58 protein-coding genes (2 of these 58 cut by a window edge) are annotated in these 57,671 nt (G+C 46.3%); 38 read left to right on the forward strand and 20 right to left on the reverse strand.

The features are described from left to right. A protein-coding gene (locus tag ACOTX7_RS04905; RefSeq protein WP_032667121.1) for an ABC-F family ATPase crosses the window boundary here: on the reverse strand, positions 1–698 show its 5' end (the start). 898 nt of this gene lie to the left of the window's left edge; 698 of the gene's 1,596 nt are visible here — the first part of the coding sequence; its start codon is at positions 696–698; its stop codon lies beyond the left edge, outside the window. Between the two features lie 39 nt (positions 699–737). Between ACOTX7_RS04905 and ACOTX7_RS04910 the strand changes: the two genes are divergently transcribed. Beyond that, positions 738–2,237, forward strand: coding sequence for a recombinase family protein (locus ACOTX7_RS04910; protein WP_045617219.1), 1,500 nt, complete (start codon positions 738–740; stop codon positions 2,235–2,237). A gap of 156 nt (positions 2,238–2,393) precedes the next feature. Here the strand turns inward: ACOTX7_RS04910 and ACOTX7_RS04915 are convergent, their stop codons facing one another. Then, the gene (locus ACOTX7_RS04915; protein WP_045617221.1) at positions 2,394–2,879 is read right to left on the reverse strand and encodes a glycoside hydrolase family protein; all 486 of its coding nucleotides are present in this window, start codon (positions 2,877–2,879) and stop codon (positions 2,394–2,396) included. Positions 2,880–2,926: 47 nt separating this feature from the next. Here ACOTX7_RS04915 and ACOTX7_RS04920 point away from each other — a divergent pair, with 47 nt between their 5' ends. Beyond that, the gene (locus ACOTX7_RS04920) at positions 2,927–3,484 is read left to right on the forward strand and encodes a hypothetical protein (RefSeq protein ID WP_421626057.1); all 558 of its coding nucleotides are present in this window, start codon (positions 2,927–2,929) and stop codon (positions 3,482–3,484) included. Further along, the gene (locus ACOTX7_RS04925; protein WP_080340008.1) at positions 3,484–4,131 is read left to right on the forward strand and encodes a DUF2163 domain-containing protein; all 648 of its coding nucleotides are present in this window, start codon (positions 3,484–3,486) and stop codon (positions 4,129–4,131) included. The genes ACOTX7_RS04920 and ACOTX7_RS04925 overlap by 1 nt, the downstream gene beginning before the upstream one ends. Positions 4,132–4,183: 52 nt before the next feature. Here the strand turns inward: ACOTX7_RS04925 and ACOTX7_RS04930 are convergent, their stop codons facing one another. After that, positions 4,184–4,624: a hypothetical protein gene (locus tag ACOTX7_RS04930; protein WP_045617224.1), complete on the reverse strand. Its 441-nt coding sequence runs from the start codon at positions 4,622–4,624 to the stop codon at positions 4,184–4,186. A 550-nt stretch (positions 4,625–5,174) separates the two neighbouring features. On the opposite strand from ACOTX7_RS04930, the gene ACOTX7_RS04935 reads away from it, so the two are divergent. Beyond that, entirely contained in the window at positions 5,175–5,771 is a 597-nt protein-coding gene (locus tag ACOTX7_RS04935; RefSeq protein WP_126775424.1) for a hypothetical protein, read from the forward strand. 15 nt (positions 5,772–5,786) lie between these two features. Here ACOTX7_RS04935 and ACOTX7_RS04940 read toward each other — a convergent pair whose 3' ends face one another. From ACOTX7_RS04940 to ACOTX7_RS04955, 4 genes are all read right to left on the reverse strand, one after another. Beyond that, positions 5,787–5,999: an FmdB family zinc ribbon protein gene (locus ACOTX7_RS04940; RefSeq protein WP_072050683.1), complete on the reverse strand. Its 213-nt coding sequence runs from the start codon at positions 5,997–5,999 to the stop codon at positions 5,787–5,789. A gap of 133 nt (positions 6,000–6,132) precedes the next feature. Further along, positions 6,133–6,765, reverse strand: coding sequence for an HNH endonuclease (locus tag ACOTX7_RS04945; RefSeq protein ID WP_063924046.1), 633 nt, complete (start codon positions 6,763–6,765; stop codon positions 6,133–6,135). Next, a complete protein-coding gene (locus ACOTX7_RS04950) occupies positions 6,758–7,933 on the reverse strand; it encodes an AAA family ATPase (RefSeq protein WP_063924045.1) in 1,176 nt (391 codons plus the stop codon). The genes ACOTX7_RS04945 and ACOTX7_RS04950 overlap by 8 nt, the downstream gene beginning before the upstream one ends. 361 nt (positions 7,934–8,294) lie before the next feature. Further along, positions 8,295–9,023, reverse strand: a complete 729-nt coding sequence (locus ACOTX7_RS04955) for a hypothetical protein (RefSeq protein WP_045337903.1) — start codon at positions 9,021–9,023, stop codon at positions 8,295–8,297. Between the two features lie 1,184 nt (positions 9,024–10,207). Between ACOTX7_RS04955 and ACOTX7_RS04960 the strand changes: the two genes are divergently transcribed. Together ACOTX7_RS04960 and ACOTX7_RS04965 are read left to right on the forward strand one after the other, a co-directional pair. After that, entirely contained in the window at positions 10,208–10,822 is a 615-nt protein-coding gene (locus ACOTX7_RS04960; protein ID WP_045337902.1) for an NUMOD3 domain-containing DNA-binding protein, read from the forward strand. Further along, complete coding sequence (locus tag ACOTX7_RS04965; protein ID WP_125183041.1) at positions 10,815–11,021, forward strand: hypothetical protein; 207 nt, start codon at positions 10,815–10,817, stop codon at positions 11,019–11,021. Before ACOTX7_RS04960 ends, ACOTX7_RS04965 begins: the two co-directional genes overlap by 8 nt. Before the next feature lie 280 nt (positions 11,022–11,301). Here ACOTX7_RS04965 and ACOTX7_RS04970 read toward each other — a convergent pair whose 3' ends face one another. After that, positions 11,302–11,676 carry a hypothetical protein gene (locus tag ACOTX7_RS04970; RefSeq protein ID WP_063924043.1) on the reverse strand — a complete coding sequence of 125 codons (375 nt, stop codon included), beginning with the start codon at positions 11,674–11,676 and terminating at the stop codon, positions 11,302–11,304. Beyond that, the gene (locus tag ACOTX7_RS04975; protein ID WP_063924042.1) at positions 11,673–12,062 is read right to left on the reverse strand and encodes a hypothetical protein; all 390 of its coding nucleotides are present in this window, start codon (positions 12,060–12,062) and stop codon (positions 11,673–11,675) included. Before ACOTX7_RS04975 ends, ACOTX7_RS04970 begins: the two co-directional genes overlap by 4 nt. Before the next feature lie 111 nt (positions 12,063–12,173). On the opposite strand from ACOTX7_RS04975, the gene ACOTX7_RS04980 reads away from it, so the two are divergent. From ACOTX7_RS04980 to ldtB, 21 genes are all read left to right on the forward strand, one after another. Further along, positions 12,174–14,084: a terminase gpA endonuclease subunit gene (locus ACOTX7_RS04980; RefSeq protein ID WP_252078651.1), complete on the forward strand. Its 1,911-nt coding sequence runs from the start codon at positions 12,174–12,176 to the stop codon at positions 14,082–14,084. Between the two features lie 28 nt (positions 14,085–14,112). Further along, entirely contained in the window at positions 14,113–14,595 is a 483-nt protein-coding gene (locus tag ACOTX7_RS04985) for a hypothetical protein (RefSeq protein ID WP_045337897.1), read from the forward strand. 11 nt (positions 14,596–14,606) lie between these two features. After that, entirely contained in the window at positions 14,607–16,148 is a 1,542-nt protein-coding gene (locus tag ACOTX7_RS04990) for a phage portal protein (RefSeq protein ID WP_215771803.1), read from the forward strand. 60 nt (positions 16,149–16,208) lie between these two features. After that, complete coding sequence (locus ACOTX7_RS04995; protein ID WP_421626058.1) at positions 16,209–18,203, forward strand: HK97 family phage prohead protease; 1,995 nt, start codon at positions 16,209–16,211, stop codon at positions 18,201–18,203. Between the two features lie 79 nt (positions 18,204–18,282). Further along, positions 18,283–18,576 (forward strand): hypothetical protein, encoded by a 294-nt coding sequence (locus tag ACOTX7_RS05000; protein ID WP_045337894.1) that lies wholly within the window; start codon positions 18,283–18,285, stop codon positions 18,574–18,576. Then, the gene (locus ACOTX7_RS05005; RefSeq protein ID WP_045617251.1) at positions 18,569–18,964 is read left to right on the forward strand and encodes a hypothetical protein; all 396 of its coding nucleotides are present in this window, start codon (positions 18,569–18,571) and stop codon (positions 18,962–18,964) included. The genes ACOTX7_RS05000 and ACOTX7_RS05005 overlap by 8 nt, the downstream gene beginning before the upstream one ends. Before the next feature lie 6 nt (positions 18,965–18,970). Next, positions 18,971–20,002, forward strand: a complete 1,032-nt coding sequence (locus ACOTX7_RS05010) for a hypothetical protein (protein ID WP_052686694.1) — start codon at positions 18,971–18,973, stop codon at positions 20,000–20,002. Positions 20,003–20,036: 34 nt separating this feature from the next. Beyond that, on the forward strand, positions 20,037–22,820 hold the full coding sequence (locus tag ACOTX7_RS05015) for a tail fiber protein (protein WP_252002653.1): 2,784 nt from the start codon (positions 20,037–20,039) through the stop codon (positions 22,818–22,820). Continuing rightward, entirely contained in the window at positions 22,820–23,608 is a 789-nt protein-coding gene (locus ACOTX7_RS05020) for a receptor-recognizing protein (protein ID WP_252002652.1), read from the forward strand. The genes ACOTX7_RS05015 and ACOTX7_RS05020 overlap by 1 nt, the downstream gene beginning before the upstream one ends. A gap of 63 nt (positions 23,609–23,671) precedes the next feature. Next, positions 23,672–24,154, forward strand: a complete 483-nt coding sequence (locus ACOTX7_RS05025; RefSeq protein ID WP_045617254.1) for a hypothetical protein — start codon at positions 23,672–23,674, stop codon at positions 24,152–24,154. A gap of 72 nt (positions 24,155–24,226) precedes the next feature. After that, positions 24,227–24,643: a DUF6950 family protein gene (locus ACOTX7_RS05030; RefSeq protein WP_045617256.1), complete on the forward strand. Its 417-nt coding sequence runs from the start codon at positions 24,227–24,229 to the stop codon at positions 24,641–24,643. After that, positions 24,643–26,574, forward strand: coding sequence for a hypothetical protein (locus ACOTX7_RS05035; RefSeq protein WP_421626059.1), 1,932 nt, complete (start codon positions 24,643–24,645; stop codon positions 26,572–26,574). Before ACOTX7_RS05030 ends, ACOTX7_RS05035 begins: the two co-directional genes overlap by 1 nt. 68 nt (positions 26,575–26,642) lie before the next feature. Continuing rightward, positions 26,643–28,505: a phage tail tip fiber protein gene (locus ACOTX7_RS05040; RefSeq protein ID WP_421626060.1), complete on the forward strand. Its 1,863-nt coding sequence runs from the start codon at positions 26,643–26,645 to the stop codon at positions 28,503–28,505. A gap of 42 nt (positions 28,506–28,547) precedes the next feature. Beyond that, positions 28,548–28,817 carry a hypothetical protein gene (locus ACOTX7_RS05045; protein WP_045337890.1) on the forward strand — a complete coding sequence of 90 codons (270 nt, stop codon included), beginning with the start codon at positions 28,548–28,550 and terminating at the stop codon, positions 28,815–28,817. Further along, on the forward strand, positions 28,818–29,315 hold the full coding sequence (locus ACOTX7_RS05050) for an endonuclease domain-containing protein (protein ID WP_045617258.1): 498 nt from the start codon (positions 28,818–28,820) through the stop codon (positions 29,313–29,315). A 165-nt stretch (positions 29,316–29,480) separates the two neighbouring features. Next, entirely contained in the window at positions 29,481–30,026 is a 546-nt protein-coding gene (locus tag ACOTX7_RS05055; protein ID WP_421626061.1) for a hypothetical protein, read from the forward strand. Positions 30,027–30,047: 21 nt separating this feature from the next. After that, entirely contained in the window at positions 30,048–30,356 is a 309-nt protein-coding gene (locus tag ACOTX7_RS05060) for a hypothetical protein (RefSeq protein ID WP_045617264.1), read from the forward strand. Between the two features lie 69 nt (positions 30,357–30,425). Further along, positions 30,426–30,734, forward strand: coding sequence for a phage tail assembly chaperone family protein, TAC (locus ACOTX7_RS05065; protein ID WP_045337883.1), 309 nt, complete (start codon positions 30,426–30,428; stop codon positions 30,732–30,734). Positions 30,735–30,961: 227 nt separating this feature from the next. Continuing rightward, on the forward strand, positions 30,962–31,123 hold the full coding sequence (locus ACOTX7_RS05070; protein ID WP_157846167.1) for a hypothetical protein: 162 nt from the start codon (positions 30,962–30,964) through the stop codon (positions 31,121–31,123). Then, on the forward strand, positions 31,116–33,437 hold the full coding sequence (locus tag ACOTX7_RS05075) for a hypothetical protein (protein WP_045617265.1): 2,322 nt from the start codon (positions 31,116–31,118) through the stop codon (positions 33,435–33,437). The genes ACOTX7_RS05070 and ACOTX7_RS05075 overlap by 8 nt, the downstream gene beginning before the upstream one ends. Before the next feature lie 308 nt (positions 33,438–33,745). Continuing rightward, positions 33,746–34,666, forward strand: coding sequence for a L,D-transpeptidase (gene ldtB, locus ACOTX7_RS05080; protein WP_006809490.1), 921 nt, complete (start codon positions 33,746–33,748; stop codon positions 34,664–34,666). Between the two features lie 41 nt (positions 34,667–34,707). On the opposite strand, the gene ACOTX7_RS05085 is transcribed toward ldtB, so the two are convergent. The 8 genes from ACOTX7_RS05085 to mntR form a co-directional block, all read right to left on the reverse strand. Further along, the gene (locus ACOTX7_RS05085) at positions 34,708–35,424 is read right to left on the reverse strand and encodes a GntR family transcriptional regulator (RefSeq protein ID WP_221257127.1); all 717 of its coding nucleotides are present in this window, start codon (positions 35,422–35,424) and stop codon (positions 34,708–34,710) included. A 14-nt stretch (positions 35,425–35,438) separates the two neighbouring features. Beyond that, positions 35,439–36,761 (reverse strand): PTS sugar transporter subunit IIC, encoded by a 1,323-nt coding sequence (locus tag ACOTX7_RS05090; protein ID WP_221257126.1) that lies wholly within the window; start codon positions 36,759–36,761, stop codon positions 35,439–35,441. A 51-nt stretch (positions 36,762–36,812) separates the two neighbouring features. Further along, positions 36,813–38,189: a glycoside hydrolase family 1 protein gene (locus tag ACOTX7_RS05095; protein WP_221257125.1), complete on the reverse strand. Its 1,377-nt coding sequence runs from the start codon at positions 38,187–38,189 to the stop codon at positions 36,813–36,815. A gap of 282 nt (positions 38,190–38,471) precedes the next feature. Next, positions 38,472–39,995, reverse strand: a complete 1,524-nt coding sequence (locus ACOTX7_RS05100; RefSeq protein WP_205924188.1) for an efflux transporter outer membrane subunit — start codon at positions 39,993–39,995, stop codon at positions 38,472–38,474. Further along, a complete protein-coding gene (locus tag ACOTX7_RS05105; protein WP_006809495.1) occupies positions 39,995–41,566 on the reverse strand; it encodes a DHA2 family efflux MFS transporter permease subunit in 1,572 nt (523 codons plus the stop codon). Before ACOTX7_RS05105 ends, ACOTX7_RS05100 begins: the two co-directional genes overlap by 1 nt. Further along, positions 41,563–42,657: an HlyD family secretion protein gene (locus tag ACOTX7_RS05110; protein ID WP_421626062.1), complete on the reverse strand. Its 1,095-nt coding sequence runs from the start codon at positions 42,655–42,657 to the stop codon at positions 41,563–41,565. The genes ACOTX7_RS05105 and ACOTX7_RS05110 overlap by 4 nt, the downstream gene beginning before the upstream one ends. A gap of 101 nt (positions 42,658–42,758) precedes the next feature. Further along, positions 42,759–43,868 carry an anion transporter gene (locus ACOTX7_RS05115; RefSeq protein ID WP_006809497.1) on the reverse strand — a complete coding sequence of 370 codons (1,110 nt, stop codon included), beginning with the start codon at positions 43,866–43,868 and terminating at the stop codon, positions 42,759–42,761. Continuing rightward, on the reverse strand, positions 43,865–44,338 hold the full coding sequence (gene mntR, locus ACOTX7_RS05120) for a manganese-binding transcriptional regulator MntR (protein WP_001081699.1): 474 nt from the start codon (positions 44,336–44,338) through the stop codon (positions 43,865–43,867). The genes ACOTX7_RS05115 and mntR overlap by 4 nt, the downstream gene beginning before the upstream one ends. Before the next feature lie 183 nt (positions 44,339–44,521). On the opposite strand from mntR, the gene mntS reads away from it, so the two are divergent. Both mntS and ACOTX7_RS05130 read left to right on the forward strand, forming a co-directional pair. Then, complete coding sequence (mntS, locus tag ACOTX7_RS05125; RefSeq protein ID WP_001303253.1) at positions 44,522–44,650, forward strand: manganase accumulation protein MntS; 129 nt, start codon at positions 44,522–44,524, stop codon at positions 44,648–44,650. Positions 44,651–44,919: 269 nt separating this feature from the next. Further along, positions 44,920–46,503 (forward strand): phosphoethanolamine transferase, encoded by a 1,584-nt coding sequence (locus tag ACOTX7_RS05130; protein ID WP_006809498.1) that lies wholly within the window; start codon positions 44,920–44,922, stop codon positions 46,501–46,503. Between the two features lie 547 nt (positions 46,504–47,050). On the opposite strand, the gene ompX is transcribed toward ACOTX7_RS05130, so the two are convergent. Next, the gene (ompX, locus tag ACOTX7_RS05135) at positions 47,051–47,569 is read right to left on the reverse strand and encodes an outer membrane protein OmpX (RefSeq protein WP_006809499.1); all 519 of its coding nucleotides are present in this window, start codon (positions 47,567–47,569) and stop codon (positions 47,051–47,053) included. Positions 47,570–47,923: 354 nt separating this feature from the next. Between ompX and rhtA the strand changes: the two genes are divergently transcribed. From rhtA to ybiO, 6 genes are all read left to right on the forward strand, one after another. Beyond that, positions 47,924–48,811 (forward strand): threonine/homoserine exporter RhtA, encoded by an 888-nt coding sequence (gene rhtA, locus ACOTX7_RS05140; protein ID WP_006809500.1) that lies wholly within the window; start codon positions 47,924–47,926, stop codon positions 48,809–48,811. Between the two features lie 299 nt (positions 48,812–49,110). Then, complete coding sequence (dps, locus tag ACOTX7_RS05145; RefSeq protein ID WP_000100801.1) at positions 49,111–49,614, forward strand: DNA starvation/stationary phase protection protein Dps; 504 nt, start codon at positions 49,111–49,113, stop codon at positions 49,612–49,614. A gap of 361 nt (positions 49,615–49,975) precedes the next feature. Then, a complete protein-coding gene (glnH, locus tag ACOTX7_RS05150; RefSeq protein ID WP_006809501.1) occupies positions 49,976–50,719 on the forward strand; it encodes a glutamine ABC transporter substrate-binding protein GlnH in 744 nt (247 codons plus the stop codon). A 93-nt stretch (positions 50,720–50,812) separates the two neighbouring features. Continuing rightward, positions 50,813–51,472, forward strand: a complete 660-nt coding sequence (gene glnP / locus ACOTX7_RS05155; protein WP_003858462.1) for a glutamine ABC transporter permease GlnP — start codon at positions 50,813–50,815, stop codon at positions 51,470–51,472. After that, entirely contained in the window at positions 51,469–52,191 is a 723-nt protein-coding gene (gene glnQ, locus ACOTX7_RS05160; protein ID WP_125358221.1) for a glutamine ABC transporter ATP-binding protein GlnQ, read from the forward strand. Before glnP ends, glnQ begins: the two co-directional genes overlap by 4 nt. A 120-nt stretch (positions 52,192–52,311) precedes the next feature. Continuing rightward, entirely contained in the window at positions 52,312–54,522 is a 2,211-nt protein-coding gene (ybiO, locus tag ACOTX7_RS05165) for a mechanosensitive channel protein (RefSeq protein WP_221257221.1), read from the forward strand. 45 nt (positions 54,523–54,567) lie between these two features. On the opposite strand, the gene rlmF is transcribed toward ybiO, so the two are convergent. After that, entirely contained in the window at positions 54,568–55,479 is a 912-nt protein-coding gene (rlmF, locus tag ACOTX7_RS05170; RefSeq protein WP_221257124.1) for a 23S rRNA (adenine(1618)-N(6))-methyltransferase RlmF, read from the reverse strand. 242 nt (positions 55,480–55,721) lie between these two features. Between rlmF and mcbA the strand changes: the two genes are divergently transcribed. The 3 genes from mcbA (at position 55,722) to ybiJ (ending at position 56,921) form a co-directional block, all read left to right on the forward strand. Next, entirely contained in the window at positions 55,722–55,985 is a 264-nt protein-coding gene (mcbA, locus tag ACOTX7_RS05175; RefSeq protein WP_032673749.1) for a DUF1471 family periplasmic protein McbA, read from the forward strand. Positions 55,986–56,108: 123 nt separating this feature from the next. After that, entirely contained in the window at positions 56,109–56,375 is a 267-nt protein-coding gene (locus ACOTX7_RS05180; protein ID WP_221257220.1) for a DksA/TraR family C4-type zinc finger protein, read from the forward strand. Between the two features lie 285 nt (positions 56,376–56,660). Beyond that, entirely contained in the window at positions 56,661–56,921 is a 261-nt protein-coding gene (gene ybiJ, locus ACOTX7_RS05185; protein ID WP_003858474.1) for a DUF1471 family protein YbiJ, read from the forward strand. A 116-nt stretch (positions 56,922–57,037) separates the two neighbouring features. Here ybiJ and ybiB read toward each other — a convergent pair whose 3' ends face one another. Next, positions 57,038–57,671, reverse strand: partial view of a DNA-binding protein YbiB gene (ybiB, locus tag ACOTX7_RS05190; protein WP_047354280.1) — the 3' portion only. It continues 329 nt past the right edge of the window; only the last 634 of its 963 coding nucleotides appear in the window; its start codon lies off the right edge, out of view — the gene reads right to left on this strand; it ends in the stop codon at positions 57,038–57,040.

Raw genomic sequence — 57,671 nt, forward strand, 5'->3', positions numbered from 1 at the left:
TAAACGCGCAGCTCGCCGTAGTCCAGATCCGCCATGTGGGTACACACCATGTTCAGGAAGTGACGGTCGTGCGAGATGATGATCATGGTGCTGTCGCGGTCGTTCAGCGTCTGCTCCAGCCAGCGGATGGTGTCGATGTCCAGGTTGTTGGTGGGTTCGTCGAGCAGCAGGATGTCCGGGTTAGAGAACAGCGCCTGTGCCAGCAGCACACGCAGCTTCCAGCCTGGTGCGACTTCGCTCATCGGGCCGTAATGCTGTTCAACCGGAATGCCCACGCCCAGCAGCAGTTCGCCCGCACGCGCTTCCGCAGAGTAGCCGTCCATTTCGCCGTATTGCGTTTCCAGATCGGCCACTTTGTAACCGTCTTCTTCGCTCATTTCCGCGAGACCGTAGATACGATCGCGCTCCTGCTTCACTTCCCACAGTTCCGCGTGCCCCATGATCACGGTGTCGAGCACGGTGAACTCTTCGAAGGCGAACTGATCCTGACGCAGCTTACCGATGCGCTCGTTCGGATCGAGCGATACGTTGCCGAGCGTTGGCTCCAGATCGCCGCCGAGGATCTTCATGAAGGTGGATTTTCCGCTACCGTTGGCACCAATCAGGCCGTAACGGTTGCCGCCGCCAAATTTGACGGAAATGTTTTCGAACAGCGGCTTACTGCCAAACTGCATAGTGATATTGTTGCAAAGAAGCAAAATTGATATTCTCTCGTAAGTGATTGAAAGGAATAGATTATGCAAAAACAAAACGGGTTAGCATTCAGTTACATAAGATTCTCAAGCAAGAAGCAAGAACAAGGTGACTCAGTTCGTCGTCAGACTGAACTTGCTGAGAAGTACGCACAGGCGAATAATTTAATTCTATCAGAAAAGAACTTCCAAGACTTGGGGATCTCTGCATTCAAAGAAGGCAACAGAGCATCTTTGGCTGACATGCTTCAAGCTATCGAACAAGGTTCTATCTCTCCAGGCTCAACGATCATTATCGAATCACTCGACCGATTGAGTCGTAGAGGCATCGACGTAACACAACAGATCATCAAGCAGATTCTACAGCATCAAGTTTATATCGCTTCCCTCGTCGATGGACTTTTGCTGAACAGAGAATCAGTAAACGACTTAGTAAGCGTGATTAGAATCGCGCTGGCTGCTGACCTTGCTCACAAAGAATCCGAGAAGAAATCTCAACGACTGAGAGAGACAAAAGGACAACAACGTCAACGAGCATTGAACGGTGAAGTTATCAACAAATCATTACCATTTTGGTTAGAACGAAAAGACAACGCTTATGTTTTTTCTGACAGACTCGACGCGGTGAAAAGAATAATCGAACTCAAGAAGAAAGGTCTTGGCAATAATAAAATAGCCAAGACTCTGAATGATGAAGAATTTGCCCCGCTACGTTCTGCTGGCTGGAATCATACGACTGTTGCAAAGACGATTAAATCAGTTGCTCTTTACGGTGCATATCAAACATCTGAAACGACAAAAGATCGTAAAGTCATTCTTCTGGATATTGTCGAAGATTATTATCCTGCCGTTATAAGCAAAGAAGAATTCATGTTGCTTCAATCTGATCAGAAACAGAATAAACCCGGATATAAGTCAGAAAAGAACGCTTTCACAGGTTTGCTCAAGCATGAATGTGGAGGTGCTCTTGTTAGAAAATTTCATACAGTCAGTGGCAAAGTATATGAATATCACGTTTGTGCAAACGCTCGCGATGGAAAATGTAGCGTAACGCAGAACTTTAAAAATATTGAAACCGCGATGTTTAAAATTCTTCGTGAACTAAAGATGGAAAAGAAAACATCACTCGACGCAACTTTATTACAAGAACGCTCTGATGTTCAGGAAAAGATTCAAGATCTGAACAATATGCTACTCAGTATGAAGAAAGTTCCTGCAAGTGTTTTGCAGACAATTGGCAGTCTTGAAGATAAGTTACAGGCGCTCGACCAAGCTATTACAGAACAAAACAACAGGGTTATGAACGAACAATCCGTTGATTTGAATCTGTTGCAGGAGGTGCAAGATCCTGTTGAATTAAACATGATGCTTAAACGTGTGATAAGAGAAATCACCGTTTTCAATCTGAAAAAGTCATGGAGAATAAAAGTGTCGTACATCAATGGACATTCACAGAGCTTCCGATGGGATTCTAAGAATATCAGTTTTAAATCTGACACGGAAAAACTATTGGATTTCATGAACTCCGAAAGGGAAGAAGAATAAAGCCGGGATAATGCTTCACCTCCTCGGCAGGACTTATACGATATCTCCGAGTTAAACAAGGAGATATCATGAGAAGAATTGACTTGATTTTTATTATCAGTCTTGCGTTGTTGTGTAGTATCAATGTTTAATCAAAGGGAGCATATGCTCCCTTTTTCATTTATAGCTATCGTAAGTTCCAGTTCTTAGAACTTCGGTAACACGTCGAGCGCGATTAGGTGTTTGTTTAGCCCATCTGCTGTTCAGTGCTTCGTCTGCTGCATTCTGATAATCACCGATTTCGAGATAACCGATCATTTTCTTGAACTGTAGAACACCTTGAACACCAAGTTGGAAGCACATATTAACCAGTGCTGTTCGTCTGATGATATCAAGAGAAGTATAAACGTTGATAAGCTCGGTTCTTCCGATTTGCTTAATCGTTTGATTAATATCTTTTTCCAGAATCTGACGTGATTCTTGCTTGTTGATATAACCGTAATGACCAGTGCCTACAAGTTTATCAAGTTGTCTGATTGCTTCATCTTTAGACGGAGATTTAGTCAGAAGATGTCCAACTCCGATTGTCCAATATCCTTCGGTATCTTTATAAATCGTGAGTTTTTCACCTTCGTCATAGATAATCATATCTGTTATGTTCATAGAGCCTCTTATAAATAAGTGAATAAACCTATATTTATGAGGATTCTATGCTTAGTAAGAATATCAAAATCACCGATGTTAAATTAACGTCGAACGCACCGTTTTTCTCTAACAGAGCAATCAGCGGTAAATTTCAAAAACGATTCACCGGTGTTCAGTTCTTTGAACTTGAATTCAGTCTGAATTATCAATCAGAACAAACAGCAGAAGTAAAACGCTTTATCGCTATGCATCAACAAGCACAACCATTTGAATTTGACTTGAGCTATCAAACGAAATACGAAGGCACAGCCCAAGGAATTCTACGCTCACAACAGAACGCAGCACCAGGAGCGCGTCAGGTGACTCTAGGAACATTTGCAGGTGTTCTTGAAGCAGGAACAATAGTTCAGTTTCAGAATCACTCCAAGCTTTATACCGTTACGGAGGACGTACAGACTGGAGGTCAGTTAAAACTGTTTCCGAATCTTCGTGCTCAAGTTCAGCTTGGTGAAGAAATCAAATACAGATCTCCTAAAGGTCGATTCGTACTGACTAACGAAAGTTATCCTTATGACATTAAATCGCTGAGTAAACTTCAACTTAAAGCAACAGAGGTTATCTAATGAATATTAAAGAAAGATTTGCTGAACTCTGCAAAGACGCTGAATTTATCAGCGCTTATAACGATTTCAACGGGACTAATCTTACCGTTCTGGATCAGTCTCAGTTATTCAGTGTAGGCACGTTGTTTCACCTTGTTACGATCAAGATGAAAAACAACACTGAGTTGTTACTGACTGATGCGTATTACGATATCGAATACAAAGCGAAGAATTATATCGCCACTGGTGACTTTACTGATATCAGCACAATCGATGAAGAAAAAGAAATCAACAACAACGGAATGTCAGTTAAGCTGGCTAACGTGAGAACTGAGTATATCAACTTAGTCAGAACGAAACAGCTTGATACAGCCGAAGTTAATATTGATATATGTTTTCTGAGTCCTGAAACAGGCAAAGTAAGAGAGAGTTTTAATCTGTTCAATGGTGAGATCGATAAGCTCACGATTAACATTGACTATGATGATAACGAATCGAAGAACGAAACCGAAGTTCAACTGAACTCTATCTGGGCTGTTCTCGAAAAATCAGCACGAAACCATGCGTCTGATGGTGTTCACAGAAGCTATAAAGGATCAGAGAACGATTCATTCTTTTCAAGAATCGGTAAATGGAATTCCGAGCAAAAGTGGACCAGCAAGAAGTAAGAACGAAAAAAGGGCATATCAATTGATATGCCCTTTTTATTTGGGAATTTGATTATGCACGTTTGCATAAGAAGTTAATGCCGTTGTGCTTATACATCTGATTAGACATATGACCTGCACCTGAATTACCTGATTCAGAAATACGGGCGTTATACATTGTTTCTGATTCGATACCTCGTAGAGTCTCCGAGAATTTATAATCATCACGAGTAGGAGTAATATCAGAACGAACGTACATAAAGCTATCGTTATAATCAAAGAGACGATAACGAACACCGTTATTAGAGGTGCAATTGTAATCAACGCTGCTTTCGAAAGAAACAAGAGCGTTTGTTCTGCGTTCGAAATTCTCCGTGTGGCGCGCTGATACATTAACAGGATCGTTGTATTCGTTCCATGATTTAACAGCACTGATACAACAAAGCACAGCTATGCCTACTGCAATTAGACGATAGATATTCTTTTCAGTTTTTTGATTGAGTTTCAGTTTCATTTTTTATTCCTTTTAGTTTGCATTGAGTAACAAACAACTGTCTGTTATCAGATTGAATTATATAACTGGGTGTATTATCAAAATAAGTTCGAAGATAATCGACCCCGTCACGTCTGTTTATACTCGCGTCATAACCGTTGATAACAACGTCACGCAATAGACCACTGAATCGTTCTCTGTTATTAGAGCGATAGAAAAAGAACAAGTTATAGTCTGCAACTTCAGAGTGAATAAGATTTCTGTCTTGCTTATCAACTCTGTATATCGTGAAACAATCGTAACGGACCGCCTGTGAGGACACAAGCAGAAGCCCTACTGACAAGGCGGCAGACAGAACGAATAAAATTTTAAATATTTTTATCATATTTTTAAGATTTTTTTGAAAAAAATCATTGGCCCTGTGAAAAAGTTCTTGACAAAATTTTTTTAGTTACTCTGGGACTCCTGAAACGCCGAGATGTTTCGAGCGCTCAGCCTTTTTCTCGCGTGTGAAAATCCAAAACGTGTTCAGTTCAGACTGATAGACAGGGACTATCCCGGAGGAATTCCTGTGTTCAAGATAAATACAGAAATAAACCCTTATGCCCTCTACGATTGGAGAATTTTAATGGCGCGTAAAACTTATGTAAGCATGACTGAAATGGCTAAACGCTATGGTTATACCCTTAACGCGATAAAATCATGGCGTGCTGAAGGACTTCCGTATTCAGATAATCCAGCAGGAATTCCAGAAGACGAAGGAACTTTATGGATTGTTCAGAATAAAATTAACCCAATGCGAAATATGTCCATCAAGGACGAATTCGAACGAGAAAAACTCCGTGAACAAGTGGCTAAAGCCGACTTGGCAACTTATGCAGCGAAAGAAAAATCTGGTGAATTAATCCCAGTTGACTATGTTCAAGCTGAGTTGAACCGTTTTTGTTCACAACTGAAAGACAAAATCAGGTTAATGCCGAAGAAACACGCTTTGGAGATTCTCGAATCTGCCGTTTCAGTTGAAGAACTTCGTGATTGTCTGAAAGAGAAAATCGACCAGACGTTACGCGAGATTGACAGTTTGTTTGAAGAGCCTGAGTTGCAGGACAACTCCTCAGACGAGTACAAAGATAAGACAGAGAATGATACTGAGATTGACCTTGATTAAGGGAGAACGTCTCCCTCACCTCGCTGCTCCTTTGAACGTCTGCTTGTTACGATCAATATATATTTTTCCTTGCTCGTAAAAACCATTTTGAATAACAGCAGGCGCTGATAGTTGTTGCTTTGAAATACTTTTGCAATTAGAGCATTCAGCTTCTATTCTTCGTGAAACGGAACGAACATTCTCAAAATCATGAATGCATTTTACATGATGATAATCATAGTTTGGCATATACTTTCCTTTTTTAAAACTGTATTTATCACCAATAAACTCAGCAGACCCGATGATTATCTAAATTGCATACTAATCATTGAGTCTGGATCCTCGCATAGATAATAACAAGCACTCAACAATAATTTGTTAATTATTCTTGACCTAGCATTGTAGTTACTAATTTTGAAAATTCTTTCGCTATTTCAGGATCATTTGGTTCTTTTCTAGCAGTCGCTTCCTGCGCTTCATCAAAAGTATTTGCCTGTATTTTATCCAATTCAAAGTATTTCTTTGCATACGTACCTTTAGGACTATCGTCAACGACTTGATAATAAACAACTTTTCGCCTATTAACTTGAGCTACAATGTAATTAAGATTTCCATCCCAAGTATCAAGGTTAGGGTGGATAAATTTATAGCTGTTTGATTGATAGTAATCACCTGCCTCTTTGAAACTTTGAAAATCAGCATCAATAAATGATATATCCTCTCCTTTAATTCTCATATTACATCTTTTGCAAGACACAGCCAGATTATTCATTTGAAACATTTCCGACACTATTTTTGATTTCGGAATAATATGTTCTATATCAAGAACCATATTAAATTCATCATCTATATTTCTAGAGCAATAACAACAGCAGTGTTTTTGGTTCTCACGCAAATAATCTTTAATTTTTCTTTTGATAGCTTCGAGAGAGCTATCACTCCAGAACTGATGGCCCTGCGCGACAGCATGATCCATTAAACGTTGCTCTTCGATAACAAATGAAATATTACCCATGAGTTTTCCCTTTTCCATTAGAAACTTTATCAAGCAATACATCAACCCCAGAGAGGAATTTCATTTGGGCTAAATCATTTGCCATTTTTTTAAATTCTTGCAAACGCTCGCGTGCTGTTTGTAAAGATATTTGGCCACTTGAGAACTGGTCTATAATATCCACACATCTATTAGATAAAGCTCTATTTTTAGGTGTTAGCGTATCGAAATAGTCTATGTATAGATCTTCAGCATTATCATCGTAAGAATTTATTTGACTAAAACCATTAATTCCACGTTTGTAAATTGATACTTGATTATCTTCTGAGGCTGAAGCAATTATAAGAGGTGAGTGAGTTGCTACAATAACTTTACATCTATTATAACCTATCGCTCCTTTAAGAAGTTCGAAATACTCATTTTGCCATTTGGGGTGCAAACTATTTTCAGGTTCATCAATAAGTATAAATGAACTATCGTTAACACAAAATGCGAGGTGGACAAGTAAAGCTATAAAAGATAACTCTCCAGAGCTTGCATGTTTCAACGGGAATGAAACATCATCTTTAGTTAAGAGGACTTCTATGCCAGATATTATATTCGCTTTTTTCAAAAGACGTTCATAGCTTAATAAAAGCAAATACGAATCGAAATTTCCTTCATAAAAAACGTTATCATCATTGGTTAGCCAAATTAAAGTACTATATCCATAATTGACTTGGTGAATAGCTTTATCGATAGCCATTTTAAGTTCGTCAGGTATTTCTTGATCACTACTGTCGAAGAAAACAGGATAAATATCACCTGATGTGTTTCTTGAATATCGAATGGCATCTTTGAATTTTTTACGAAATTTTACTTTAATACCAATAGATTGTTCATAGCCGATGTGATTCAAAACTGAAAAAATACGACTTACTTTATTTTGGCTTTTAGTTGAAAGAGTTCTCTTTATTGCTTGAGCAGGGAAATTCCTACCTAATTTACTTCCAATATAGTCATAGTTAAAACTGTTGGGATGAACTTCAAATTTATCGAATAGTGTATTTGACACAGCAACTGTGCTGTAACCTTCATTGTGCAAACTCTCTGCCAGGTCATGCAGCAGTATGCTTTTGCCGCTCCCATTTTTACCTACAAGAATAAAATAGTCATTTGGAGAATGTAAGAGCAAGTCAGCGCTAAGCATTTCATTACCATTTAGCTGTTCGAAAGATACAAAATTTTACATTTCGTTCTAATAGAATTGCAATACATATACTGTAGAAATTTGATCAGATTCCTGTTTAAAGTCACTCATTTATCATTGTTCACAATCGGTATTATTACAAACACATCGAAAACACATCTCATACTCTTAACTTGATGTTAGATGTGATCGTGCTCTATCACAGCTTATCTATGTGATCTATTCGCAAACAGCATAGAGTGAAACAATCTCTGTAATCATTACTGGGACGAAGCCAGATTAAGTCTATAGATATAGAAACATTATTTGGTATTTTCCACACGATTTTATAGTTTTCGGCAATTCCAATCGGTTCATGAAGTTAAGTATTCGGGAGTTTGATAACGCATGATTGATCGTTACAAACATCTGTCGGCTCGTTTGAATTCTCTTCGGTATTTGATACAATAAATACAGATGATTCGTTAGAAATTGGTGTAACGATTTCAGAAGTTGGCGCTTCTGATTCAATTTCAATCATTGCAATAATCAATTCTTCGTCAAAAGATAATTTCTCACCCTTGATGTTCTTTCTAAAAGCGCTGTTCTCTTTTTTGAGTTCAGCGTTTTTTTGTTTTAGAGCTTCAATCTCCTTTCTTAATTCTTCCATTTCAGAAGCAAGAACATCAACTTTCTGTTCAGTCGGAAATTCAATTTCTTCTTTAATCTCTACAAAATCACCAACGTACTGTTGAATGAACTCTTGTTTGTCATTTGCTTTGATCATAGTCAGGTCTGAACCTAGAGCTTTCCAGTTGCGACTTTCACAGCAAACGATAACAGCTTTCGATAAGTCTTTCGCATACGCTACGATAGCTGGTTTGTCGTTCAGTTCTGACATACCGATTTCGAAAGAACGAATGTTTTTAACAGTCAGAGCGTTTTCAATTTTAGAAAGAAGTTTCGCTTGAAGATTGCGGTGAATGTTAAAGCTTTTGATAAAGTTTTTCAGTAAGTTTCTGTTGTTAGTCATTTCGTTAGTCTTAACGATTTTTCTGTTCAGACTAACGTTAGTGGTTCCGTTTAAGTTATCGAAGATTGCAAATTTCATTTTATTTGTCCTTTTTAGTAGTTCTGATGTTCATGCGGTCACAATATTTTTTCATAGAAGATGGAGAAATATCAAACTCTCGGCAGATTGCTCTGAATGAATCACCGTTATCAAGTTTCGTTTCGATAACGAGCTTAGATGGGTATTTAGATTTTTTCACAAGTGTTCACCTTTTTGATGTGTTGAAAAAAGAGCGCTCTTGCGAGCGCTTCAAACTTTAAGGAATTTTAAATGAACTTGCTGTTCACATAGCTATTTTATATCGGCTATTCGATAGCGTAAACAAACGAGAGAACATAACGAGGAAAGAAGAAACTCTCATTTGCTTTCATAGACTGTTTATACATCTCGGTGAAAGTCGTAAACAACTTGGTAAAATAATTCTCGGTACAGCACTGAATGATCAAAATCAATCGGAGCAAGCGCATCGATGCACTGATAAAACGCATCGATAGCGCATCGATGCATCTCGGAGAAGCGCATGGACCCTAGAAAAAATCGCCCTATAAGAACAATTGGATAAAGATGATATGGAAGGCTGTAGAAGCAGTAAACACTATAAACCAAAGCGAAGCGACAAAGATGTGAGCGAAGCGAACTGGCGAAGCCATAATTAATAACATTAGCGCGAAGCGCGACAGATAGAAGTTAATCCATATCGCTATGATCATAGATATTGAACTTGATGATCAGTAATTATTACTAGATACGATTATTAGCGCTTCGCGCGTTCGCTGACGCTCACAATATTGTTTTCTGATCATAATCAATAACTTCTAACTGCATTATAACCAGATCTGAAAATCAGATAAACTTAATGATCGTTATTTAAATCAGATAGCGTTAGTGAGTTCTCCTTCGCTATCGCTACGTCGAACGGGCAAGCCCCGTCTTTGATAGAGATCTGGTCGTTATCGTCTTTACTGACCTTATTGTCCCTCCTCGCTTCTCCCTGCTCTACTGACCATCTTGATACACCTGTTCATCTAAACCAACCAGATTGAACCTGATGCATCCTGCTTTGATACCGACCTTGATTGTTGTCGCTTCGCCTACAGCTCGCTATCACTGTTATTGAATCAGATCAATAGAGTTTCCTAGTTTACTAAATACAAGTGTAATTCAGAAAAACATCTGAATGTCAATCACTTTTACTCTTTTATTAAACTTTAAGGAAACTCAAAATGTATAAGAAAACAATCAATAACGTTACTTACAAAACCCGTTCTGAACTGAAATCTGAGCCAACTGGTTTTAGCGTTTATAAAACCGTTTTTCGTGTCGGTAATGAACAGTTCGTTTATTACGGCAAACAGGCTTTCAACGGTCAGCCTGATATGTCGTATATCGGTTCTGGTCGCAGAGTTCAGGAAAAACTCGCTGAAATGAACGACTCAGATATCGTTTATAAAATCGTTCTACAGAATTTTGAATCTGAACAAGAAGCGTATGACTTCGAATCTGAATGCATTCAATCAGCACGCAAAGCGGAAGTTAATATTTTAAATATCTCTAAAGGAAACTCCGGTGGTAAGGTCTTTGACAAAATGACAGAAGAACAAATTAAACAGCGAAACGCGAAAATCTCCGCTTCTATGATGGGTCACGAAGTCTCTGATGAAACTCGTCGTAAAATCTCAGAAGCAAAATCTGGTCAGATTCGCTCTGATGATACGAAACAAAAAATCGGTGATGCTCTACGCGGTCGCAAAACTGGTCCTAAATCAGAAGAAACCAAACGCAGAATGTCAGAAGCACAGAAAGCACGTCACGCTAACAAGGAGACAGCGAATGTCTAAGACTCAACAATTTCTAAGACCCGTATTAATCGCTCTTGCAATTGTAGGAGCGTTTTCACTGACAGCTTGCATCAACAGCACAGTAAGCATCAATCAAGTTAAAACACGTTATGTTGTTTGTAATACACAGGATTACAACCCTGCGACTGCCTCAGAAGACATCAAGCTTTGTCGTCTTGGTCTATCAACTAACAAATAAAAAGGGAGCGCTAGCTCCCTTTTCGGTATCTATCGTATATCAATTCTCGCGTGATAACTTTTGTTAAGTTCTTCCATCAAATCAATCAAGATTCTCTGAATCTTCCTATCTTTGAACTGAAAACAGTCAAACATAGCTCTAATCGTTATCCTCTTTGCTCTATGACCTAACATCACGGAAACGTTCGGTATAAAGAGTTTCAGCGTTATGAACTTACCGCATCGACTAATATCGAAATCGTGATCCCATTCGGGAGGAATCACGAGGTGCATATGATGTTTCATTGACAGTTATCGAATAACCAGACAGTAGTTTTCATCGATTTGTTCACGTTATTTTTATAGACGTAGAAATATCCTGTTTCGTCTTTGCCTTTCGCAAACGATGTCCACGTTGTTCCTTTTGTTTCTTCTGAGAAAATTGTTCCGTTATCTGCTGTTTTATCCAGCACAGGTGATTTTTCTTCGAGACTAATACCTGAGGAAATAACAAAACTATTCCCTTTATCAATCACAGTTGTATTCTGTTTGAGATTATATTTCTCTAGCATTTCACCTTCGATCTGATGATACAGAGTCATATCGCAAGTTCTTACTTCATTAGCTAATGCTGAACAAGAAGCAAGAGAAAGAGCAATAGCGATTATATGTTTCATTGTGAATCCTTATTTAAATTAACACAGCGTAAAAATTGGTCTTTGATATATGCAGATGATTTTCCATTCATCTGCTTACTGAATAATGCGAAGTCTCCTTCCGAGCGATTAAAGATAATTACGCTTATATCGGCAGGTTTTTTATTAGCAGATTTTGATTTCAAAAGTTTCTCGATGTTATCGATACCGAAAGCTTGATTAATAATCTTTTCAGCTTCAACAACATCAACAGTTTCGACAACGGTATATTTCTCAATGTTCGCTTTTACACGACGAACAACAGAACGAGGAACTTCATGTTTTTCTGCAAGCTTACGTTCAGAGATTTCAGTCCCAGCGTTTAAATCAGAAGCAATTTTGTTTTCAACAGTCAGTTCAGTTTTCATTTCGTTGTTCCCCGTGTTTCGATGAATTGAACTTTAACAGGCGGAAATCCAGATGCAAGCGACCTCTAAAACAATTTATGGATTTTTTCATAAATACAGTCAGAGGTGAATATGACAAACTTAGAAAAACTCAAAAAAATTATAAAGGCATCAAAGACTTTTATCATGCCTCCTGCTGATTACACTCCATCGGAATGGGTTGAACAGAACTTAATCTTCCCTGATGGACCATACGCTGATCAGCCAATGCGACTTTTTGAGTTCCAGCGCGGAATGATTGACGCTATCAAAGGCAAGAAGAAGAAAATCGTTCTTATGACTTCTGCACAGATCGGCAAAACGACGATTCTGAACGGTGTTCTGTTCTATAAATCAGCTACAGATCCAGGCAACGCGGGTGTTTTACAGTCTACAGCTAAAGAAACGACACAATGGCTCAGTGGTAAAATTAAACCGATGATTGATGCATCGGAAGAAATGCAGAAAATCGTTACTGATAAAAACGACAGAAACGCAGTTAATAACACCAGTCAGATTCAGCTACGAAATGGTGGTTTCTGGTATTTCATGAGTTTGAACTCCCCTTCTCACTTGCGCGGTAAAACTCTGCCATTGCTTCTGCTTGATGAAGTTGATGCTGTCGATACTGATACAGAAGAAGGCAATCCGATAATGATTGCCGAACAGCGTGCAACAACTTTCGGTTCAGACGCCCGAATCTTTATCAGTTCGACGCCTACTGGCAAATACGGTGCTATCAATACCCAATATGAAGCATCCGATAGACGTAAATTCCATATCGATTGTCCTCATTGCGATCATTCTCATGAGATTGTTTGGGAAAACATCAAATTCGATTGGATTAAACAAGATGGCAAATCAGTACCAGATCCAGAAACTGCGCGTCTTGAATGTCCTTCTTGTAATGAAACAATCACAGAAGCACAACGAACAAGAGCATTAGCAAACGGTAATTGGATTGTGACTAATCCAGAATCTGATACAGCAGGATTCCATGTTAGTCGTTTGTATAGTCCTATGAGTTCAATAAAGTCCGTTGTTGAAGATTTCAAAAATGCTTATCAAACATTCAGTTTATCAACGTTCTATAACACCGTTTTAGGATTGCCTTTTGATGATCTGAACGAGGATGTGGAAATCAGTAAATTAAACGAACTGAAAACTGATATCGGTATTCGTAATATTCCAGAAGATTGTTTGTTCATGACAGCTGGTGTTGACCAACAGCAAGACCGTTTAGAAATAACTCTGATGGGTCATAACGAACGAACCGTTTATATTCTTGCACATCGTAGCTTTATGACAATGAACGCTGAGGTTATCGATTCTCCTGCGTATAAAGAATTGCTTGCATACGTTAAAGCACCTTTTAAAACAACGTCAGGAAGAAAGGTTCCTCTCGCTTGGATTAACGTTGATAGTTCAAACGGTCGAGCAACGAAAACAATCTATCGTTTCTGCTCTCAGTGGACAAACCTGAAAGCAATTAAAGGTGCTTCGAGTGTAGATGCCCCTTATGTTCCAACGAAAATCACGAAAACTGGTGGTTATGAACTTTATATGATTGGTGTTAACCAAGGAAAAAACTTAGTTCGTGAACTGCTAAACAGAAGCGTTAAATCTGTAAATACACCAGTCAGAGTCGAAATCTCTGATGATGTTCCAGATGATTACTGCGAACAGCTTATGTCCGAAGAATTAAAACGCTCTGGTAATACCGTTCGTTGGGTTATTAAACAAGGCGGTGTTCGAAACGAAGGTCTGGACTGTTTCAACTACGGTTATTGTGCTCGCTTACAAGTGCTTGAAAAAATCAAATGGCATGAATGGCGCAAGATGCAAGCAAAAGAGATAGCCAAAAACGAACAGGACGATGCTCCTGAAGTTATTGACGATGTTGAATACGAACATAAAGAAGAACAAGAAAACAAGCCACAGCGTGTTAAGGCTCGTCCTCCTGTTCGTCGTCAGAATAAAACTAAGCGTGGATGGCTTAACTAAATAAAGAATATTACAGAGAGGATATCCCATGAAAGAAATTTTCATCGGTGAAAAACTGGAATTAACTAATCCTCAAGGTGCATCTGTTCAAATTGGCTCTAAAGAAACTGTTCTTTTCGAACAAGAAAATTGCCCCGAAAATATCGGGGTTGATTCTTCTGAATTCATTGAAGGTGTTTTCTCTATTGTTATTTTTGAAGATGGCTCCTTGCTGTCTAATGAGTTAATTAAAGTTAAATCGCCGTTTAACGAAAAATCAAAGAAACAACAGCTTCGAGAAATGATTAACGACCTAGACAAAGTTATTCAATATCGTCTGACTTCTAATGAAGAAGCAATTCAGCAAATGAGTATTAACGGAAAATCTTTCGTTTATGAAACTCTTGATTCTCTGCTGAATGCTCGTAAGAAATTTTTATCTCAGCTTAATTCTATTGTTCAAGCTGAAAACGAAGCGAAAGGAAAATCTCCTATCGTTACGATTAAAGCGAGGTTTAAAAATCCATCATGAATTGGAATCCAATGACATGGTTTCGTAATAAACAGAAACCAGTAAAACGTGTAAAACATAAAAAACTGGTCGTTGATAACAGTCAAGCTTTTGGTAATGACCTGAAGCGAATGATTGGTCCTGTAACTTCTCGTCTTGATGATGATTTTCAACAGAACCTGATTCGAACTGCAACGATTAACAACGATATCAGAACAAGCGGTGATAATCTTCGTGCGATGTCTCGAACTATCAGCATTAACACACCTATGGGTAAACGTGCTGTTCAGTATCAAGTTGACAACGTTATCGGTGAAGGTATTAATCCTCAGCCTCGTCTTTTGACAGCTAAAGGAAAACCTAACGTTCAACTGAATACTCTGATTGATGATCACTTTAAAATGTGGTCAAGCAAGCCTAAGAAATTCAGCAAAAACGGACGTATTAACTGGCGTCGTTTTCAAGAACTGGTCGAACGTTCGCGTTTTATCGACGGTGAAGTTTTCATTCAGATTCACGAAACTCCTGTTGATTTTAAAATTAGCATTATCGAATCTGCTCGTTGTAAATTCGGTGATAGAGAGCAAACGGAAGACGGTTATATCTTAGATGGTATTGAATACGACCAAGACGATTGTCCTATTCGTTATTGGTTCTCTGAAATTGATGCAATGACCCAAACAGAGAAAGGCGGTTCATATTCTGTTCCTGCGAACGAGATTATTCACTATTACAGAGAATTATTCCCGGATCAACGCAGAGGCATTCCAGAGGCTGTAGCGAATATTGACACGATGAATCAATATAACGCGTTTACTTTCTCAACTCTGGTGCAAAAACGTGCTGCTGCAAGTTCTATGGGCTTCATCACTCAAGATAAAGACTCACAAGAAAACTTGGATCTTGGTCTTGAAGATAACGAAGGCGATTATGTTGAGCCTGATATTATTCAAGAATTCGAAGCTGGTACGATTAACAAATTGCCTGCTGGTTATGATATTAAGCAATTTAGCTCAACTCAGGGCGGTGATGATTTCTTAAACTTCACAGAACGCTTAGAAGACCATCTGTCTATGGGATACGGTTTCTATAAGCAAGGTTGGAAAGGTGATACCAGTAACATTAACTATTCTGCTGCTCGCTTCGGTGATCAAGCTCAACGTGTAATGTTTAAGTCTGTTCAACGAAATCTGAAAGAGCAAGTTTTTGAAGCTATTTTTGAACGCTGGTTACAATGGATGATTCTGAACGAAGAATTACCAATTCGTATGACTGGTGTTAATTCCGTGATGCTTCAAATCACTTGGACATTCCCTAAATGGGAATCTATCGACCCACTTAAAGATACTCAGAAAGATGTTATGGACGTTGAGAACGGATTTAAATCTGCTGCTGACGTTATTATTAGTCGTAGTGAAGATCCAGAAAGCGTGTTCAGTCAGATTGAACAAGAGAGAACAAGATATGTGCCTAAATACGATAACCAAATTAAAGTGGCTTCTGCGCCTGCTGAATTGGCTGGCGAAGCACAAATAGAAGTTGCTGAAATTAATTCGGATAACACCTCGGAATAATACTAAATACTTTCGTAATCAAAAGAGACTCTTCGGAGTCTCTATTAATTGAGGATAAAAATGCTACGTCTAAAACGTGAATACACAGTTTCCGACGTTACTGAAACCGATGGTATTTTTGAAATTGCATTCAGTTCTGAAACTCCTGTTGAGCGTCAGATTGAAGATGAAAACGGATATCCAATTACTGTTAATGAAATTCTAGTTCACGAGGGTCCTCATAATGCTGACCTGACTCGAATTAATAACGGTGCTGCTTTGCTGTTTAACCATAATTTCGATAATCATCTCGGTAAAGTAATTCCTGGTTCTGTTCGAATCGATGCAGACCGTATCGGTCGTGCAAAAGTCCAATTCAGCAAATTTGGCGAATTGGCAAATGAAGTTCGTGAGAAAGTCAAAGAAGGTACGATTTCTAAAATCTCTTTCGGATATGACCTGAACGAATATGAACTTCAAGGTGAAAATCTTATGGTGACTCTGTGGTCTCCTTATGAGATTTCGTTTGTAACTGTTCCTGCTGACGATTCCGTCGGGTTGGGAAGACTTCTAAATACAAGTAACAAAAGCGAAGTAAAGATTCGCGAAAAATCTAATTTAACAAATAAAGGAAATAAACGAATGAAACGTTTTGAAGAAATGACCGCAGAAGACATCGTTGAAATGGCGATTGAAGAACTGACTGATATGTCTATCGACGAAATCGAATCTCTGACTGATGAAGCTCGTGCTAAACGCGAAGAAATTCTTGAAGAAGACAAAGTTGAAGCTGAAAACGCTGGTGATGATGCTGTAAATGCAACTGACGATTCTCCTGAAGCTGTTCCTGCTCTTGATGAACTGACAGAAGAAGAACGCGAAGAAGAAACAGAAGAAATTCTGGAAGTAGCAGAACGCTATAAAGTTCCGCAGAAAGATGTTGCAAAAGCAATTGCTAAAGGCATGACCGCTCGCGCATTTAAACGCTCTATTAAACCTAACAAAGCTCCTACGGTGATTCGTAAAATGACTAAAGATACTAAAGTAAATCTGGAAAATAAATTTGACCTTGGTGATGCTGTTCGCTCTATGATGGCTGGTAAAGCTGTTCGCGGTGCTGCTGCTGAATATACTCAGGAAATGACTCGTAAGCGTCTGCAACGTGGTCAGAACGTTTCAACCGGTATCTATCTGCCAGTTAATGCTCTGTCTCAGAAACGCGCTATTAACACTGTTTCTACTGTATCAAGCGTACAACAAGAAGTTCAGCGTTATGATTCATTCGTTGAAATGCTTCTGAAAGATACCGTAGCTGATAAGCTGGGAATTAACTTCCTGACTGGTCTGACTACTCCGATTTCTGTTCCTAAGCAGACTAAATCCTCTGTTGAAGCATTCGGTTTCGTTGACGAAAACGGTGAATCTCCAGAAGGTGAAAGCACTTTCACCAACATTCAGTTCATGCCTAAGACATTTACTGGTGGTAACCCGATTTCTCGTCAAGCTCTGTTGACTATGCCGAATCTGGGAAGCTTCATTTCTGATCACATCGTTAAGCACTCACGCGCTAAACTGGAAGGTCTGATGTTCGGTTCTATTACCGATTCTAAAGCTCCTGAGTCAATCGTTGCTCAGTTAGTTGCTCAGAAAATGGGAATGACCTACAAAGAATTCATCGTTGAAGCTGCAAAAGCTAAAGGCAACGGCGTTTCAATGGACGTTTTCAAATATCTGGTTTCTGCTGCTCTTGAAGGTGATCTGAAAACCACTCTGCGTGATGCAAACGTTGCTGGTTATATCATCGACGACATGAACAAAATCGGTGGACAGGACGTTATCGGTTCCGGTCTGGTGAAAGATGGTCAGGTTATCGCTGGTGACTTCTCCGCTGTTACTGTTGCTGAGTGGGAAGGTCTTGCACTTGACCTGGACGATACAACTTATCGCAACAAAGGCGCTGTTGTTCCACGTGTTTGGGCTGACATCGACTGGAAAGTTTGTGCTGATGATCGTCTGTTCCTTTACGAAAAAGGTACTCCAGCAGAAGTTAAAGCTGCTCAGAAAGCATCTGCTTAATCTTAATTGATTAACTCAAGGGACTCCGAAAGGGGTCCCTTTTTCGTTTCTGGACTAAATAAAATAAAAAGGAGACATCATGATTTTCCCATACACAGAAAAACAGAAAAAAGCTTTTCTGACTCGATTTGGTCAGAAAGTTACGATTAATCAAACTGAAAGACTTGCTATCGTAGAAACTCAGATTCTAAACGAAAACGGTCAAGTCAGTGAAACTTTATACATAACGACCGACGCTCTCTGGATCACACAGGATGACATTGTAGAACTTTTTGATAATACGTATCGAGTTGCTTATGTCGTCAGGGACGGCTCTGGTTTAGTCGATGGATATCTATCATTAACAAACGACGAAGGAAGTAAATATGTCTAATATGCCAAGACTCGGTATTAAACGCTCTTTAGAGAAATATCTTCAAAGTCAAAATATCAAATACGTTCAAGACGCTTTCACGACAGGAGTTAAAAAAGAAGTTCAAGTTATGATTCCTGAGATGCAAGAAGAATACACTCGAATTGGTCTTAATTCGAAACTTGCTTGTGTTTTAAATATCACATTTGATGTTTTCTCGGAGATTAATGAAACTGGTGTTCATGAAGCAGTTTATAAAATTGTTACTCTGAGTCCCGACTCTGCTTATCTGAGAGAATTTAAAATCAATAAAATTTACCCAAGTTCGAGTTTCACAAGTTATTCAAATGAAAGTTCCGACGGTAACGTAAGTGCTCAAGTTGTTTTAACTCTCGAATATTTCATGTGAGGATCTATGAAACAAAAAGATATGTTTCTTGGCAATTACGTAAAAGTTGCCGTTAACAAAACAACCGATGTTGAGAATCCGAGCTATTACGATCCTGGATATATCGAAGCTGGGTCTATTGCTTCTTTTCCTCAAATCGGAATTAAAAAAGCTGTAGTCCAAATGGAAGATTACAGAGAAGATTTTACGAATAAACTTTCAAGTGATGTTCAAATTGACGATGTTAATATTGCCGTCTATGAAACGGATGATGAATTTGTTCAAACTCTTGAAGATGCTTTGTTGAATAAGTCCGTAGTTCGTTTACGAGCGCTTTACGTTGTTGACGAAGATGAATATGCCGAACGTTCTCATGCTGGTTTATATCATATCTTCGACACTTACGTTACAAAAAAACAAGTATCAGGCGGTGATAACTCTGCTGTTGTTAAAACCTTTACTCTAAGTCCTGAAGGTAAATTAACAACTGGTTATGCAGAATTCGGACGTCCTCTATATCTTGGTGAATTCGGTGTTGGTGCAGGAACAGAAGATATTCCGGGTGTGGGTGATTTTGGTAAATTATCCGGTAACAGATGGATAACTGTTGATGCTGATAACACTGGAAACCCATTCTCTCAAGATACAGCTTCTATGGCTATTCAGCATCCAACTGGACAAGGTTGGGAACTGATCGGAACGTCTGTCGGTGATTCAGCTCTGAGAGTAAGAAACAAACAGTTTAATCCTGATGGTTCGATTAAACAAAGCAAGTGGATAAAAGTCTATACAGAATCTGAAAAGCCAACAACGAAAGAAATCGGTGCATTGTCTATCGAAGGTGGGACAATCACAGGTTCACTTACGATTAATAATAAACTGACTGTTAAAGAAATCTCCGCTACAACTGCAACAATTAAAACTCTAAATACAACAGTAATCAATTCTGATTCGGTAAAAGTCAAAGGTGCAGAAGTCTATTCACCGAGCAACAAACCGAAACCGATTGATATTAATTGCGTTGCATTAGGTGAAATCCTCGACGCAGGAGAATTCTGATAACACGGAAGTTGTTAATCAACTGGAGACTGAAATGGCTAATAATAAAGTCAAACACTATAGAACAAAAGTTGCAGGACGTAAGCCTGATCCTGCAAAACTTGAAGAAGGTGAAATCGCTATTAACTTAACTGATAAGAAAGTTTTCACGAAAGTGGGAACTTCTATCGTTAATATTGCAAACGGTGCAGATGCTATCGTCGAAGGCGGTCAGACTTTCACAGGCAAAGTAACAGCAAAAGAAACAAACACCGAAAACGCTACTCTGAAAAGTTCCGATGAATCTGCAATTCGATTTGTTGACGAATTCGATAAAGAGAAAGCTACTATCAAAGCTCCTAAACAAACAGACGGTTCAGGCTCTTTAGGAATCACGGTAAAGAACGGTTCAGCAAGTGACACTAAGAACACGTTTATTCTAAACGGTGACGGGACAATCGATCTCCCTGCTTCTCCTAGTAAGAAATCAAACGCTACTCGTAAAGACTATGTTGATTCAGAAGTTAAGAAAGTTTCTGATAAAGTTGACAGTGTTAATAAAACTCTGAATACAAAGATTGACGCTAACGATAAAAAAGCTACAGACAATCTTAATACTGCAAAAACTGAAATTAACGCAAGAATTGATTCATTAGGCGATGGAAATACAGAACTTGCAAAAAATAAAGTAAGTAAAGCTGGTGACACAATGACCGGAAATCTTACTATTGCAACTCCTGGTGATACGATTCTTAAATTGAAACAAACTGAGATTCGTTCAAACGCTGATAACGATTTGGTTATCGGTGCTCCTAAGCGAGGAATTTTCTTTAGACCGGATATTTCAAGCGATAATCAACAGATGGTTCTTGATACTGCGGGAACACTGCAAGTTGACCGTGTTTTGGTTCGTTCTGTACAAAGCACATCGGCAGGCGCTTTAACTCGTAAAGACTATGTTGATGGACAGATTAAACCAGTATCTGATAAAGCCACTGCTGCTGATAAAAAAGCAACAGATGCCGTGAATAGCGTTAACGCTGCTGTGAGTGGTAAAGTTAATAAGTCTGGTGACACAATGACCGGTAATTTGACTGCTCCTGTCTTCCTCCTAAGCGCAGGTCAAAACAGCGCTGCTAATGCTGCTACTCGTAAAGACTACGTTGACGGACGAGCCAATGAGAAGGTGGCGAAAGCTGGTGACACAATGGGAGGTCGATTAAACAACCAGTTTGGATTTGCAGTCAGTGCCCAGGGAACATGGAACACAAACGGTATCTATGCAGGTAACGGTGACGGTTCGACGTGGGAAACGTGTAACGTTGATATTAAATCTTGGTACGGAATAGGTATTCGCTCAGATTTAGGTGACGGAAACAGAACTGTAGTTATTAATGCCCGCACGGGTGATGTTAGCACAAAAGGAACATTCGCATCTGAAACAAATGTTCGTTCTCCTCGCGCTGACCTTGACGTGATTTATCGCAGAAACGGAACAACGTTTGTCGCCGCTGACGGCAACTTGAATCTTGCTTTCTCAAGCGGATCACATCCTTCGGGATTTAAAAATGGATATCTTCTTGAACAAATCAAGGGATTCTTGGATACGAAACCGACGTTCAAGCAAAGTTTGGGTGCTAATAGACAGTTAAACGATGTAAGGGAGCCAGGATTCTACTATCAAGACGCAAACGCAAATACGTCCGCAGCTCTGAATTATCCCGAAAATAACGCAGGATCATTAGAAGTTTATCAGGCAGCGGGTATTATTCAGATTTATCGAGTATATAACACCGGACGAAGTTATCAGCGTGCTTTCTATGGTACAGCTTGGACTCCGTGGACGAGAAACTTTTCTTATGGTGATCCAGCCCTTGCTGTAGGATATACAGGCGTTTCGGGACTGGGTAATAACTCTATTGCAATCGGTGACAACGATACAGGATTCAGACAAGTCGGCGACGGTATTCTTGAAGTTGTCGCAAATAGTCAACGTGTTGGACAATTCACAACTGGTCATGCATATTTTGATAAAGATGTAACAGGTCCTGCGATTATTGCTAGAAACGGATCAATTTATTCAAGAGGTGACGGAAACAGTCATTTTTGGTTACAGACAAGTAACGGAACTGAAAAAGGTGTTATCTATTCCGGTGCTGATAAAGTTATTCATTATCGTTGTAATGGAGGAAGTCACGTCTTCGAAAACCGAATCAACATTAGCAATCCAGGAAACCAAGAATCTGTTCGTGTTAATAATCAAATTACTGGTGACAGAGGATGCATGATTGGTGGTTTGGTTCAGCGAGGAGGCTGGGGAGACTGGAGAAGTCGCGGTGCTGGTATGCTTGTCGAGACAGACTCTACGGGTGCATCGAACGTGTGGAAGGCAGTTCAATGGGGTCGAGATTGGATTGCAGGAATGGATGTATACGCTGATCCTAACGGTGCATTTCAAGCTAGAATGCATGTGGGTGGAGCAGACTTTACATTTCAACACAACGGTGAATTCAATGCATCAGGAAACGGAAACTTTAATAACGTTTATATCAGATCTGACGAAAGACTCAAGAACAATTTCAGAAAAATCGAAAATGCGGTTGATAAAGTCGAACAACTAACAGGATTTGTCTACGACAAGAAGACTTCACAGGAAGCTGAGGAATACACGGAGACAGAAGCCGGTATCATTGCTCAGAGTCTTCAAAAGGTCTTGCCTGAAGCTGTTTCCGAAAGGGAAGGACTGCTTAACGTTTCAAGCGCAGGTGTTAACGCACTTCTTATCAACGCAATCAATGAACTTTCGGCTCGACTGAAAAAACTTGAGGGAGAAAAATAATGGCAGTAGTTAATGCTCCTGGTTGGATTGGTGAATCTGCTGCTCAGGAAACTGGGCAGCGTTGGATGAAAGAAGCTGGTGCTGCATTACGCATCGGTGTTCCTTTCTGGATGTCACAGATGGCAGGACAATCAAAAGAAATCACGATTACACTCGGACAAAATCATAGTTATGACCGAAATGATTTAATTAATAAACTGCGTGCTATTGGTGCAACACCAGCAGTCGTTGTTATTTCAGGAGATTTAGTAGCTCAGAACACGGGAGTTCCTTGCTTAGAGTTTCCTGCGAATCTTCCAAATGCATACGTCACGCTTCGTGTTAACGCGACGATTTACGGTCGTGGCGGTCAAGGTGGAACTGGTGGACATGGTGATGGATATCCGGGTGGTCATTGCATTCTGAATAGCATTGGTGGAAGACTTCGAATTGAAAACAACGGTTCGATTTGCGGTGGTGGTGGCGGCGGTGGTGGCGCTCGCGTCGGTGGCTCGAACATTACTTCTGGCGGTTCTGGAGGACGTCCATTCGGTCCGGCTGGTATCGGTCAGGGACGAGACTCAAAGGACGGATATGCAGCAACGCTGACCGCGCCGGGCCCTACTCCTCCGAAAACTCGATACGGTTCTATTGGTGGTGCAGGTGGGGATGTTGGTCAACCGGGTGTAACAAGTACATATCCGGGAGGTCAAGGTTCTGCATATCCGGGAGGTCAGCCGGGTGCTGCACTATATGGGTCTGCACCTACGTGGACGAAACTCGGTAATATCTACGGGTCACGTTTATAAATTTTTCTTACACAAAATTCCGCATCTAAATAAGATTGTTATTAATTAATAAAGGAAATTAAAATGCAAAAAGATATTTTCGCTGGCTCATACGTTAGCGTTTATTACAACTCTGATATCACCAACTCTGATATCAATTCTCAGGACTTTGTTGAAATTCCTGAAACTGGTGCATTCCCTCAGACTGGTATCGAGCGTGAAGTAATTACTGCTCCTAACTATACTCACAAATATAGTCGTAAACTGCTAGGTCGTGGCTCTGTTCCTGATATCGACTTAACCGTTAACTATATTCCAGGCTCTATTCATGATCAGCTTTTCCAGCTTGCAGAAGATGGCAAACGTGGTCAGTTCAAGATTGTCTATTGGATGGATGCTGGTCGTGAAGTTGGTGTTGCGACTGTTTACAACGGATTCTTGGCTTCTGCAACTCGTTCAGGCGGTGAGACCGAAGTTACTGCACAGCAAATGACTCTGAGTGTTGATGGTGGTCCTATTGCTTCTGGAATTATCGACAAAAACTCTCCAGGCACAGATACAGAATAATAATTACATTCTTAATCAAAAGGACTCCTCGTGAGTCCTTTTTTTGGTTCTAAATAAAGTCAGAGGTGAAAAATGTTCAAATTCCAATCTGACTTATCAAAATTATTAAATCGATATATCAATAAAAAACACCAGTTCGGTCAAAACGACTGCAATATTCTGGTTGCTGATTATATCGATATGCTTTACGGAACAGACTATGTTTCGAAAATGAAAGACCAGTACAGCGATATCGTTGAAGGTCTAAGACTTTGTAAAAAACTTGTAGGATTTAATAACGTTCTCGAAGCGTGTGAAAAACATCTTGAGCAATCAGAAACGATTGAAACCGGCTCAGTTATTCTTATCAAACAGAAACACGGCAGACGTATCTATTATTCAGCAAGTATTGTTTTTAACGAAAAAGTAATCACGGTTCATGATGATGTCTATCAAGTAATGAATATAAAAGACGTCGATTATGAATTAATTTTTAATAGGAGAAAATAATGGCTGTTATTGCTATTGGTGCAATTATCGCGGGTGCTTCTGCTGCTGCTGCTGCATACGTCGCGGGTGCTTCTCTCGCTATTTCCATCGGTATTGGTATTGCTGTTGCTGCTCTGTCAGGCTTAACAAGTTATATGGCGACTCAACAGAACGTTCCTCGAATAGATAGCACAGACACCGCAACGACATTAGGAACGACATCTGATCCGACAACTGTTATTCCTGCTTTGTATGGTTCAACTCGTTCAGGAACAATCAACGTTTGGAAATCTGTTGGTAAAGACACAACTTATCTTGTTCAGATTTTTGCAGTCAGTGAAGGACAAATCGACTGTTTCAGAAACCTGTACATGGATAATAAAAAAATTCTGACTGATTCAGAATACAGAGATGGAATCGTAAGCAAAGGCAATATTCGCGAAGAATACAGAAACTTTGTTGAAGTTGAATTCTCAGTTGGTTCTCCAAATGGTCACGTTTTCAGTCTTGCTCAAAAATACATCGGTAAAGATCCAGATCTTGGCTGGCCTGATACTGCAACTGGTAATAACGTTTCTGCTGTCTGTGTTGTTATGCGCAAACGTAACAAAGATCTGCAAAACCAAGCTGATATCCTTCAGCCTAACAGTCAAGTAGCAGTTGATGTTAATGGTCTATTAGTTAACGATCTGCCTACAGGACGAAGAACAGCTTCAAGAAATGGTCCAAGTCAGTTACTGGATTATATTACTAACGAACGTTACGGTCTGGGAATTCCTCTTGACTTAGTGGATCTTGATTCTTTCAAATACGCTGCTGATTATGCAGTTGCTAATAACATGTTCTCGGATGGTGCTCCTGATCCGAACGCTTCGTTCAAAGAGAATATTCTCCAGATGGCTCAGTCGTTCAACGCATTGGTATTTCCATCGTTTGGCAAAATGACTTGTAAGATTGACGGACCTGATATTGTTTCTTACGATTTTGATGAAAACACAATCACTGCTGGAACTGTTTCGTTATCATCTGGTGGTTCTGAAAATTATTACAACACTCTGAACTTGACGTATCTGAATCCAGAAGCTGACTATTCCGCGACCGTTCTGAGATATCCTTCTGATACTGTGAACGATGCAACAATCGCCAAAGATAAACGTATTATCGCGAAAGACGTGAAATACAACTTTGTGAAGTCTAAAGAACAGCTTGATATTCTTGGTTCAATCGAACGTAACAAATCACTGTTGAAACAGACAATCAGTTTTGCAACGTCAGACGCTTATACCGTTCAGATCTGGGACGTTATCAGGGTTAACATGAAAGAACTGAATCTGACAGATTCATTATGGCGTGTTCAGAATATCTCACGTTCAATGGAAAAAGGTTCGTCTGGTCAAATCACGATTACGGCAACTGAGTATATCGAAGAAGTCTATACAAATCTTGACTACGCGAAAGACCCGAATAACAACGGTTCAAATATTCCTAACGAAGGATATCTGATTCCACCTCGTGATCTGAAAGTATCAAGTGTGGCTGAAACTGCTATCGGAAGAACTTTCAAAGTTGAGTGGAATTGTGACGAGGATTATAACCGTTCAGGTTTCTACGTTCAGTATGCTGTTTCTGGAACTGATCAGTGGTATCAAGCGGGCTTCACGTCAAGTTTCTGGTTCATGATTATGAACATGGACATCACTCAGAAATACGATATCAGAGTTTGTTCGGCTGGTGTGTTCTATACGTCTGATTGGGTTTATCTGCGTGATACTAATCCTGAAATCGGTTATGACTTACCAAGCGTAACAGGATTGCGCCTAGTGAACGCTGTTGAAAATGCAACGACCACTACTGCTAATCAGTTTGATTCGCCTGGGACGACCAGAGCGCTCGGAAATTCACTGTTAACAATACACAGCAGACTTTCAGCGAAGTATTTCAATATTATCTGATTGAAATCACTGGTAAGAAAACTGTTTCGTACAGAACTAAAGACCTGAGTTTCATCTATGATTTCAGAATGAACCAAGCAAATGGTCTGAGTCGTGAGATTACTTTCAAAATCACCGCTGTAGGTCATGGTGGAATGAAATCTCCTGCTGTTCAGTTGAAAGTTCGAAACAATCAAGCTCCAGCGATTAAAGGCTTCCAAGCTTTGTCTGGTCCTGGATTACTGATGTGTTCATGGGAAGACCCATTAGAAAACAATATTCCAGACTACGCTGGAACTGCTGTTCAAGTTGCAAACGATCAGAACTTCACTGATATCGTTGAAAGCTTCCAAAGCTCAAGTCAATTCTTGGATAACTTCAATCTGAAAGACGGTACTTATTATGCGCGTGCCGCATGGTATGACGTTTTCGGAACAGAGGATGCAATCTGGTCACAGCCTATTTTTGTTGATATGAAATGGCAAGTTGATTGGAATGACCAAGATATTGCTCAGTTGGAAGACTTGCTGAATCTTGATAAGAAACTGCAAGAATCAATTGATGATTCATACGCACTTGCGAAAGAATATACTGATAAAACAGTTGTTCAATCTCAAAAAGACACGTTAGCGCAAGCTGACAAAAACATGAATTCAAAAATTGAAACTCTGCATACTACCGTAACAAACGAACGTGATGGTGCTATTAGTCAGGCTATTAAAAGTGTTCAAGCGGATTATAACGATAAGTTCACAAAGACAAACGCGAAAATAACCGAAGTTGAAAAAACTCAGGCTAATGATCGTCAAGCTACTGCCGAATCTATCAAACAAGTTCGCGCTGAAACTGATTCGAAAGTTGCAACTGTAAGTCAACAATCAAAAGCTGAAATCGACCGTGTTACTGGAACGATTAACAGTAAATGGGCTGTTCAGACTAACGCTGATGGTGTTGTTGCAGGTATTAGCATGTTGGCGACTAACGACCCGAACGGTACTAAGTCCTCAAGCATTATCTTTAACGCTGATAAGATTGCTATTACAAATAATAACACTCGTCCTAATGCTGTTCCTCCTTTCATGGTGCAGAACAACAAGGTTTATCTGCAAGATGCAATGATTCGTGATGCTTCTATCGGATCTGCGAAAATTGCTGATGCGTCGATTAATAACGCGAAGATTGCAAACGCAAGTATTAACGATGCGAAGATTCAAAACGCAAGTATCACAGGAGCCAAGATTGTTAACGGTTCTATCGATAACGCGAAAATCGGTAATCAGATTAACTCCGACACATGGAATGGTTCAACTGCTGGTTGGATGATTAACAAAAACGGACAAGCAACGTTTAATAACGTAACTGTTCGAGGACGTGTTGAAGCTAATGAAGGTTATTTCAAAGGTCGTATCGAAGCTAACGATGGTTATTTCAGAGGAACTGTTTACGCTGAACATATCGAAGGTGATGTGATGATGGCTGAGGGCGACACCTTCAGCATGGTTTATCAACCAGTTTCAGGAAATAGAGCCGATGCAGGAGATCACCACGTATTCTGGATCACAGGTGAAAACTACGACAGAATTATGGACACGAACTTAACATTGTTCATTCAGTGTGCGGAACGAAACAGATTTAGTCTTGTTGTTAAAACTCCTGGCAAAGCAGACCTTGTTTATTTCTTCAAAGATACTGGAAACAACGGTGGAAACTGGACAAATGGACTTCGAGGAATAACTATTCCTGCTGCTGGTAAAGGACAACGAAATCAAATTGTTGTTCGAATCGATGCGAATCGTGCGGCATCAAGATTTATTGTTGCTCCTCAGTTCGTAACACCTTTGACTAACGATAGACAAGTTCCCGACTATTCAACGTCAGGTGCTGCTAACGCTGCTCGTGAAAAATCATATATCGCATTCTTCAGAAAAGGTGCAAATCTGATTCAGATGTAACTTCTAAATAAAGACAAGGAGGTCTTTAATAGGAGATTGAAAATGGTTATTGATATTGCAACCGTTATCGCTCTTTTGACCGCTGTAGGTGCTCTTGTAGGATGGGTCTGGAAGGAATTTCAGACCAAGACACAACAAAACATCATACTTGAGAACCGAATTTCTAGAATTGAACGTGACATTTCTATTAATGAAGTTAAACGCGACTTTGTTAATAGCTTCGTCAAAGATTTGAAAAGTGATTTGAAGGAGAGTAAATCAGAAATGAGAAAGCTTGAAGATAAAATTCGTGAGATGAAAGCGGATCGATAAGTGAAACGCAAAGATATACCAAAATATAAACAAGAACTTTTCAAGAAGCAGAAAGGAGTTTGTCCTTTATCGCAATTAAAGATCGAGGACGTCAATAAAGCCCATCTTGACCACGACCATATACTTGAAGGTCCTAACGCAGGACGTTGCAGAGGTTTATTAATCGCTCAAGCAAACGTTCTTGAAGGACGAATCAAACATCAATTTAAACGCTCTGGTCTTGATGGAAAAGTTGATTACCTTACGTTCTTGAAAAATCTTGTTCTGTATCTCGAAAAAGATTACAGCATGAATCCTACACATCCACAGTTAATAACAGATCTGAAGAAGCAATTCAAAAGAAAATCGCTTACTGAGATGAAGCAAACACTGAGAGGTTACAACACAGAAAAGAAACAAAAGAAAGAACTCGAAATTCTCTATAACAAACATATAAAGGCGACCTATGAAACCGACGAAATTCGAAAAGTTTCTACAGGTAATGAAAAAGCTCGCTAATAAGCCAAAAGAGTATTTGATAATTTTATTTCTTCTTACTCTGACTTACAACACTGTTCTGGTTCCAATTCTCGTGACTTTTGATATTCAAGCTCCGAAAATGGTGCTTATCACAGAGGAACACGCCAGAACAATAGGCTCATTATTACTCATAGGAACAAACTAATGGCAAAACTTGGTGGAGTTAAAAAAGACCTCGACAAATGGAAAATTAAAGAATCTGATCAGTTCTCAAAACGAGTAACTAAAGCGTCTAAGCTCGCTTCGGTCGAGTTACAGCGAAAGATTAATAGAGATGTTGAAGGTGCTGTTAACTTCACCAAGAACGCTGTCGGATTTAAATTCAAAGTCACCAAAACAGGCACAGAAAACAGAATTTTTATCAAAGATACTCAAGCTGAATATCTAGGTCAGCTTATCGACGATAACAAAGCATTCAATAAGTATGTTCCAACTGGTGTTAGAGGTTCGAAAAACCAATACGGTAACATTCCCGGATTAAAGACTCGTCGAAATCTCGAATCTGTTAAACAGAACAAAGATGGTAAAACAAGAACGATTCTTATCAAAACGAATGTTAAACAACAGAATAAACGTGTTATCGCTATCTTTAAGCGTCATCAAACCCGTAAGAAAACTATTGGTTCATGGACAAAAATCTCTGATGATATTCACAAAAACGTTCTACGTGTTGCGAAACTGAAACGCTAAATATAAGAAAAGGAGAAAACAATGGAATTCGATTATTACAGCGTTGAAGAACTCAAGAGCATTTTTATCAACGGAAAACACACTGAATCTATGACTGTGCCGTACAACGTTGAAGATATCAAAGAGAAACGTTTTAAAAAGAAACTTCTGAATGAAAATCAAGTTTTCATTCTATCAACTCGCAAAATTAAGCCAGTTCATCACTTCAAAGAAAAGCAGAAAGTCAGCATTCAAGGACCATTCTTAGAAGATACAGCCCAATGTTTCATGAACTTCGAATTTATGCACAAAGGACATCGTATGTTAGGCTATGCTTTTCAATTCATCTAAGGACTCCGCAAGGGGTCCTTTTTTGGTTTATAAATAACGTTAACACTCACTAATTCTAAAGGTATACAAATGAATATTGAAAATATGCTTGGCGCTTTAACTGCAAAGCGTGAACACGTAGAACTGAAAGGTTTTAAATTCTATGCTCGTCCTATGTCTGTTCTCGAATACGGTATGTATTTCGCATCAAATGAAAAAGAATCTGATAAAGATGATCAGATGATTCTACGCTGCATTGAAAATGAATCAGGTGAACCAGTTTTCACAGATATCAAACAAGTTCAGAGTCTTTATACAAACGTTCGTTTTGCTCTGACCGCTCTGATTTCAAAGGTTAGCTTTACTCAACTGACCGCAGAAGAAACAGAAAAGAAATAAGGCAGAATCCGTATAAGACATTTCAGTTAAGAGCAATTCTTCGCAGGGGATTATCTCCTCAAGAAATTAAAGATTTGTCTTTACGAGAATTCTATGAACTTTGGTTTTTCGATACGTATATTGAGCCTCAGAGTCCTATTCTGAATGATTTTTATCAAGCTCGTCTGACTCACACAATTTTTGCTAATAATCCGAATCTTACTTCGGACGGCAGAAAGAAACTGAACATGAAAGATTTCTATATGATTAAAGAAAAAGTTTTCAAGTCTAACGAAGAAATCGAACAAGAACGTAAAGAAGCCGAAGAAGCCAATCGAGAAAAAATATTATCGATGTATGATCCGAAATTAATCGCGAAGGCGAAAAAGAGAACAAAACGAAATGGCTAATTCAAGATATGACGTAACGATTAACGCTGATAATAAGGGTCTATCAACAGCGGTTAATAAATCAATGGACGAACTGAACAAACTGGATTCCGTAGCAAACGGTCTGTTCAGTAATCTTACAGGACCCTTGAATAATCTCAGAGGCGGATTGAACACGATTAACACGATGTCGCCTGCTCTGAGAGGACTAGGACTTGCCGGACTTGCTGCTGGCGCTGGTCTTGCTGCAATTAATAAAGCCTCATCAACTGTTAACACTCTTAATGAAATCAGCACAAACACTGGTGTTTCTATTGAGATGCTTCAAAAACTTCAAAAAGAATTTAAAGCAACAGGAATGGAAGTTGAGAAGTTTGGAGATATTAACAAAGATGCACTTGACCATATTGGCGATTCTCTTCGAAATGCAGGCGGTGGTGTTGCTGATGATCTGAAAGAATGGGGAATCGGTCTTGAAACATTAGCAAAATATTCAAGTGATGCTGAAGGCGGTATTAAAGCTGTTATCGATGTTTACTATAAGATGCAACAAGCAGGAAAGTCCAAAGCTGAAATAACAAACGTTATGGAAACTATGGCGTCGGATGCTTCACATCTTATCACAACATTAGAACAATACGGTTCATCACAAGAAGCTCTGAATGCTATTAACAGTCAAGGCGCTGGTATCACATCCGAAATGGCCGAGAAATATGCCGAATTCGATAGAAATGTTAAAACACTTTCTAGCAATGTTGATACTTTAATTGTTGAAGGTGTTACACCTCTTGTTAGTGAACTTAACGAACTTTGGGAAATTGCAAACAGAGATTGGACCGAAGCTGATATTTGGGATGCTCTGAAACATTTCTGGTATGATGGTGATACTCCTCTTGCTAAATTTAACCGTTATGTTGATGGAATTCCTCAAGATGATCCTCGATATTCAACTTCCGCAAAAGCTCAACTTGCACAATTAAAAGCTCAAGCTGACGGATTAAACAAAGATATTAAGAAAGCTGTTGATGATGCCGAACAACAGACAAAAAATCTTAAAGACTTAAAAGAAAAGCAAGATAAAAAAGCTGCTGAGGATGCTAAAAAAGCTGCCGATAAAGCTGCAAGAGAACAAGAACAAGCCGCAGCAAAAGCTAAGGCTGCATACGATAAGATGATGTCCGAGCGTGCTAGTTATCTCCAGACTATGACACAAACTGATATTGCTATTATCTCACAGGGTGCTCGTGGTGTTGCTTCCCAGATGAATCAGATGCAACAGACTCTTGCAAACATCGATAAGCTTCAATCTAAGGGAATTATCTCTCTTGAACAGGCTACAGCAAGACGTAATCAACTAATGGCGAATTCTTCTAAAGAATTTAAAGACCAGTTGACTATGAATCCTGATGATATCGGTGAAATTGCGCAAGGCGTTGAACAAGCTTATCAGATGCAGTTAGAACAGCTTTATGCAAAACAGAAACAGGGTCTTGTAAGCACTCAAGAATATAACAGTCAGTTAGAAGCGATTGAACAGGATCATCAATCGAAAATGTCTGTAATTCAGGATATCGATGCAAACTCAGTTAATACCAAGAATCTTGACGCTTTAGGTTTTGCGACTGATGAACAGATGATGGCTCTAAGAGAACAGCAATTGGAAGAACAGATTGCACGTTACAAAGAACAGAACCAACAGATGTACGATGCAGGATTAATCAGTCATGAAGAATTTTTGAAACAGAAAGAAACTCTTGATAAGGCTTATTCAGTTAAATCAAAAGCTATCGCTCTGGCAGAAATTCAAACCAAAATGCAGATGTATGATGGATTCGCACAAGGTATGTCAGGTGTTATCAGTGGCATCGCTGGTGAAAATAGTAAAGCTGCTCAAGCTGCATTCGCAGTAGCTAAAGGAACGTCTATTGCAACCGGTATGTTAAACGCTTATGAGTCTGCGACTACTGCAATGGCTAAGTATCCAGGACCTCTTGGTTACGCTCTGGCTGCTTCGTCTTATGCTCAAGTTATCGGACAAGTCATGCAGATGAAATCTGTTGGATTAACAGGTATGGCTCACGATGGTCTGAGTGAAGTTCCTCGCGAAGGAACATGGCTGCTTGATGGTGGTGAGCGTGTTGTGGATCAGAGAACCAACGGTGATCTAAAAGATTTCTTGGATAATAACAAGGATACGGGAGGTCAACAGACAATTGACGCTAGTATTCATATCAATGGCAACGTTACCGATCAGAAATGGTTCGCTGAACAATTGAAGAAACAGCAAAAAACAATTTCGTCTATTGTTCAAGACCAGAACAGACGCAAACTGTGATACATCAAAGGGAGCTTTCGCTCCCTTTTTATGGTCTTGATTTTGTCGCTATGAAACTGCATAGTGACGTTGCTGGTAACTAACACGGAGAGATTCCTGCGAAAAGTGTGATAAACACGGCATTATGCCACAATTCCGAATTGAGATCCCGTGTTGCGGTAATCCACTAAACTTTAACAAAATCGAAAAAAATGTGATTTCGTACACATCTGAATTCCCAGTTAACGGGAATGCACATATAATGCGCTCCCATTACAGATTCAGACTTATCAACTCATCGCCAGAATGGCTTAGATACCTCGCATAACATGAACATGAAATTAACAACGCTTTTTGCGGCGGCGTTAGCCGTAGTAGGTTTTTGTAAGACCGCGTCTGCGGTGACGTATCCCCTGCCGACAGACGGAAGCCGTCTGGTGGGTGAAAACCAGGTGGTGACGGTGCCGGAAGGTAACACTCAGCCGCTGGAATACTTCGCGGCCCAGTATCAGCTCGGCCTCTCTAACATGCTGGAAGCGAACCCGGGCGTTGATCCGTATCTGCCGAAAGCGGGTACGGTACTGAATATTCCACAGCAGCTGATCCTGCCGGATACCGTGCATGAAGGCATCGTGATTAACAGCGCCGAAATGCGTCTGTATTACTACCCGAAAGGCACCAACACCGTGATCGTGCTGCCAATCGGTATCGGTCAGTTGGGTAAAGACACCCCGCTGAACTGGACCACCAAAGTGGAGCGTAAGAAAGCAGGCCCAACCTGGACGCCGACCGCCAAAATGCACGCGGAGTACATTGCTGCTGGCGAGCCACTGCCCGCCGTTGTGCCTGCTGGCCCGGATAACCCGATGGGTCTGTACGCGCTGTACATTGGTCGTCTGTATGCCATCCACGGTACTAACGCCAACTTCGGTATCGGCCTGCGCGTAAGCCACGGCTGCGTGCGTCTGCGTAATGAAGACATCAAATTCCTGTTCGATAACGTGCCGGTGGGTACGCGCGTCCAGTTCATTAACGAACCGGTGAAAGCGACGTCAGAGCCGGACGGCAGCCGTTACATTGAAGTGCATAACCCGCTGTCCACCAGCGAAGACCAGATCAACAACAACGAAATCGTGCCGATTACGCTGACCAGCGCGGTGCAGTCTGTTACCTCTCAGGCGGATGTTGAGACGGCCATCGTTGACCAGGCGATTCAGAACCGTTCCGGTATGCCGGTGCGTTTGAACTAATCGTGAGAATTAAAAAAGCGGGCCGCGAGGCCCGCTTTTTTTTATCCGTTATTCACGATAACAATGCCGCCATGGTCATAGCGATAGTGACAATGGGCGTACTCCAGCGGCGTACCATCTTCCAGATAGATCACCTGCTCCACCTCCAGCACCGGGTCGGTTTGCTCACAGACAAGATGCTGCATATCCAGCGCGCTAGGCTTCAGCGCCCGCACCACCCGATACGATCCCATGATCTTCAGCCCCAGCGTCTCCTGCACATACCGGAACACCGAACTTTCGAGATGGGTTTTGTTCAGGCCGGGCACCAGATTGAGCGGCATTACCGTCTCGTCCAGAGACATCGGCTCACCGTTCAGTAAACGCAGGCGGATAAAGTCATAGATCGGCGTATCCGGATTGATCATCAGCGATGCCTGCTCTTTCTCGTTCGGGAAGCGCAGTTCGAAGTGCACCACCTGGCTCGTCACCGTGCCTAAATGTTCCCAAGTTTTGGTCGCCCCGAAGTAGTCGCTGCCGGAGAGATCCCACTGCGAGAGCTGAAGGAAGTTTTTGCGGATGAACGTGCCCTGCCCCTGACGGGTATAGACCAGCCCTTCAACGATAAGCTGACGCATCGCCTGCTGGATGGTCATCCGGCTGGTGCTGAACTCCGCCGCCAGCGCGAACTGGTCCGGCAGCGGTTCATTGGCGGCGTACTGCTGGCTGATAATGCGTTTCTTAATTTCCCGCGCTATGGTGATGTACTTCGCCGCCATCGTCCTTCCTTAAATTAGTTTTCTATCCCGCTGTTTTTCAAGGCCACTCGCTCGGCAACTTTGAGGAAAGGCAGGTAGAAGAATACACCAAATACGATGATTGCCAACTGCACCACCACCGCCCGCCAGTCCCCTGCCGTTGCCAGCCAGGCGCTCAGGATCGGCGGTGTGGTCCACGGGATCATCACCACGCAGCGCGACATCAATCCCAGCGTGGTACAGAGCCAGGCAAAGTAAATGCCGATAGCGGGCAGGAGGACAAACGGGATCATCAGCGGCAGGTTAAACACAATCGGCAGGCCAAAAATCACCGGCTCGTTGATGTTAAACAGGCCCGGGGCCAGCGACAGACGCGCCACCTGCTTAGCTGATTTCTGTCTGGAGAAGATGAAGATAGCGATCAGCAATGAGATTGTGCTGCCCGTGCCGCCCACCATGCCAAAGGTCGGCACAAAGATATTGTTGATGATATGCGGGATCGGTTGGCCGTTGGCGAAGGCCAGCATGTTCTCGTTGGTGTTGATCAGCAGGAACGGCTCCAGTATCACGCTGTTAACGACGGACTGATGAATACCGAGGGTGAACAGAAAGTTACCAAAGCTGTAGATGAAGATCGTCCCCGGCAGGCTGGTGTTGATCAGCCGCAGCGGCTGCTGGATAAAGGTGGTAATAAGATGGATCAGATCCGTGTGCAGTACGTTCGCCAGTATGGCCGCCAGCACGGCGAACAGCGAGAGCGTGAGGATGGTCGGGATCAGCGCGGTAAAGGATTTGCTCACCGCTGGCGGCACGTTCTCCCCGAGCGAAATGTGCAGCGCCTTGAGCCGCGAAATGGCGATAAACAGCTCCGTTGAGAGCAGCCCAATCAGCACCCCGGCGAAAATCCCGGTAGAGCCGATATTGGCGAACGTCAGCACCTGCGTGACGCTCACCGCGGCGTCGCTGCCGACGGGCGTAATCTGTAAGCGCATCGGCATCATGATGATGAAACTGCTGACGGCGATAACCACTGCCGAGACCGGATTGTCGAAATCTTTGTTGCGCGCCAGCGACCAGGCGATCATCGGGGCCAGCAGCAGCGCGGCGATGTTCAGCGTGCCGTTGATGATCGCCTCGCCCCACACCTTAAACTGCGTGAGCGTGTCGCCTTCCAGCACCCATGGAAACACCACGTTATTCACCAGCACCGCCAGTCCGGCAAGGATGAAAATTGGCATCACCGTGGCGAAGGCATCGCGCAGAGAGCGAAGATGCACCTGATTTGCCAGGCGCGCTGAAAACTCAACAAATCTGTCGACAAAAGACTGCATGTGCGGTGTTATTTTTGTTTCAGACATAGCGGATAGTTCCCATCAATCGGTCACAAAAACGGCCCGGCAGCGTACGGCTTACATCTCGCGTCCGTTGGTATGGATAACCTGTTTTAACCACGCGTAGCTCTTTTTCGGCACGCGCTTCAGGTCTTTCAGATCATGGTTTTCACGGTTGACATAGACCACGCCGTAGCGCTTACGCATGTCGCCCTGGGAGCTGAGAATATCAATTAACCCCCAGCCGAGGTAGCCGATCACCTCTGCCCCATCCTCGAATATCGCGTCCTTCATGGCCTTGATGTGCGCCCGGTGGTAGTCGATGCGGTAGGTGTCCTCAATCGGATTTACGCCGTCCCAGGACTCAATGACGCCAATACCGTTTTCAATCGGGAAGACCGGCATCCGCCAGTCGTTGGCGTAGCGGGTGATGATGGTGCGAAAGCCCAGCGGATCGATCTGCCAGTTCCACTCGGTGGCCTTCAGGTACGGGTTGTTTTTCTCGCCGTGCAGCAGGTAATAGTTCACCGGCGTGCCTTCCGGGATGGCATCGCTGTCCAGCGTTTTGCTGGCGTAGTAGCTGAAGGCCATATAGTCGTTTTTCGTGCGCGCCAGCAGTGCTAAATCCTCGGCGCGATAGATATCACCGAAGCCCTCCTGCTCCACCACGGCCATCACCGCCGGGCTATACCCCTGACCGGCAAAGACGCGCAGCAGGTTCTGGTTGAGAAATTCATCGTACTGCTGGGCACAGAAGATATCGCGTGGTTTGCAGGTGGCCGGATAGATAAGCTGGTGCGCCAGCATGCCGCCCATCAGCTGGCCCGGTTTGGTCTGGTGCAGATAGTCGGTCAGCGACATGTGCGCCACCATCGTATGGTGCTGAAGTTCATACAGCTCGCGCAGGGTTTGTTCACCTTTCATGTAACCGGAAATCCGGAAGGCTTCCGGCATATGAAAGATGTTCTGCTCGTTGAAGGTCAGCCAATACTTCACGCGGTCGCCAAAGCAGTCGATCATCTTTTTGCCGTAGCGGATAAAAGCCTCCATCACGCGGCGGTCGTTGAAGCCGTTGTATTCCTGCGCCAGCGCCAGCGGCATATCGAAGTGGTAGAGGCAGACCATCGGCTCGATGCCGCGGGCGAGCAGATCGTCAATAAAGCGATCGTAAAACGCAATGCCTTCGTCGTTGAAGGGGCCGTCACCCTGCGGGCAGACGCGGCTCCAGGAGATCTGGAAGCGGTAGCAGTTCATGCCCAGATCCTGCATCAGGTCGAAATCTTCCCGGTAGCGGTGGTAGGAGTCAGTCGCCACTTTCCAGTCGGAGGTGTTCTCCCCGGCCTCGCGAATGTCGTACACCGACATGCCCTTCCCGCCCTCATTCCATGCCCCTTCCGTCTGCATGCTGGATACCGAGTTGCCCCATAAAAAGTTGGCTGGCAGCGAATTGTTCATGCTTTCCCCCTTTATGACTAGTCATTTAAATTTAATGACTAGTCATATAGATCGAGATGAAACATCAGGCAAAGAGAAGGATCGTTTTTTGTGAGCAATGCGGAAAAAAAAGCCCCGGTAAGCGAAGCGCTACCAGGGCGAGGAAGGTTATTGTTGTGCAAGCTGATTTTGATAACGCATAACGCTTTCCTCGCATGTCGATTGGGTGTCTGTGAGTGATATCCGCCCCGCAGCCATCGCGAATGTGGCGTTCCTGTCCGTTTCTTGCCCAATCCTGCGAATCTATCCGCGCGGAGCGTCGCCAAAGACGCTGTAGTCCGGCAACTGCACCTGCTGATACGGCTCCCAGCCGCCGCCGAGGGCTTTGTAGAGCGCCACCAGGTCAAGCGCGCTCTGCACCTGCGCCTGTGCCCGTTGCTGTTCGGCCTGAGCAAGCTGGCGCTGGGCGTCCAGCACGTCGATAAAGCTGGCGATACCCTGCCGGTAACTGTCACTGGCGAGATCAAAGGCGTTTTGCAGCGCATCGATCGTTTTAGCCAGGCCCGCCTCACGCTGCTGGTCAGTGCGATAGCTCACCAGCGCATTTTCAACGTCCCCGAGCGCCGTCAGCACCGTCTGACGGTAGTCCAGCACCGCTGCCCCCTGCTGCGCGCGCGCCACCTTGACGCTGGAGACCAGCCGACCGCCCTGGAAGATGGGAATGGAGACCTGCGGGCCAAAGCTGTAGAAGTGGCTGCTCCAGTCGGTCAGCCAGTTGGATTCGCTGTTGCGCAGGCCGAACTGCCCGGAGAGGGTAAAGCTCGGGAACAGCTGTGCCACCGACACGCCAATCTGCGCCGTGGCGGCGTGGAGGTTCGCCTCGGCTTCGCGCACGTCCGGGCGACGGCGCGCAAGGGTGGACGGAATACCGGTCTGCACAATATCCGGCAGCGCGGGCATCGGCTGCACGGACTGGAGTTCGGCATCCAGCGCGCCCGGCGGCTTGCCGAGCAGGATCGCCAGCCCGTTCATCGCCTGGCGCTCCTGCGCCTGATACTGCGGCAGTTGCGCTTCAAGATTGCCCAGCTGCGCCCGGGCGTTTTCTACGTCCATCTGCGGTGACAGCCCGCCCCGCTGACGGCTTTCGGTCAGATCCAGCGTCTGCTGCGCGCTTTCAATCTGGGTATTCAGCGTGGCAATGATGCTCTGTGCCCCGCGCAGCTGTAGCCACGCGCGCGCCACTTCGGCTTCCAGCGACACCAGCGCATCGTTACGCTGCTCGATCGCCGCCCGCTGCTGCGCTTCGGCGGCTTCCACCTGACGGCGCACCTTGCCCCAGAGGTCGATTTCCCACTGGGCGTCGAAGCTGCCCTGATAGAGGTTTATCGGCTGCGTCAGCGGGCCTAACGCGCCCCGCAGTTCAGGATCGATATTATCTAACTGGTCATACACGCCGTGAGATTTCAGCTCCCCTTCCAGCCCAAGCTGCTGGCGCGTCGCCTGCACATTGCCATTCACCGACGGGAAAAAGGCCCCACCGGCCTGGTTAATCTGTTCGCGCGCGCCAGCAATGCGTAATACCGTTTGCTGTAGCGTCAGATTCCCGGCGATGGCACGTTCAATCAGGCTGTCGAGCTGCGGCGAGCCAAAGGTTTTCCACCAGCGCGGGTTGGTGGCGGCGGAGGACGTTTGCGATTTCACCGCGCTGTCGCCCTTATCGTTCCAGTGCGTGGTGGCGGGCGGCGCGGGCGGCTGGTAGTCCGGCCCGACGGCGCAGCCCGCCAGCAGCATCATTATCATCAGGGGGTGTAAACGTCTGTGTATCATCAGTGTGCTCCTGCACTCCCCTCGCTCTTAACCGGCGAGAGCAACAAACAAAACGGAATCAGTACCAGGGCCACCGCGCTCAGGATGGTGAAGACGTCGATGTAGGCCAGAAAGCGCGACTGCTCGATCATCGTCTGGTACATCCGCCCGGTGGCAATACCGGTCGGATCGCCCACCTGAGTGGTGAAGTTCTGGATCGCCTGGGCGCTTTCGCGTATCGCCAGCTGGAACTGCTCATTAAACGGCGAAGCGTGGTAAGCCAGATGCGCGCTGTGCGCCTGCGAACGCTCGGTGATCGCCGCCGTCGAGAGCGAAATCCCAATCGAACCGGCCACGTTGCGGAACATGGTAAACAGCGCCGCCGCATCGGCGTTAAGCCGCCTCGGGATCGAGATAAAGGCAATGGTGGTCAGCGGCACAAACAGGAACCCCAGGCCAATCGACTGGGCGCTGCGGAACAGCACCAGCGTTTCGAAATCGATATCCGGCGTCAGCGTGCGGGACCAGAAGAACGATACCGCCAGGCAGGTAAAGCCGAAGGCGATGATCCAGCGCGTCTGCACCACCGGCATCAGCTTCAGCACCAGCGGGATGGTCAGCACAATCAGCACCGCCCCGGGCGAGAGCACCAGACCGGACCAGGTGGCGGTATAGCCCAAATCCTGCTGCGCCAGCTGCGGAATAACTACCGAGCTGCCGTACAGGATCATCGCCATCCCCGCCATCAGCAGGCTGGAGACCGCAAAGTTGCGATCCTTCATGCAGTGCAGATCCACCACCGGCTTTCTGGCATACATCAGCCAGTAGATGGCGCCGATAATGCCGACCAACGTCAGCACCGCGAAGGTGCGGATAAAGTTCGAATAGAACCAGTCATCATCTTCACCCCGGTCGAGCATCACCTGCAAACAGCCAAGACCGAGGGCGATCAGGCCGATCCCCGTCCAGTCCACGGTAAGCTTCTCTTCCGATTTTTTCTCCCACGGCGGATCTTCCAGCAGCTGGTAGATGGCCAGCACCGTCACAATCCCTACCGGGATATTGATAAAGAACACCCAGCGCCAGGAGTAGTTATCGGTGATCCAGCCGCCCAGCGTGGGGCCAAGTACCGGCGCGACAATAATGGCAATGGACGAAAGACCAAAGGCTTTGCCCCTGTCCTCCGGCTTGAAGTAGTCAAGCAATACCGACTGCTGGGTGGGCTGCAACCCGCCGCCAAAGAAGCCCTGCATCACGCGGAACAGGATGATTTGCCAAAGCTCGGTGGCGATGCCACACAGGAACGAGCAGATGGTGAACATCACAATGCAGATCAGGAAGAACTGCTTGCGGCCAAACAGACGGCTCAGAAAGGCCGAGATGGGCAGCACAATGCCGTTCGCCACCAAGTAGCTGGTGAGCACCCAGGTGGATTCGTCATAGCTGGCCGAGAGCGAGCCAGCGACGTGCGGCAGCGCCACGTTGACGATGGTGGTGTCCAGAATTTCCATAAACACCGCCAGGGTGACCACAATCGCCACCGCCCACGGGTTACTGGCGGGTTTCCAGTTATCGTGGCTGTGATCCGTCATTCCACGGTGACCTTCGGTTCAACCGACAGCCCCAGCGGCAGCGGCTTGTTCGGATCCAGACCTTTATCAATGACGATTTTCACCGGCACGCGCTGAACGATCTTCACAAAGTTACCGGTCGCGTTTTCCGACGGGAAGGCGGAGAAGCGCGAGCCGCTGCCCTGCTGAATACTGTCGATATGGCCTTCAAGTTCCATATCCGGCCAGGCATCGACGGACACGGTCACTTTGTCGCCCGGCTTCATGCGCTCAAGCTGCGACTCTTTGAAGTTCGCCACCACCCACACGTTCGGGGAAACCAGCGAGAACAGCGCCGTACCCGCCTGCACCAGCGTGCCGGGCTGGACGTTGCGTTTGGTGACAAAACCGTCGAACGGGGCGCGGACTTCGGTGTAAGAGAGGTTCAGGTTGGCGGTTTCAAGCTGCGCTCTGGCCTGGTCGACCTGGCGCTCGCGCGCTTCGACGTTGGTCTCATGCTGGCGGATTTGCAGCTGAACCTGCTCCGCCACTTCCAGCTGCGCCTGCGCGCTGGCCAGACCCGCCTGAGCGCTCCGCAGTTGGGCGTTCGCGGCATCGATACTTTGTTGCGTGGTCGCGCGCGGGTCAACGCCGCGCTGACGGCGGTACTCTGCCTGTGCGTTGGCCATATCCGCCTGGGCTTTCAGTACCTGAGCTTTGGCTTCATCGCGCTGGGCGGGATATTGCACTTTCGAGAGCGCCAGCTGCGCCTGGGCCTGATGCAGCTGCGCAATTGCCAGCCCAAGCTGGGCCTGAGCCTGATCGCGCTGAGCGGTGGTATCGCGAGGATCGATCACCACCAGCACATCCCCTTTCTTCACGCGCTGGTTGTCCCGTACGCGAAGTTCGGTCACGTAGCCCGCCGTTTTTGGGGCGATCGTCACCACGTCGCCATCGGTAAAGGCGTCGTCGGTGGTCTCTTCGTTACGGGTTAAAAACCACCAGATCAGCGCCACGATCACCATCACGATGACCACAATGCCAAGGATAATTAACGGTTTTTTGCCCGGGCGCTTGCGCTCGTTATTGTTTTTATCCTGCTCGTCAGCAGGTGGGTTTTGATCTTCTGCCATAGTTCAGCAACGGTCCTGTCAGTGAGCGGCATCACACTATGCCGTTCACTAAAGCTAGGACGTTGCTATACATTTGCCAGGAAAAACTGACAAATTGCGCACTATATGAGAAGGAATAGTCCGAAACCGACCGCCGCTGACCAGAGCAGCATCGGGATTGACCAGAGATGGAAGCGCCACCAGATGCGGCGATCGTTCGCCATGCGCAGGGCGATCAGGTTTGCCAGCGAACCAGGCAGCAGCCCAAAGCCGCCGACGTTGACCGCCCACGCCAGCAGTACCGTCGGGGGAACATAGTTAAGCAGTAAGATGGTGGACGGCACGTTGCTGATAACCTGCGAGAGACCAATCGCCGTCAGCCATAGTCCCGGCTGGGACAGACCGCTAACGCTATGGAGAACGTTCTGCAATACCGGGAGTTGGATCAGCAGATGCACATCAATAAACATCGCCATAAAGACCAGCAGCAGGGTCCAGTCGACGCTCACCAGCACCCGCCGGGCGAGGAACAGGAAGCCGCACGCCACCAGCAGCGCGCCCACCAGCGCCTGGTTTAACTCAAGCGCGGTAAGGAAAACGATATACAGCCCCAGACAGCTCCAGACGAGACGCGGCTGCCACTGGGGGCCGGTGGTACCGCTGTGGTACTGCAACGATTTATTCGGGAAAGCAAACCAGCCCACCGCGAGTAGCGTCGCCACGATCGCCAGCGCCAGCGGTGCCATCTGCCCGGTAAACGCGGTAAACGACAGGCCAGAGCGTCCCCACAGCAGAATGTTCTGCGGGTTACCGATCGGCGTAAGCAGCGAGCCAGCATTGACGGCCAGCGCTTCAAAGATAATCAGACGGGTGACCGGTATTTCGCACAGCTTACGCAGCGTGAGGGTGAGCGGCACCACGATAAACAGCGCCACATCGTTCGTGAGAAACGTCGACAGCAGCGCCGCTGAAAAGACCATGAACAGGGCCAGTTTGCGCTCGGTGGCAAAACGGCGCACCATCTTGCGCCCCAGCACGTCAAAATAGCCGCTCAGCTCAACCCCTTTGGTGAGCATCATCAAACCGCTCAGGGTAATGATGGTGCGCCAGTCTATTGCCGCAGGCCAGGTCTGCGGCGCAAAGGGCACAAAGACGCTAAGCCCCACGCCAATGAGAAGTAAAAGATGGAAAAAACGATCGCGTTTCAGGGCCTGCAAGCCGGGGATGTTCATTCAGCGGAGGGACCGTATTTAAGCGTAAATTCGCGGAACCTCACCAGCGTCTCTTCGCTGACATGGTGTTCCATACCTTCGGCGTCCCGACGGGCAATTTCCGGGCTGACGCCCAGCACGAGTAAAAAATTCTCGACGATCTGGTGACGCTCGCGGCTCTCCTGCGCCAGCTTTTCACCCTCAGCGGTGAGAAACACCCCGCGCCAGGGGATCATCTCGATCAGCCCTACTGACGCCAGACGTTTTAACATTTTGGCAACGGTTGGCTGCGAGACCCCCAGCCGCGCGGCCATATCCACCTGGCGCGCTTCTCCAACCTCACGAATCAGATCAGAGATCAGTTCGACATAATCATCAATCAGCTCCCGGCGGTGCGCCTCGCGCACCTGGCGGAAGCCTTCCACATGCTCTTCAACGTTCACCAGTTGCGTCGTTTTTTTTGTTGTTGGCTTACCTGCGCGACGGTTCATTGTGCTTCCTCAATGGGGTTGACGCTTCCAGCGCCCTGTAACGGAGCGCACATTGTAAACCATAGCTCTACAAGCACAAAAAATTAACGAATTAGCCATAGCTATACAATATAGCCTGTGCTATATCTGTATGTAATGCAGTCACCCTTCACGGATCGAAGGGATCATGAATCAGGAGGTCTTATGAATGAATTCAAGAGGTGTATGAACGTGTTTACCCACTCTCCTTTTAAAGTGCGTTTAATGCTGTTGAACATGCTGTGCGATATGTTTAACGCCAAACCGCAGCAGGACGACAAATCTTCCCACTAAGCGGCGTCGCGGTACGCCGCTTCATTTTCCTGTCACATTTCCGCTGTAAACTGCTTTATTCCCGATTATTTTTACGGATTTGCAGCCCCCTTCGCAAAACATCTGTTTAGCAACTGTTGACCTTAATTCACGCTCGCACTATCTTCTTGCAGCCCTGCACAATTTGCGGCTCGCTGAAGCGGACCTCTCATTCCCTTTCCACGCACTGTCCGGCAGGCTTTGACCCTTGACGCCAGGGTGAGCACATGGCGTTTTCGTGATAGTGATCTATGAACGTAACCCTGATTGATACACTTGTTACCCGCAGCCGGGCCTTAAGCCCGTGGACGGGATTCTATTTTTTGCAATCGCTGTTGATTAACTTTGCCCTTGGCTATCCCTTCAGCCTGCTTTATGCCGTCGGGTTTACCTGCATCCTTCACCTGCTGTGGCGAAGCGCACCGCGCGTGCAGAAAGTGCTTATCGGGATCTGTTCTCTGGTCGCCGCGGCTTATTTCCCGTTTGGCCAGGCCTACGGCGCGCCGAACTTTAATACCCTGCTGGCGCTGCACTCCACCAATATGGAAGAGTCCACGGAGATCCTGACGATCTTCCCGTGGTACAACTACGTGGTTGGCCTTTTCATTTTTGGCCTGGGCGTGATTGCGGTTCGCCGTAAGCAGGTCGAGAAAAAGGCATGGGGTAAAATAGAAAGCCTGTGTCTGGCCTTTAGCGTGGTGACGTTTTTTGTTGCGCCGGTACAGAATCTGGCCTGGGGCGGCGTGTTTAAGCTTAAAGATACCGGTTATCCGGTATTTCGCTTCGTCAAAGACGTGGTGGTGAATAACGAGGAAGTGCTCGACGAGCAGGCGCGTATGGCCGAGCTTTCCACGATGAAAGACACCTGGAATGTGCTGGCGGTGAAACCGAAGTACCACACCTACGTGGTGGTGATCGGTGAAAGCGCGCGTCGCGATGCGCTCGGCGCGTTCGGCGGCCACTGGGATAACACGCCGTTTGCCAGCACCGTCAACGGTACGCTGTTTACTGACTACGTGGCGGCCAGCGGCTCGACGCAGAAATCCCTTGGTCTGACGCTCAACCGCGTGGTGGATGGAAAACCGCAGTTTCAGGATAACTTTGTCACCCTGGCCAACCGGGCTGGTTTTCAGACGTGGTGGTTCTCCAACCAGGGACAGATCGGCGAGTATGATACCGCCATTGCCAGCATCGCGAAGCGTGCCGACGAGGTGCAGTTCCTGAAAAGCGGTGACTTTGAAGCGGATAAAAATACGCAGGATGAAGCGCTGTTAAAAATGACCGCGCAGGTTTTTGCCACCCAGCGCACCCAGCCGCAGCTGATCGTCCTGCACCTGATGGGTTCTCACCCGCAGGCCTGCGACCGCACGCAGGGAAAATACACCGAGTTTGTGCAGTCGAAAGAGACCTCCTGCTACCTCTACACCATGACGCAAACCGACGATCTGCTCAGCAAACTTTACGCACAGCTGCGCAACAGCGGCGACAGCTTCTCAATGGTCTATTTCTCAGACCACGGGCTGGCGTTTAAGGAGCGCGGTAAAGAGGTGCAGTATCTCGCCCACGATGACAAATACCAGCAGAATTTCCAGGTACCGTTTATGGTGCTGTCGAGTGATGACAAAACGCATCGCATCATCAAAGCTCGCCGTTCCGCGAACGATTTCCTGAAATTCTTCTCCCAGTGGACGGGGATTAAGGCGAAAGAGATAAAAAATGATTACCCGTTTATCTCCGGGAAGAAGGGCCCGCCAGTCTACATTACCAACTTCAAGTTACAGAAAGTCGACTATAACCATCTTGGGACGGATATTTTCGATATTAAGAGTAAGTGATCTCTGCCGTCTCGTGCGGGCTGATGTTCTCACCCTGGCCCTCTCCCACCGGGAGAGGGTTCCCCAGTAATTTCAAAACAGAAGCAATAACGTTGCCTCAGAAGAACTGAAGGCTTTCAGCGATGCCTCGGTCCGGCTGTAAATCGCTGAGGCGTTTCCTGTAGGCCGGGGCGAGGCGCAGGGATGCGCCGAGAGGGCGGGCTTTACAGGGATGTTACCTCCGCCCGTCCCCGATAAGCCGGAAGGAATAAGCCGAGGGCACCGCGAAGCGGCGATTTACCGCCGGAAGCCCGGGTCGCCAGGGTGGTGGCGACTGAGCCACCCTGGCACGTTCACCGGTCATGTCGTGACAGAGTAGCAGGGAACATAAAGTGAACGGAATGACCACCAGAGTCGTATGTTCCCCCTCACCCCAGCCCTCTCCCACAAGGGAGAGGGAGCCGTCTGTGCAGGCATTATTTTGTGGGGAACCCTCTCCCATGGGGATATGTTACAAACAAAAAAATCCGCCTCAAAGGGCGGATTTTTTACTGGCTCACCGAAGTGATTAGAAGCGGTAACCTACGCCCGCGATCCAGGTGCCAACGTCAACGTTGCGGATACGGCTCTGCTCATAGGAGAAGTCCAGAGCAACGTTTTCGATTGGGTTGAACTGCATACCAGCGCCATAAGAGAAACCGTAGTCGCTGTTGCTTGCAGTACGGTTCAGACCTTCGTTTTCGGTCTGCTGGAATTTACCGTAGCCAACACCTACAACACCGTAGATGCTTGCCCAGTCATTCAGGCGGTAAGCAGGACCCGCGGTGATGCCGTAGTACTGACCTTTATTGTAAGAGCCATTTTCAGTACGATCTTTCTCGGTGTAAGTGAAAGAACCGATCACACCCAGCGGGTTGTTGTCTTGCTCGTAACGGTACTTCAGGTTGAAACCGTTGGTTTTGTTCATCACGCCCTGCATATCGCTCTGAGCGTAACCACCAGTTACAGTAGAAGTTGCCGCTACAGCGGTACCTGCGGAAACAGCCAGAACAGCTGCCAGTGCTGAAAGACATGCAATTTTTTTCATAACCACCTCAAATGTGCTTCAAGTAAGTCCGTAAGTTTTAAATATATCAAAAAATTCTGTGAAACTCTTTGTCATTCACGATGTCTAATGCGACCTTTCCTGTAACAGAACATTTCCAGCACAAGCTATCTCGTTAAAATAACACCAGATTTTCACCGGTAAATGCTAATAGTGCGCGTCATCGCCATTTAGTTCATCCAGATTATTCCTAATCTTTCAGGCGATAAAAGCATCAACGTTTCCTCATTTTACGGATTTTCCCTGGATTTTTTTCAACAGTAGCTCAACCGTTGCAGCTTATTTCCATTACACTGCGACTTTTACCTCTTTTGACATAAATTGACAGGAGAAAGGATGCCTGGTTTACCCCGTAAATCATCGGTCTGGATGCCGGTGGCAGTCATACTCATCGCGATGATGTCCATACAAAGCGGCGCATCGCTGGCAAAATCGCTCTTCCCGCTGGTGGGTGCGCCGGGCGTCACGGCGCTGCGTATCGCGTTAGGCACCCTGATCCTCGTGGTTATCTTTAAACCCTGGCGGCTGCGTTTTAAAAAGGAGCAGCGACTGCCCCTGCTCTTTTATGGGCTGGCGCTGGGAGGGATGAACTACATGTTCTACCTCTCTATTCAGACCATCCCGCTGGGGATCGCGGTTGCGCTTGAATTTACCGGCCCGCTGGCGGTTGCCCTCTTCTCTTCGCGTCGTCCGGTAGACTTTATCTGGGTCATACTGGCCGTGCTGGGGCTATGGTTCCTGCTGCCGCTTGGTCAAAGCGTTTCACAAGTCGATCTGACAGGGGCTGCTCTGGCGCTGGGCGCGGGGGCATGCTGGGCGGTGTATATTCTCACTGGCCAGCGTGCGGGCGAAGAGCACGGCCCCGCGACGGTCGCCTTAGGCTCGCTGATTGCCGCCATCATTTTTGTCCCGATCGGAATGGCACAAGCCACGGACTCCATATGGCAATGGTCAATCCTGCCGGTTGGGCTGGCGGTTGCCATTCTCTCCACCGCGCTTCCCTACTCTCTGGAGATGATTGCCCTGACGCGTCTGCCCACACGCATTTTTGGTACGCTCATGAGCATGGAGCCCGCGCTGGCTGCCATATCAGGAATGATTTTCCTCGGGGAAACCCTGACCCTGGTGCAAACGCTGGCGCTCTGTTCAATTATCGCGGCGTCAATGGGCTCCACGCTGACCATGCGCCCGGAACCAAAAGTTCAAAAAATTGACCTTAACTAAGCCTTAAATTCTGCATGGCTTACCCGCCATGCAGAATATACCTCTCATCAGAGCTTCAAATAATTTCTTACAAACTCTGTTATATTGCCAAAATATTTCACCTGCCCGCCTTGTCAGGAGAGGAATTAAGATTGATCTGCATCAATTTATATAAACCCCTTTAATTTCAATGCACTGGCAATACACCACACCTTTTCACTATTAAACCAATAGGCAGAGCCAAACCGCAGACAATAAATCCGGTGCTATACTTAGTTCCGTAATTACCTGGGACACAAACATCAAGAGGATATGAGATTATGAGTACCGCTAAACTGGTGAAAACGAAAGCGTCTAATCTGCTTTATACCCGTAACGATGTATCGGATAGCGATAAAAAAGCGACCATTGAGCTGCTGAATCGCCAGGTGGTCCAGTTCATCGATCTTTCGCTGATCACCAAACAGGCCCACTGGAATATGCGCGGTGCAAACTTTATTGCCGTTCATGAAATGCTGGATGGCTTCCGCACAGCACTGGTGACTCACCTGGATACCATGGCCGAGCGCGCCGTTCAGCTGGGCGGTGTGGCACTGGGTACCACACAGGTGATCAACAGCAAAACGCCACTGAAAAGCTATCCGCTGGATATCCATACCGTTCAGGATCACCTGAAAGAGCTGGCGGACCGTTACGCGATTGTGGCGAACGATGTGCGTAAAGCGATTGGCGAAGCAAAAGATGAAGACACCGCTGATATCTTCACTGCCGCGTCACGCGACCTGGATCAGTTCCTGTGGTTCATTGAATCCAACATCGAATAATCCCTGCGGATTGTCTGAATAACCCTCGCCCCTGGCGGGGGTTTTGCACATTTATGGTGCGCACTTTTGCCCGCAACGGCCGCAAAAGTGAATAAAATGTAATAATCACCTCACACAACCGTTAACGGAAGATTGTTTTTTCTTCAGATTCTGCGCTAAATATCCCCTTGTCAGAAGGCCTTAACGACGCGCACCAAAACGGTGCTCCATTCTGGTGCAACCTGACAGAATTGCCACGCTTTTTGTGCAATGCGTGACATCATCCCCTTTGCAAAACAACAGCTTGTAAAACTGGCATGATTTTTTCATTGTGCCAGAGGTTCTCGCAGGGGATCGCCCCGTGGATATAAAAGGAAATGCTATGAAGTCTGTATTAAAAGTTTCACTGGCTGCACTTACCCTGGCGTTTGCGGTGTCCTCGCAGGCTGCCGACAAACTGGTTGTAGCGACTGACACGGCGTTCGTACCGTTTGAATTCAAACAGGGTGATAAATACGTTGGTTTTGACGTGGATCTGTGGGCCGCTGTCGCAAAAGAACTCAAACTGGATTACACCCTGAAGCCAATGGATTTCAGCGGCATTATCCCGGCACTGCAAACTAAAAACGTTGACCTGGCGCTGGCAGGCATCACCATTACCGAAGAGCGTAAAAAAGCGATCGACTTCTCTGACGGCTACTACAAAAGCGGCCTGCTGGTGATGGTGAAAGCGGATAACAACGACGTGAAAAGCGTGAAAGATCTCGACGGTAAAGTGGTCGCCGTGAAGAGCGGCACCGGTTCCGTTGATTACGCGAAAGCCAACATCAAAACCAAAGACCTGCGTCAGTTCCCGAACATCGACAACGCTTACATGGAACTGGGCACCAACCGCGCTGACGCGGTGCTGCACGACACGCCTAACATCCTTTACTTCATCAAAACCGCCGGTAACGGCAAGTTCAAAGCCGTAGGCGACTCTCTGGAAGCGCAGCAGTACGGTATCGCGTTCCCGAAAGGCAGCGATGACCTGCGTAACAAAGTGAACGGCGCGCTGAAAACACTGAAAGAGAACGGCACTTATAACGAAATCTACAAAAAATGGTTCGGTAGCGAGCCTAAATAATTTCACCTGACTTCAGGTTTGTAACGCCCGGTGGCGCTCCCGCTTACCGGGCCTACGTTTTTTGTTTTTCACCACGGTATACAGGAATACATCATGCAGTTTGACTGGAGCGCCATCTGGCCTGCCATTCCTCTCTTGCTTGAAGGCGCTAAAATGACCTTGTGGATTTCGGTCCTCGGTCTGGTTGGCGGGTTGATTATCGGTCTTGTCGCCGGTTTCGCCCGCACCTACGGCGGCTGGATTGCAAACCACATCGCACTGGTTTTCATCGAAGTGATCCGCGGCACCCCTATTGTGGTGCAGGTCATGTTCATCTACTTTGCCCTGCCGATGGCCTTCACGGACCTGCGCATTGACCCGTTCAGCGCCGCCGTTGTCACCATTATGATCAACTCCGGCGCCTACATTGCGGAAATCACCCGCGGCGCGGTACTGTCGATTCATAAAGGCTTCAGCGAAGCCGGTCTGGCGTTAGGTCTTTCCCGTCGCGAAACCATCCGCCACGTGATCCTGCCGCTGGCGTTGCGCCGCATGCTGCCGCCGCTGGGTAACCAGTGGATCATCAGCATTAAAGACACCTCGCTGTTCATTGTTATCGGCGTGGCCGAGCTGACCCGTCAGGGCCAGGAGATCATCGCGGGCAACTTCCGCGCGCTGGAAATCTGGAGTGCGGTCGCCGTTGTTTATTTGATTATCACGCTTGTCCTGAGCTTTGTTCTGCGTCGTCTTGAAAGAAGGATGAAAATCCTGTGATTGAATTTAAAAACGTTTCCAAGCACTTTGGCCCAACCCAGGTGCTGCACAATATCGATTTGAACATCAGGCAGGGTGAAGTGGTGGTGATCATCGGGCCGTCCGGTTCCGGTAAATCCACCCTGCTGCGCTGCATTAACAAGCTTGAGGAGATCACCAGCGGCGATCTGATCGTCGATGGCCTGAAGGTTAACGATCCGAAAGTGGACGAGCGCCTGATCCGCCAGGAAGCGGGCATGGTGTTCCAGCAGTTCTACCTGTTCCCGCACCTGACGGCGCTGGAAAACGTGATGTTCGGTCCTCTGCGCGTGCGCGGGGCCAGCAAAGCGGCAGCGGAAGCGCTGGCAAAAGATCTGCTGGCGAAGGTTGGTCTGGCGGAGCGTGCCCACCACTATCCGTCCGAGCTGTCCGGTGGCCAGCAGCAGCGCGTGGCAATTGCCCGTGCGCTGGCGGTGAAGCCAAAGCTGATGCTGTTTGATGAGCCTACGTCCGCGCTCGACCCGGAGCTGCGTCACGAAGTGCTGAAAGTGATGCAGGATCTGGCGGAAGAAGGCATGACGATGGTGATCGTGACCCACGAAATCGGCTTTGCCGAAAAAGTGGCGTCCCGTCTGATCTTCATTGATAAGGGTCGTATCGCGGAAGACGGTGATCCGCAGGCGCTGATTGCGAACCCACCAAGCCAGCGCCTCCAGGAGTTCCTGCAACACGTCTCCTGATAGCCATACACAGAGCCGGGCATGCCCGGCTTTTTTACGCCGGATTGTTCCCAAAACCTCCCCTCCGCTTCCCGCGCTCTATACTTATCATTTTGCACGATATTTTTGTCGGAGGACGCCGTGCCGTGGATCCTGTTGCTACTGTTAAGCCTGTTCAGCGCGCCATCACTTGCTGTAACCCTTCCCGGCGTCACCACCGGCGCCACCGCCACCCAGCAAAATGCGCCGCCAGAACCCGACGCTGAACAGAAAAAAGCCGCCTACGGCGCGCTTGCCGACGTGCTTGAAAACGACACGTCCCGGCAGGAGTTGATCAATCAGCTGAGAAAGGTGGCCGCCACGCCGCCTCAGGATCCGGTTCCCGCTATTGCGCCGCCGGAAGCCGAAGAAGAAAAAACGGTACTGGAAAACGTCACCGACATCAGTCGCCGCTACGGGGAAGCCCTGTCGTCGCGTTTTGCCCAGCTCTTTCGCAACCTGGTTGGCACCTCCCATAAGCCTTTTAATCCTCACACCTTTTCCGCCGCCGCCACCCAGTTTGCTATTCTGGCCGGTGCCGTATTCATTTTTTACTGGCTGTTGCGCCTGTCAGTCTGGCCGCTTTACCGGAAGATGGGTCAGTGGGGACGTAAAAAGAATCAGCATAAAAGCAGCTGGCTGCATCTTCCGGCAATGATTACCGGAGCCTTTATTATCGATTTACTGCTGCTGGCCCTGACGCTGTTTGTCGGCCAGATGCTGGCCGACCGTCTTAATACGGGAAACAAAACCATCGCGTTTCAGCAGGGGTTGTTCCTCAATGCGTTTGCCCTGATTGAGTTCTTTAAGGCCCTTCTGCGGTTGATCTTCTGCCCGCGCGTGCCGGACCTTCGCCCCTTCGCCATTTCGGATCAGAGCGCCAAATACTGGGCGGTGCGACTCAGCGTGCTGAGCGGGTTGATCGGCTATGGCCTGCTGGTTGCCGTACCCATTATTTCCAACCAGGTTAACGTGCAGTTCGGGGCGCTGGCTAACGTGCTGATCATGCTCTGCATTACCGTCTGGGCGCTTTACCTTATCTTTCACAATAAAAAAGCGATTACCGACAGTCTGCTGCACCTGGCCGATCGCTCCCTCTCCTTTTTCAGCCTCTTTATTCGCGCCTTTGCGCTGGTGTGGCACTGGCTGGCCAGCGCCTATTTTATTGTGCTCTGTTTCTTCTCCCTCTTCGACCCGGGTAACAGCCTGAAATTTATGATGGGGGCGACGTTCAAAAGCCTGGCGATCATCGGCATCGCGGCCTTTGTCTCGGGCCTGCTCTCCCGCTGGCTGTCGAAAACAATCACTCTCTCGCCGCTGGTGCAGCGTAATTACCCGGAACTGCAAAAGCGGGTGAACGGCTGGATGACGGTGTCCCTGAAAGTGGCGCGTATTCTGACGGTCTGCGTGGCAATTATGCTGCTGCTGAACGCGTGGAGTCTGTTTGATTTCTGGAACTGGCTGCATAACGGCGCGGGGGAAAAGACCGTTGATATTCTTATTCGCATCGCGCTGATCCTGTTCTTCTCCGCCGTCGGCTGGACGCTGCTGGCAAGCCTTATCGAAAACCGTCTGGTGTCGGATGTCCACGGCAGACCGTTGCCGAGCGCCCGCGCCCGCACGCTGCTGACCCTGTGCCGCAATGCGCTGGCGGTGATTATCAGTACCATCACCATCATGATTGTGTTGTCGGAAATCGGCGTGAATATCGCCCCGCTGCTGGCGGGCGCCGGTGCTCTGGGGCTGGCGATCTCCTTTGGTTCGCAGACGCTGGTGAAGGACATTATCACCGGTATTTTTATCCAGTTTGAGAACGGGATGAACACCGGGGATCTGGTGACCATCGGACCGCTCACCGGCACGGTGGAACGCATGTCCATTCGCTCCGTCGGCGTGCGTCAGGATACCGGCGCGTACCACATCATTCCGTGGTCATCGATCACCACCTTTGCCAACTTTGTGCGCGGCATTGGTTCGGTGGTGGCGAATTACGATGTCGATCGTCACGAGGATGCCGATAAGGCGAAACAGGCGCTGCGGGATGCGGTGAGCGAGCTGATGGAGATGGAGGATATTCGCGGGCTGGTCATTGGTGAGCCGTCGTTTGCGGGCATCGTCGGGCTGACGAACACCGCCTTTACCCTGCGCGTGTCGTTCACCACCCAGCCGCTAAAACAGTGGACGGTGCGCTTCGCTCTCGACAGCATGGTGAAGAAGCACTTCGATCTGGCGAACGTGAGAGCGCCGGTGCAGACGTATCAGGTATTGTCGCCGCCCGCTTCGCCGCTCCCTCCGCAGGAGCCGACGCTGTAGCCGAGCCGGGTGGCGGCTTCGCCTTACCCGGCCTGCGATGAGGTGCTATTTGCGGCGTTTGTTATCGTCCATAAAGGTCCAGGCAATAAAGCGGCTCTGCTTCTGGCCCTGCGCCATCTCTTTTTTGACCACTTTCACCGCGCCGACGTCGGTCAGGGCGCGGTAAAGCGGCGGCAGGTTATCGCCACGGGAGACCAGCGTGGTAAACCATTTCACCTGACGACCGAAGCCCTTACTCTCGGCAATCATGCGCAAAATAAAGGCCACTTCCCCGCCCTCGCACCACAGCTCCTGCTGCTGGCCGCCAAAGTTCAGCGCGCCATCTTCAGCCTGGCCCAGGTTACGCCGCTTGCGTTCACTTCCCGCGCGCGCGGAGGCGGCGGAATCGTGGAACGGCGGGTTGCACAGGGTGGCATCATAGTGTTCGTTCTTATGAATGATGCCGTTGAAAATAGCCGCCGCATCCTTCTGACGACGCAGACGAACGGCCCGGCTTAACCCCGGGTTGGCGTTGATAATGGCCTGCGCGCTGGCGAAGGCCTCGGCACCCGTCTCGCTGCCGGTAAACCGCCACTGATACTCATGTGCGCCAATCAGGGGATAGATCAGGTTCGCGCCGGTCCCGATATCAAGCACGGTAGCCTGTTTCGGCACCACGCCGCCATTGTCATCTGCCAGCAGATCGGCAAGGTGATGGACGTAATCCGCACGGCCTGGCACCGGAGGGCAGAGAAAACCCTCCGGGATGTCCCAGTGCGTAACGCCATAAAAATGGGCCAGCAGCGCTTTGTTCAGCGTTTTCACCGCCAGCGGATCGGCAAAGTTTACCGAGGGTTCACCGGCTGGGGTCTGAACGATAAAATCCAGCAACGCAGGGCAGCTCTGGCACAGGGCTTTCATGTCGTAGCGGCTACGATGGCGGTTACGCGGGTGCAATCCCGGCTTTTGGGAAGTCATGGCATTCTCCTTTAAACAGCCGCGTAAGATACCCCGTGACGGCGCGGGGGTAAATATCTGTCTGCACTGTACAAAAAACAGACGAAAATCAGCAATTTGTATGTCTATGATCTGTCAGCACATTGTCAGTATTTATCGTTCAAAAAATAAGCAGATCATCATCAAATTTTTGCGCTAAATCACATTCGTCAGGCTTCTAAACTTAAGAGGAATCACCTGTTGTTTCCCCTGAGGATGTGATTATGAAAAAGTATCTGACCTTAATTATTGCGGGTGCGCTGGCAGGCGCGTCGTTCTCTGCCTGGTCCGTTCAACCCCTGACCGACAGCACCGATACCAGCCAGCTACGCGCGGCCGGGACGGTCTCAGTCAGCCGGGCAAGCAACCTTGATGACCTTCAGGACAAGCTGGCCGAAAAAGCCCGTCAGGAAGGAGCGAAAGGCTTCGTGGTGAACGCTGCCGGTGGCGATAATCATATGTACGGCACCGCGACCATCTATAAATAACGCCCTCTTTTCCCACACTGCATCTGCCAGGCAGATGCAGTTCTCATTTCCTTCCTTCACCTTGACTGTGCGTTTTTTAACCCCATATTGAGAGGTATGGCTTAAACAGATCAGGAGAACATGATGGCTTCCGGCTGGGCGAATGACGACGCCGTTAACGAACAGATCAACAGTACTATTGAAGATGCGGTTTCCCGTGCTCGCGGTGAAATTCCGCGCGGCGAAAGTTTAACGGAATGCGAAGAGTGCGGGGAGCCTATTCCTGAGGCCCGGCGTAAAGCCATTCCCGGCGTACGGCTATGCATCGCCTGTCAGCAGGAGAAAGATTCAAAAAACTCGGCTCATTCAGGATATAATCGCAGAGGATCGAAAGACAGCCAGTTACGTTGACTTTCCTTTACCGTAGTTAACCGCGCCAGCAGTTTACTTTACGCTCACGACTTTTAGCGAAACGCGTAGCAAAACGTGCCCTTCTCACTGCTTCTGTAAAGCGCATCCACAAGAAGTGTCAATTGCGCTTCTGAATTTATTAATAATCAATAAGTTATTTGTCATTCAATTTTTTTGAGCAACCACGTCAATTCTCTTCGATTTTATCTTCCGCTGAAAACCGTGATACTTATCACATCGACGGAACATCGTCCCCTTAACAGAATAACCTGCGAGAATTGACCTATGAAAACCATCAAATATGCTGTTGCCGCTGTTGCCCTGTCCGCTCTGTCTTTCGGCGCTTTCGCTGTAGAGCCTGTCTCCTCTACTCAGGCACAGGATCTGAACAAAATCGGGGTGGTGAGTGCTGAAGGCGCGACCACGCTGGACGGTCTGGAAGCCAAACTGGCTGAAAAAGCTGCCGCTGCTGGCGCAAGTGGATACACCATTACCTCCACTAACGGTAATAACAAGCTCAGCGGTACTGCGGTTATCTACAAGTAATCGAACACATTATGCTCCACCCTCGCCATACCCTCTGGTGAGATGCTCCAACCCTCATTGACCCTGTTGTTGTTACCCTTGTTTGCCCGTCCGCCACTGGACGGGCTTTTTTTTGCTTAAAACGACTGGGCCACGCGCTGCAACCCGGCGTCCACAGACTCCACTTCCCCTGCCGCCAGCAGACAGCAGGCCATTTGCAGCTTGATTGACTGCGGAACCGGCACCTTTCCGGCCAGACACTGCACTATCCAGTGCGCGGTGACCTGCGGATCTTTCGACTCAGGCAGGATCACATCGCTGTTCTCTTCCCCACGTTCGAGCACGACCCGCGTTCCGGCAGGCTCAATCAGCATCAGCTGTGGACAACGCTGCGGGTTGGCGTACACCTCCCCTTCCGTCCCGTGCATCAGCAACGCCCGCCCGCCGATTTCGGCAAAGAATTGTCCAACGCGCGTCACGTACTCCGGATGGGAGACGCTGGAAAGGCGCAGCGCGGCGTCTTCGGCAAACGGCGTCGCCAGCTTCGCGAGGGTGTGAGCGCTGTTACGTACCCCCATGCGCCAGCGCATATCCAGCTGCTTTTCCAGCGGCGGGCAGAGCGCACGCACGGGAATATAGACCGGCTGGTTCCCCTCCAGTTTCGCCTGCGCCTGACCAGCATGGAGAGTGGGTTCGATGCCTAATAATTCCAGAATGGTTTCTGTCAGCACGCGCGTCGGATCTTCGCTCACGCCATGCACCACCACCGGG

The organism is Enterobacter cloacae complex sp. IR5418, from assembly GCF_049238105.1.
Classification (GTDB): domain Bacteria; phylum Pseudomonadota; class Gammaproteobacteria; order Enterobacterales; family Enterobacteriaceae; genus Enterobacter; species Enterobacter hormaechei.

Excerpts from the sequence above, each read along its gene's own strand:
- ACOTX7_RS04945 (WP_063924046.1), bottom strand. The coding sequence starts at position 6,765 with ATGGGTAATATTTCATTTGTTATCGAAGAGCAACGTTTAATGGATCAT.
- mntR (WP_001081699.1), bottom strand. The coding sequence starts at position 44,338 with ATGAACCGTCGCGCAGGTAAGCCAACAACAAAAAAAACGACGCAACTG.
- ACOTX7_RS05025 (WP_045617254.1), top strand. The coding sequence starts at position 23,672 with ATGCAAAAAGATATTTTCGCTGGCTCATACGTTAGCGTTTATTACAAC.
- ACOTX7_RS05115 (WP_006809497.1), bottom strand. The coding sequence starts at position 43,868 with ATGAACATCCCCGGCTTGCAGGCCCTGAAACGCGATCGTTTTTTCCAT.
- ACOTX7_RS04985 (WP_045337897.1), top strand. The coding sequence starts at position 14,113 with ATGAAAGAAATTTTCATCGGTGAAAAACTGGAATTAACTAATCCTCAA.
- ACOTX7_RS04970 (WP_063924043.1), bottom strand. The coding sequence starts at position 11,676 with ATGAAACATATAATCGCTATTGCTCTTTCTCTTGCTTCTTGTTCAGCA.
- glnP (WP_003858462.1), top strand. The coding sequence starts at position 50,813 with ATGCAGTTTGACTGGAGCGCCATCTGGCCTGCCATTCCTCTCTTGCTT.
- ACOTX7_RS04915 (WP_045617221.1), bottom strand. The coding sequence starts at position 2,879 with ATGAACATAACAGATATGATTATCTATGACGAAGGTGAAAAACTCACG.
- ACOTX7_RS04925 (WP_080340008.1), top strand. The coding sequence starts at position 3,484 with ATGAATATTAAAGAAAGATTTGCTGAACTCTGCAAAGACGCTGAATTT.
- ACOTX7_RS04980 (WP_252078651.1), top strand. The coding sequence starts at position 12,174 with ATGACAAACTTAGAAAAACTCAAAAAAATTATAAAGGCATCAAAGACT.
- ACOTX7_RS05060 (WP_045617264.1), top strand. The coding sequence starts at position 30,048 with ATGGAATTCGATTATTACAGCGTTGAAGAACTCAAGAGCATTTTTATC.
- ACOTX7_RS05085 (WP_221257127.1), bottom strand. The coding sequence starts at position 35,424 with ATGGCGGCGAAGTACATCACCATAGCGCGGGAAATTAAGAAACGCATT.
- ldtB (WP_006809490.1), top strand. The coding sequence starts at position 33,746 with ATGAACATGAAATTAACAACGCTTTTTGCGGCGGCGTTAGCCGTAGTA.
- ACOTX7_RS04955 (WP_045337903.1), bottom strand. The coding sequence starts at position 9,023 with ATGAAATTTGCAATCTTCGATAACTTAAACGGAACCACTAACGTTAGT.
- ACOTX7_RS05110 (WP_421626062.1), bottom strand. The coding sequence starts at position 42,657 with ATGGCAGAAGATCAAAACCCACCTGCTGACGAGCAGGATAAAAACAAT.
- glnH (WP_006809501.1), top strand. The coding sequence starts at position 49,976 with ATGAAGTCTGTATTAAAAGTTTCACTGGCTGCACTTACCCTGGCGTTT.
- ACOTX7_RS05010 (WP_052686694.1), top strand. The coding sequence starts at position 18,971 with ATGAAACAAAAAGATATGTTTCTTGGCAATTACGTAAAAGTTGCCGTT.
- ACOTX7_RS04920 (WP_421626057.1), top strand. The coding sequence starts at position 2,927 with ATGCTTAGTAAGAATATCAAAATCACCGATGTTAAATTAACGTCGAAC.
- ACOTX7_RS05130 (WP_006809498.1), top strand. The coding sequence starts at position 44,920 with ATGAACGTAACCCTGATTGATACACTTGTTACCCGCAGCCGGGCCTTA.
- ACOTX7_RS05180 (WP_221257220.1), top strand. The coding sequence starts at position 56,109 with ATGGCTTCCGGCTGGGCGAATGACGACGCCGTTAACGAACAGATCAAC.
- ACOTX7_RS05090 (WP_221257126.1), bottom strand. The coding sequence starts at position 36,761 with ATGTCTGAAACAAAAATAACACCGCACATGCAGTCTTTTGTCGACAGA.
- ACOTX7_RS05040 (WP_421626060.1), top strand. The coding sequence starts at position 26,643 with ATGAACCAAGCAAATGGTCTGAGTCGTGAGATTACTTTCAAAATCACC.
- ACOTX7_RS04995 (WP_421626058.1), top strand. The coding sequence starts at position 16,209 with ATGCTACGTCTAAAACGTGAATACACAGTTTCCGACGTTACTGAAACC.
- ACOTX7_RS05070 (WP_157846167.1), top strand. The coding sequence starts at position 30,962 with ATGAAAGATTTCTATATGATTAAAGAAAAAGTTTTCAAGTCTAACGAA.
- ACOTX7_RS04965 (WP_125183041.1), top strand. The coding sequence starts at position 10,815 with ATGTCTAAGACTCAACAATTTCTAAGACCCGTATTAATCGCTCTTGCA.
- ACOTX7_RS05065 (WP_045337883.1), top strand. The coding sequence starts at position 30,426 with ATGAATATTGAAAATATGCTTGGCGCTTTAACTGCAAAGCGTGAACAC.
- mntS (WP_001303253.1), top strand. The coding sequence starts at position 44,522 with ATGAATGAATTCAAGAGGTGTATGAACGTGTTTACCCACTCTCCTTTT.
- ACOTX7_RS05055 (WP_421626061.1), top strand. The coding sequence starts at position 29,481 with ATGGCAAAACTTGGTGGAGTTAAAAAAGACCTCGACAAATGGAAAATT.
- ACOTX7_RS05035 (WP_421626059.1), top strand. The coding sequence starts at position 24,643 with ATGGCTGTTATTGCTATTGGTGCAATTATCGCGGGTGCTTCTGCTGCT.
- ACOTX7_RS04960 (WP_045337902.1), top strand. The coding sequence starts at position 10,208 with ATGTATAAGAAAACAATCAATAACGTTACTTACAAAACCCGTTCTGAA.
- ACOTX7_RS05045 (WP_045337890.1), top strand. The coding sequence starts at position 28,548 with ATGGTTATTGATATTGCAACCGTTATCGCTCTTTTGACCGCTGTAGGT.
- ACOTX7_RS04910 (WP_045617219.1), top strand. The coding sequence starts at position 738 with ATGCAAAAACAAAACGGGTTAGCATTCAGTTACATAAGATTCTCAAGC.
- ACOTX7_RS05015 (WP_252002653.1), top strand. The coding sequence starts at position 20,037 with ATGGCTAATAATAAAGTCAAACACTATAGAACAAAAGTTGCAGGACGT.
- ACOTX7_RS05095 (WP_221257125.1), bottom strand. The coding sequence starts at position 38,189 with ATGAACAATTCGCTGCCAGCCAACTTTTTATGGGGCAACTCGGTATCC.
- ybiJ (WP_003858474.1), top strand. The coding sequence starts at position 56,661 with ATGAAAACCATCAAATATGCTGTTGCCGCTGTTGCCCTGTCCGCTCTG.
- ACOTX7_RS05000 (WP_045337894.1), top strand. The coding sequence starts at position 18,283 with ATGATTTTCCCATACACAGAAAAACAGAAAAAAGCTTTTCTGACTCGA.
- rhtA (WP_006809500.1), top strand. The coding sequence starts at position 47,924 with ATGCCTGGTTTACCCCGTAAATCATCGGTCTGGATGCCGGTGGCAGTC.
- ACOTX7_RS05105 (WP_006809495.1), bottom strand. The coding sequence starts at position 41,566 with ATGACGGATCACAGCCACGATAACTGGAAACCCGCCAGTAACCCGTGG.
- ACOTX7_RS05075 (WP_045617265.1), top strand. The coding sequence starts at position 31,116 with ATGGCTAATTCAAGATATGACGTAACGATTAACGCTGATAATAAGGGT.
- ACOTX7_RS05020 (WP_252002652.1), top strand. The coding sequence starts at position 22,820 with ATGGCAGTAGTTAATGCTCCTGGTTGGATTGGTGAATCTGCTGCTCAG.
- ACOTX7_RS04950 (WP_063924045.1), bottom strand. The coding sequence starts at position 7,933 with ATGCTTAGCGCTGACTTGCTCTTACATTCTCCAAATGACTATTTTATT.
- ACOTX7_RS04975 (WP_063924042.1), bottom strand. The coding sequence starts at position 12,062 with ATGAAAACTGAACTGACTGTTGAAAACAAAATTGCTTCTGATTTAAAC.
- ompX (WP_006809499.1), bottom strand. The coding sequence starts at position 47,569 with ATGAAAAAAATTGCATGTCTTTCAGCACTGGCAGCTGTTCTGGCTGTT.
- mcbA (WP_032673749.1), top strand. The coding sequence starts at position 55,722 with ATGAAAAAGTATCTGACCTTAATTATTGCGGGTGCGCTGGCAGGCGCG.
- ACOTX7_RS04930 (WP_045617224.1), bottom strand. The coding sequence starts at position 4,624 with ATGAAACTGAAACTCAATCAAAAAACTGAAAAGAATATCTATCGTCTA.
- ACOTX7_RS04990 (WP_215771803.1), top strand. The coding sequence starts at position 14,607 with ATGACATGGTTTCGTAATAAACAGAAACCAGTAAAACGTGTAAAACAT.
- ACOTX7_RS05030 (WP_045617256.1), top strand. The coding sequence starts at position 24,227 with ATGTTCAAATTCCAATCTGACTTATCAAAATTATTAAATCGATATATC.
- dps (WP_000100801.1), top strand. The coding sequence starts at position 49,111 with ATGAGTACCGCTAAACTGGTGAAAACGAAAGCGTCTAATCTGCTTTAT.
- ACOTX7_RS04940 (WP_072050683.1), bottom strand. The coding sequence starts at position 5,999 with ATGCCAAACTATGATTATCATCATGTAAAATGCATTCATGATTTTGAG.
- ACOTX7_RS05005 (WP_045617251.1), top strand. The coding sequence starts at position 18,569 with ATGTCTAATATGCCAAGACTCGGTATTAAACGCTCTTTAGAGAAATAT.
- ACOTX7_RS05100 (WP_205924188.1), bottom strand. The coding sequence starts at position 39,995 with ATGATACACAGACGTTTACACCCCCTGATGATAATGATGCTGCTGGCG.
- rlmF (WP_221257124.1), bottom strand. The coding sequence starts at position 55,479 with ATGACTTCCCAAAAGCCGGGATTGCACCCGCGTAACCGCCATCGTAGC.